General features: G+C 59.7%; 57 protein-coding genes and 4 pseudogenes (1 of these 61 running past the window's edge). 13 read left to right on the top strand and 48 right to left on the bottom strand.

Annotated elements, in window-relative coordinates; all coding sequences use genetic code 11:
* Both OKW39_RS43150 and OKW39_RS43145 read right to left on the bottom strand, forming a co-directional pair.
* Nucleotides 1-1354, bottom strand: partial view of an MmgE/PrpD family protein gene (locus tag OKW39_RS43150; protein WP_429565566.1) — the 5' portion only. It extends 50 nt beyond the left edge of the window; the window shows 1354 of its 1404 coding nt (coding positions 1-1354); the start codon lies at nt 1352-1354; its stop codon lies beyond the left edge, outside the window.
* A 197-nt stretch (nt 1355-1551) separates the two neighbouring features.
* Nucleotides 1552-2319, bottom strand: a complete 768-nt coding sequence (locus OKW39_RS43145; protein WP_429565565.1) for an ABC transporter substrate-binding protein — start codon at nt 2317-2319, stop codon at nt 1552-1554.
* A 332-nt stretch (nt 2320-2651) separates the two neighbouring features.
* On the opposite strand from OKW39_RS43145, the gene OKW39_RS43140 reads away from it, so the two are divergent.
* Nucleotides 2652-2984: a hypothetical protein gene (locus OKW39_RS43140; RefSeq protein ID WP_429565564.1), complete on the top strand. Its 333-nt coding sequence runs from the start codon at nt 2652-2654 to the stop codon at nt 2982-2984.
* A gap of 320 nt (nt 2985-3304) precedes the next feature.
* On the opposite strand, the gene OKW39_RS43135 is transcribed toward OKW39_RS43140, so the two are convergent.
* The 4 genes from OKW39_RS43135 to OKW39_RS43120 all read right to left on the bottom strand — a co-directional run bounded on the left by OKW39_RS43135 (nt 3305) and on the right by OKW39_RS43120 (nt 6806).
* On the bottom strand, nt 3305-3649 hold the full coding sequence (locus OKW39_RS43135; protein ID WP_429565563.1) for a RidA family protein: 345 nt from the start codon (nt 3647-3649) through the stop codon (nt 3305-3307).
* Between the two features lie 229 nt (nt 3650-3878).
* The gene (locus tag OKW39_RS43130; protein ID WP_429565562.1) at nt 3879-5315 is read right to left on the bottom strand and encodes an FAD-dependent oxidoreductase; all 1437 of its coding nucleotides are present in this window, start codon (nt 5313-5315) and stop codon (nt 3879-3881) included.
* A gap of 5 nt (nt 5316-5320) precedes the next feature.
* Nucleotides 5321-5686: a (2Fe-2S)-binding protein gene (locus OKW39_RS43125; RefSeq protein WP_429565561.1), complete on the bottom strand. Its 366-nt coding sequence runs from the start codon at nt 5684-5686 to the stop codon at nt 5321-5323.
* Nucleotides 5661-6806: an NAD(P)/FAD-dependent oxidoreductase gene (locus tag OKW39_RS43120; RefSeq protein ID WP_429565560.1), complete on the bottom strand. Its 1146-nt coding sequence runs from the start codon at nt 6804-6806 to the stop codon at nt 5661-5663. Before OKW39_RS43120 ends, OKW39_RS43125 begins: the two co-directional genes overlap by 26 nt.
* Nucleotides 6807-7020: 214 nt before the next feature.
* On the opposite strand from OKW39_RS43120, the gene OKW39_RS43115 reads away from it, so the two are divergent.
* The 4 genes from OKW39_RS43115 (at nt 7021) to OKW39_RS43100 (ending at nt 10831) form a co-directional block, all read left to right on the top strand.
* Nucleotides 7021-7920: a LysR substrate-binding domain-containing protein gene (locus OKW39_RS43115; RefSeq protein ID WP_429565559.1), complete on the top strand. Its 900-nt coding sequence runs from the start codon at nt 7021-7023 to the stop codon at nt 7918-7920.
* A 638-nt stretch (nt 7921-8558) separates the two neighbouring features.
* Nucleotides 8559-9248, top strand: a complete 690-nt coding sequence (locus tag OKW39_RS43110) for an ABC transporter permease (protein ID WP_429565558.1) — start codon at nt 8559-8561, stop codon at nt 9246-9248.
* A 4-nt stretch (nt 9249-9252) separates the two neighbouring features.
* A complete protein-coding gene (locus tag OKW39_RS43105) occupies nt 9253-9951 on the top strand; it encodes an ABC transporter permease (RefSeq protein ID WP_429565557.1) in 699 nt (232 codons plus the stop codon).
* 85 nt (nt 9952-10036) lie between these two features.
* Nucleotides 10037-10831 carry an ABC transporter ATP-binding protein gene (locus OKW39_RS43100; protein ID WP_429565556.1) on the top strand — a complete coding sequence of 265 codons (795 nt, stop codon included), beginning with the start codon at nt 10037-10039 and terminating at the stop codon, nt 10829-10831.
* 298 nt (nt 10832-11129) lie between these two features.
* Here OKW39_RS43100 and OKW39_RS43095 read toward each other — a convergent pair.
* Nucleotides 11130-11654, bottom strand: a pseudogene (locus OKW39_RS43095) (IS30 family transposase); the annotation flags it as partial.
* 116 nt (nt 11655-11770) lie between these two features.
* Between OKW39_RS43095 and OKW39_RS43090 the strand changes: the two are divergent.
* On the top strand, nt 11771-12790 hold the full coding sequence (locus OKW39_RS43090) for an IS110 family transposase (protein WP_429565555.1): 1020 nt from the start codon (nt 11771-11773) through the stop codon (nt 12788-12790).
* A 279-nt stretch (nt 12791-13069) separates the two neighbouring features.
* Here the strand turns inward: OKW39_RS43090 and OKW39_RS43085 are convergent.
* From OKW39_RS43085 to OKW39_RS42955, 27 genes and pseudogenes are all read right to left on the bottom strand, one after another.
* A pseudogene (locus tag OKW39_RS43085) lies at nt 13070-13570 on the bottom strand (IS30 family transposase); the annotation flags it as partial.
* Nucleotides 13571-13617: 47 nt separating this feature from the next.
* Nucleotides 13618-14023, bottom strand: a pseudogene (locus OKW39_RS43080) (transposase); the annotation flags it as partial.
* A 558-nt stretch (nt 14024-14581) separates the two neighbouring features.
* On the bottom strand, nt 14582-15796 hold the full coding sequence (locus OKW39_RS43075) for a hypothetical protein (protein ID WP_429565554.1): 1215 nt from the start codon (nt 15794-15796) through the stop codon (nt 14582-14584).
* Nucleotides 15797-15808: 12 nt separating this feature from the next.
* The gene (locus tag OKW39_RS43070; RefSeq protein WP_429551877.1) at nt 15809-16168 is read right to left on the bottom strand and encodes a hypothetical protein; all 360 of its coding nucleotides are present in this window, start codon (nt 16166-16168) and stop codon (nt 15809-15811) included.
* A 144-nt stretch (nt 16169-16312) separates the two neighbouring features.
* Nucleotides 16313-16516 carry a hypothetical protein gene (locus OKW39_RS43065; protein ID WP_429565553.1) on the bottom strand — a complete coding sequence of 68 codons (204 nt, stop codon included), beginning with the start codon at nt 16514-16516 and terminating at the stop codon, nt 16313-16315.
* Nucleotides 16503-16952 carry a hypothetical protein gene (locus tag OKW39_RS43060; RefSeq protein WP_429565552.1) on the bottom strand — a complete coding sequence of 150 codons (450 nt, stop codon included), beginning with the start codon at nt 16950-16952 and terminating at the stop codon, nt 16503-16505. Before OKW39_RS43060 ends, OKW39_RS43065 begins: the two co-directional genes overlap by 14 nt.
* 214 nt (nt 16953-17166) lie before the next feature.
* Nucleotides 17167-17490 carry a TrbM/KikA/MpfK family conjugal transfer protein gene (locus OKW39_RS43055; protein ID WP_429551880.1) on the bottom strand — a complete coding sequence of 108 codons (324 nt, stop codon included), beginning with the start codon at nt 17488-17490 and terminating at the stop codon, nt 17167-17169.
* A gap of 16 nt (nt 17491-17506) precedes the next feature.
* A complete protein-coding gene (locus tag OKW39_RS43050; protein WP_429565551.1) occupies nt 17507-17959 on the bottom strand; it encodes a hypothetical protein in 453 nt (150 codons plus the stop codon).
* Nucleotides 17959-18861, bottom strand: coding sequence for a StbB family protein (gene stbB, locus OKW39_RS43045; protein WP_429565550.1), 903 nt, complete (start codon nt 18859-18861; stop codon nt 17959-17961). Before stbB ends, OKW39_RS43050 begins: the two co-directional genes overlap by 1 nt.
* The gene (locus tag OKW39_RS43040) at nt 18746-20593 is read right to left on the bottom strand and encodes an LPD7 domain-containing protein (RefSeq protein ID WP_429565549.1); all 1848 of its coding nucleotides are present in this window, start codon (nt 20591-20593) and stop codon (nt 18746-18748) included. Before OKW39_RS43040 ends, stbB begins: the two co-directional genes overlap by 116 nt.
* Nucleotides 20590-22389 carry a type IV secretory system conjugative DNA transfer family protein gene (locus OKW39_RS43035; protein WP_429565548.1) on the bottom strand — a complete coding sequence of 600 codons (1800 nt, stop codon included), beginning with the start codon at nt 22387-22389 and terminating at the stop codon, nt 20590-20592. Before OKW39_RS43035 ends, OKW39_RS43040 begins: the two co-directional genes overlap by 4 nt.
* 2 nt (nt 22390-22391) lie before the next feature.
* Nucleotides 22392-22748, bottom strand: coding sequence for a hypothetical protein (locus tag OKW39_RS43030; RefSeq protein ID WP_429565547.1), 357 nt, complete (start codon nt 22746-22748; stop codon nt 22392-22394).
* Between the two features lie 30 nt (nt 22749-22778).
* Entirely contained in the window at nt 22779-23075 is a 297-nt protein-coding gene (locus tag OKW39_RS43025; RefSeq protein ID WP_429565546.1) for a hypothetical protein, read from the bottom strand.
* Nucleotides 23072-24109 carry a P-type DNA transfer ATPase VirB11 gene (gene virB11 / locus OKW39_RS43020; protein WP_429565545.1) on the bottom strand — a complete coding sequence of 346 codons (1038 nt, stop codon included), beginning with the start codon at nt 24107-24109 and terminating at the stop codon, nt 23072-23074. Before virB11 ends, OKW39_RS43025 begins: the two co-directional genes overlap by 4 nt.
* 80 nt (nt 24110-24189) lie before the next feature.
* Complete coding sequence (locus tag OKW39_RS43015; protein ID WP_429565544.1) at nt 24190-24852, bottom strand: hypothetical protein; 663 nt, start codon at nt 24850-24852, stop codon at nt 24190-24192.
* Between the two features lie 37 nt (nt 24853-24889).
* Complete coding sequence (locus OKW39_RS43010) at nt 24890-26260, bottom strand: TrbI/VirB10 family protein (protein WP_429565543.1); 1371 nt, start codon at nt 26258-26260, stop codon at nt 24890-24892.
* 18 nt (nt 26261-26278) lie between these two features.
* Nucleotides 26279-27178: a TrbG/VirB9 family P-type conjugative transfer protein gene (locus OKW39_RS43005; protein ID WP_429565542.1), complete on the bottom strand. Its 900-nt coding sequence runs from the start codon at nt 27176-27178 to the stop codon at nt 26279-26281.
* A 17-nt stretch (nt 27179-27195) separates the two neighbouring features.
* Nucleotides 27196-28038 carry a type IV secretion system protein gene (locus tag OKW39_RS43000; RefSeq protein ID WP_429565541.1) on the bottom strand — a complete coding sequence of 281 codons (843 nt, stop codon included), beginning with the start codon at nt 28036-28038 and terminating at the stop codon, nt 27196-27198.
* Between the two features lie 8 nt (nt 28039-28046).
* Nucleotides 28047-28193, bottom strand: a complete 147-nt coding sequence (locus OKW39_RS42995; RefSeq protein ID WP_429551892.1) for a hypothetical protein — start codon at nt 28191-28193, stop codon at nt 28047-28049.
* Nucleotides 28190-28516 (bottom strand): hypothetical protein, encoded by a 327-nt coding sequence (locus OKW39_RS42990; protein WP_429565540.1) that lies wholly within the window; start codon nt 28514-28516, stop codon nt 28190-28192. The genes OKW39_RS42995 and OKW39_RS42990 overlap by 4 nt, the downstream gene beginning before the upstream one ends.
* A gap of 159 nt (nt 28517-28675) precedes the next feature.
* Complete coding sequence (locus tag OKW39_RS42985) at nt 28676-29548, bottom strand: type IV secretion system protein (RefSeq protein ID WP_429565637.1); 873 nt, start codon at nt 29546-29548, stop codon at nt 28676-28678.
* 70 nt (nt 29549-29618) lie between these two features.
* Entirely contained in the window at nt 29619-29864 is a 246-nt protein-coding gene (locus OKW39_RS42980; RefSeq protein ID WP_429565539.1) for a hypothetical protein, read from the bottom strand.
* Nucleotides 29854-30531, bottom strand: a complete 678-nt coding sequence (locus tag OKW39_RS42975) for a type IV secretion system protein (protein ID WP_429565538.1) — start codon at nt 30529-30531, stop codon at nt 29854-29856. The genes OKW39_RS42980 and OKW39_RS42975 overlap by 11 nt, the downstream gene beginning before the upstream one ends.
* Before the next feature lie 24 nt (nt 30532-30555).
* Nucleotides 30556-33144, bottom strand: coding sequence for a VirB4 family type IV secretion system protein (locus OKW39_RS42970; RefSeq protein WP_429565537.1), 2589 nt, complete (start codon nt 33142-33144; stop codon nt 30556-30558).
* The gene (locus tag OKW39_RS42965) at nt 33144-33578 is read right to left on the bottom strand and encodes a VirB3 family type IV secretion system protein (protein ID WP_116150113.1); all 435 of its coding nucleotides are present in this window, start codon (nt 33576-33578) and stop codon (nt 33144-33146) included. Before OKW39_RS42965 ends, OKW39_RS42970 begins: the two co-directional genes overlap by 1 nt.
* Before the next feature lie 7 nt (nt 33579-33585).
* Nucleotides 33586-33888, bottom strand: a complete 303-nt coding sequence (locus OKW39_RS42960; protein WP_429551898.1) for a hypothetical protein — start codon at nt 33886-33888, stop codon at nt 33586-33588.
* Between the two features lie 115 nt (nt 33889-34003).
* On the bottom strand, nt 34004-34672 hold the full coding sequence (locus OKW39_RS42955) for a lytic transglycosylase domain-containing protein (RefSeq protein ID WP_429565536.1): 669 nt from the start codon (nt 34670-34672) through the stop codon (nt 34004-34006).
* Nucleotides 34673-34976: 304 nt separating this feature from the next.
* Between OKW39_RS42955 and OKW39_RS42950 the strand changes: the two genes are divergently transcribed.
* Nucleotides 34977-35375: a helix-turn-helix domain-containing protein gene (locus tag OKW39_RS42950; protein WP_429565535.1), complete on the top strand. Its 399-nt coding sequence runs from the start codon at nt 34977-34979 to the stop codon at nt 35373-35375.
* Between the two features lie 22 nt (nt 35376-35397).
* Here OKW39_RS42950 and pxpA read toward each other — a convergent pair whose 3' ends face one another.
* From pxpA to OKW39_RS42930, 4 genes are all read right to left on the bottom strand, one after another.
* Nucleotides 35398-36168: a 5-oxoprolinase subunit PxpA gene (gene pxpA, locus OKW39_RS42945; protein ID WP_429565636.1), complete on the bottom strand. Its 771-nt coding sequence runs from the start codon at nt 36166-36168 to the stop codon at nt 35398-35400.
* Between the two features lie 255 nt (nt 36169-36423).
* Nucleotides 36424-37488: a TRAP transporter substrate-binding protein DctP gene (gene dctP, locus OKW39_RS42940; protein WP_429565534.1), complete on the bottom strand. Its 1065-nt coding sequence runs from the start codon at nt 37486-37488 to the stop codon at nt 36424-36426.
* Between the two features lie 176 nt (nt 37489-37664).
* Complete coding sequence (locus tag OKW39_RS42935) at nt 37665-38666, bottom strand: helix-turn-helix transcriptional regulator (protein ID WP_429565533.1); 1002 nt, start codon at nt 38664-38666, stop codon at nt 37665-37667.
* Nucleotides 38667-38717: 51 nt separating this feature from the next.
* The gene (locus OKW39_RS42930; RefSeq protein ID WP_429565532.1) at nt 38718-41009 is read right to left on the bottom strand and encodes a bifunctional diguanylate cyclase/phosphodiesterase; all 2292 of its coding nucleotides are present in this window, start codon (nt 41007-41009) and stop codon (nt 38718-38720) included.
* 444 nt (nt 41010-41453) lie between these two features.
* Here OKW39_RS42930 and OKW39_RS42925 point away from each other — a divergent pair, with 444 nt between their 5' ends.
* Both OKW39_RS42925 and OKW39_RS42920 read left to right on the top strand, forming a co-directional pair.
* On the top strand, nt 41454-42086 hold the full coding sequence (locus OKW39_RS42925) for a hypothetical protein (RefSeq protein WP_429565531.1): 633 nt from the start codon (nt 41454-41456) through the stop codon (nt 42084-42086).
* The gene (locus OKW39_RS42920; RefSeq protein ID WP_429565530.1) at nt 42083-43156 is read left to right on the top strand and encodes an ImmA/IrrE family metallo-endopeptidase; all 1074 of its coding nucleotides are present in this window, start codon (nt 42083-42085) and stop codon (nt 43154-43156) included. The genes OKW39_RS42925 and OKW39_RS42920 overlap by 4 nt, the downstream gene beginning before the upstream one ends.
* A 247-nt stretch (nt 43157-43403) precedes the next feature.
* Here OKW39_RS42920 and OKW39_RS42915 read toward each other — a convergent pair whose 3' ends face one another.
* The 9 genes from OKW39_RS42915 to OKW39_RS42875 all read right to left on the bottom strand — a co-directional run bounded on the left by OKW39_RS42915 (nt 43404) and on the right by OKW39_RS42875 (nt 52536).
* Entirely contained in the window at nt 43404-43703 is a 300-nt protein-coding gene (locus tag OKW39_RS42915; RefSeq protein WP_429565529.1) for a hypothetical protein, read from the bottom strand.
* An 89-nt stretch (nt 43704-43792) separates the two neighbouring features.
* Entirely contained in the window at nt 43793-45217 is a 1425-nt protein-coding gene (locus tag OKW39_RS42910; protein WP_429565635.1) for a helicase C-terminal domain-containing protein, read from the bottom strand.
* Between the two features lie 466 nt (nt 45218-45683).
* Nucleotides 45684-45803, bottom strand: a complete 120-nt coding sequence (locus OKW39_RS42905; RefSeq protein ID WP_429565528.1) for a type II toxin-antitoxin system YafQ family toxin — start codon at nt 45801-45803, stop codon at nt 45684-45686.
* A gap of 769 nt (nt 45804-46572) precedes the next feature.
* Complete coding sequence (locus OKW39_RS42900; protein ID WP_429565527.1) at nt 46573-47814, bottom strand: Zn-dependent hydrolase; 1242 nt, start codon at nt 47812-47814, stop codon at nt 46573-46575.
* 44 nt (nt 47815-47858) lie between these two features.
* Nucleotides 47859-48302, bottom strand: a complete 444-nt coding sequence (locus tag OKW39_RS42895) for a PaaI family thioesterase (RefSeq protein ID WP_429565526.1) — start codon at nt 48300-48302, stop codon at nt 47859-47861.
* Entirely contained in the window at nt 48280-49212 is a 933-nt protein-coding gene (locus OKW39_RS42890) for a 3-keto-5-aminohexanoate cleavage protein (protein ID WP_429565525.1), read from the bottom strand. The genes OKW39_RS42895 and OKW39_RS42890 overlap by 23 nt, the downstream gene beginning before the upstream one ends.
* A 1-nt stretch (nt 49213) precedes the next feature.
* Nucleotides 49214-50566 (bottom strand): aspartate aminotransferase family protein, encoded by a 1353-nt coding sequence (locus OKW39_RS42885; protein WP_429565524.1) that lies wholly within the window; start codon nt 50564-50566, stop codon nt 49214-49216.
* A gap of 300 nt (nt 50567-50866) precedes the next feature.
* On the bottom strand, nt 50867-51841 hold the full coding sequence (locus tag OKW39_RS42880) for an agmatinase family protein (protein WP_429565523.1): 975 nt from the start codon (nt 51839-51841) through the stop codon (nt 50867-50869).
* A 2-nt stretch (nt 51842-51843) separates the two neighbouring features.
* On the bottom strand, nt 51844-52536 hold the full coding sequence (locus OKW39_RS42875) for a TetR/AcrR family transcriptional regulator (RefSeq protein WP_429565522.1): 693 nt from the start codon (nt 52534-52536) through the stop codon (nt 51844-51846).
* A gap of 304 nt (nt 52537-52840) precedes the next feature.
* Between OKW39_RS42875 and OKW39_RS42870 the strand changes: the two genes are divergently transcribed.
* From OKW39_RS42870 to OKW39_RS42855, 4 genes are all read left to right on the top strand, one after another.
* Nucleotides 52841-53644 (top strand): substrate-binding periplasmic protein, encoded by an 804-nt coding sequence (locus tag OKW39_RS42870; RefSeq protein ID WP_429565521.1) that lies wholly within the window; start codon nt 52841-52843, stop codon nt 53642-53644.
* 23 nt (nt 53645-53667) lie between these two features.
* Nucleotides 53668-54372: an ABC transporter permease subunit gene (locus OKW39_RS42865; RefSeq protein WP_429565520.1), complete on the top strand. Its 705-nt coding sequence runs from the start codon at nt 53668-53670 to the stop codon at nt 54370-54372.
* Nucleotides 54369-55127 carry an ABC transporter permease subunit gene (locus OKW39_RS42860; protein ID WP_429565519.1) on the top strand — a complete coding sequence of 253 codons (759 nt, stop codon included), beginning with the start codon at nt 54369-54371 and terminating at the stop codon, nt 55125-55127. Before OKW39_RS42865 ends, OKW39_RS42860 begins: the two co-directional genes overlap by 4 nt.
* Before the next feature lie 112 nt (nt 55128-55239).
* The gene (locus OKW39_RS42855; RefSeq protein WP_429565634.1) at nt 55240-56001 is read left to right on the top strand and encodes an amino acid ABC transporter ATP-binding protein; all 762 of its coding nucleotides are present in this window, start codon (nt 55240-55242) and stop codon (nt 55999-56001) included.
* A gap of 125 nt (nt 56002-56126) precedes the next feature.
* Here OKW39_RS42855 and OKW39_RS42850 read toward each other — a convergent pair.
* Nucleotides 56127-56327, bottom strand: a pseudogene (locus OKW39_RS42850) (4-hydroxybenzoate octaprenyltransferase); the annotation flags it as partial.

The raw sequence follows: 56327 nt of genomic DNA, 5'->3' as shown, positions 1-56327 counted from the left end.
CGAGACAGGTCATCAAACTTGCGATATTCTCCGTTCGGGCCCGGTGTACAGCGTCAACGATCTCGTTCTGCTGGGTTTGTGAGGCGACAAGGCGGGTCGCCATCTTGAACTTCGATTCGAGCTCCTGCCATGTCACATCCTCGCCCTTGCCCTTCGGAGCCGTATCCCCGGAAGTAAACTTCCCGCTATTGCAAGTGATGGTCACACGCGTTAGCGTTTGCGTCGGATATACCGCTTCGATATCTTCGCTACACACCAGCACGACTTTTCGAGCGAGAGCAGATATCTCAACGCGGTCAAGAGCGCCGGCAGTGAGTGGCAGCAACGTCTGCGGTCCGGAAAGAGCTACGAGCGCTAGACAATAAGGGATGCTGTATTGAATGTCCGGTAGATTTTGAGGCTCGCACCTGTTTTCTAGACGCATTGCGTCCTGATAAGTTTCGACCTTAATTTCTTGAATATCTTGCGCTTTGATCCGGTTCTTTGTCATTAGCTCCAGCAGCGCATCCAGCGGGCCATGAATGTGTCGGCAACAGCAATAGAATTTGTAATAACTATCCGTGATGCGCGAACCGGAGTGGATAATTTCATCGAGATTGTCGGAGAACTTGTAATGACGGACACTATCGAGAATATTTCGTGGTCCGGTCATCCCCGTTTGAGCCGCCTGTAGGGCATTCAGGCCGGTTACGACCGACCACGGAATACCCTCTTTGACATCACTAGCCTCAGGTGGCGGATCGTGTGGCGCCGGCGCACTCAAAAATGCGCAGTTCGGCGCCGCTTCCCCAGCAATTGCCAGCGCGTGCGCCAACACATCTCTGCCGATTCGGCGGAGCGCGCCCGCCGTCGCGACGACAGCATAGGGAGCCCAGGTGCCTGTCGTGCCATAGGACGTGCGCGCCGAAGCTATCGTCGCACCGACTTGGTAGCCGATAACGATGGCTTTCACAATTTCTTCGGTCGTCGCGCCGATTTCATGGGCGACGGCGAAAGCAGTGGGAATAACTGCCGCCCCAATGTGACCGCGTGCCACTGCGTCGCCGTCGTCCAGGTCGAGCGCCGAAGCGGCGGCGCTGTTGGCCCAAGCGGCTCCAATGACGGAACTAGCGGCGCGGGTGAACCAGATTGGTACGCGCCCTGGTCGCAAGGTTTCCAAGGCTAAGTCGCGAGTAACGACTGCAATCTGCTCGTCGATCCCGGCCCCAGCTGCGCTTATCAGATCAAAGATACGCATGAGCGCCACATCCGACACGGGTTGTGGAACAGGCCTTTCACGAGCCTCTTCGACATAAGACGCTAACAGATCGACGACTGTCTTTTGCGGATCGCGACATGCGGCCGACGACTTCATAGCTGCTTCCTCTTCATAGGTGCTTCCTCCGATCAGGGAGGCTCGTGGAGAGATTGCTCTCCCGGGCTTTCTTGTCTTTACTCAATAAGGGGCTCTCGCCCATCAAGATGCGAAATTACGCCGGTGCGCCGCAATCTCACCTACATATTCGGCTCCGGTCCACGCAACGAACTCGCAAGTTGTAACGGGCGAGAAGTTCAGGGTGTAACGATCTGATACTGAAAATACTTTTTAGCAATCTTGCTAAGCGTGCCATCCTGTTTCAAGGAGGCAATCGCCTCGTTGAGACGAGCTTTGAGCGCCTGATCCTGTTTGCGGACTCCGAAAGCCACTCCGCGGCCAAATATCTTCTCATCGGTCAGTGCTGGGCCAACAAACGTAAACCCTTTGCCGTCAGGCCTCTTCAGGAAACTGTCCTCCGCACTTTGCTGCGACTGCAAAGCAGCATCAATCCGGCCGGCTGCCAGGTCCGAGAACACCTGGCTTTGGCTCTGATATGTGACAACAACAGCGCCACTCGGTGCCCACTTCGCTTCTGCGTAGTATTGCTGCGTTCCGCCTTGTTGAACACCGACACGCTTGCCTTTAAGCGATTCTGCGTTGGGTAAAATATGACTATCCGCTCGCGCCACTAGGCGAATCGGCGACGCATAAATGACGGATGTAAAATCAATCTCTTTTTCGCGCTGCTCCGTTGCCCACATGGCTGAATTGATAACGTCGAACTTGCGTGCCATCAAGGCTGGTACGAGGCCATCGAACGAATTTTCAACCCACTTGCATTTGAGCTGCAGTCGCGCGCAAACGGCATTGCCTAGGTCAATATCGAAGCCCGCCAATTCTCCGCTGGGCAGCTTGTATTCAAACGGTGGATAGTCGGCCTCAATACCGAAGCGCAGAGTATCTGCGGCAAACGCAGAAGACGCTAGCAAGCAAAGCACAGTGGAGAGCACCAGTTGTCTCATTTCGGTTCCTTTATGGATCGATATTTATGGTTTGGTTAGAAAAAACATGCGCGTTTCGGCAGTGCTTGGGGAGCAACGGAAGATGTCATGAAGTCGAACGGAAGCGACGAAAGCAGCCGTCAAGGAATAGTCGCGTTTCCCTAGCCGAACCGGCTGTCGCGTCGTCTCCGGCGGCAACACACAAATCATACGCGCCGCGATATAGGTCCGGACTGCGAATAAAAAGCCTCGCTATGCGAATTTGAGATAGCTGGGCGATGTGCGAGTTGTGCCCGTCCACGTTTTGGGCGCTAACCTTATCAGCAAAGAAACAAGTGAGGGATCTCTTCTGGATGGCCTTTGTCGAACGTGCCGAGAACATCGTGCTGCTGCGCGTCAGCAGGTGGGGCAAAATGCGTCTGGCAATCTCGCTCGGAAACATGGCAACCCAGATGCAATTGAGACGCGATTCATCTCTGCCGGTGATCTCGATTACTCCGGCGAAACTTTGCAGACAGGACTGCCTGACCGAGTTGGGCAAGCGCAACATCGTGAATACGAGCCTGCTGAACATCGATGAGCGGTTACCTGCCTGCCAGACGGCATACAGTGAATCCGTTCCTTCAGGTAATTGCCTAGCTTGCCATTCGGGCAATGAGACTCGACATTCGCCGGCGATCAAATGATCTGCAAGTCGTGATTGTGGACAAGGACGATGGAGGCGTACAGGACCCACATACACATGACGCAATGAATGAGAGTGACAGCGCTGCGCCCGTGCTTGCGCACGGGGGCGGTCCACAGTCCGGAAATCCTTACCAATCATTGTTACCTCTGGCGTGATCACGACTGGCAGCGCAGGCCCGCAGGGCTAGCGCGCTTCCTACGCAGGGCTTCTTCGGACGCCCACGATGGATCACACGGAGCCGCACCGTGAAAAATGCGGGGGCTATTTCGATCCGGTAAATGTGAGGAACCCCGAATCGATCTTGGAAGAATGCGCCGATCAGACCACCGCCTGAACCTGGATCTCGACCAAAATGTCTTCGCCCGCCAAACGCGATTCGACCGTCGCTCGTGCGGGCGGGCACTCCTTGTCGACCCATGCCTCCCATGCTTCATTCATCTCGTCGAAAGTACGAACGTCCCTCAACCAGATGTTCGCAACCGCGATGCGGGACTTGTCCGTTCCGACCGTCTGCAGATAACTGTCGATCTGAGCAAGGACGTCTGCTGTTTGCTCCCTGACACCGCGGGTCGTGTCTCGGGCGGTCAACCCCGATAGAAACGCAAAGCCATTGGCCACCAGAGCTTTGCTCAGCCTTCCTGTATTTCCTTGACGAATGATCATAAATTTCTCTGCTAAAAGATGAAGAGTCAGTCGCCGCATAGGTCGTAGGCGAACTACTTCCTGGCGATTCAGCCCCGCCTATCCGTAAATTGTCGGTTCCCAAACCGGAAGATGTATGGAAGATACTGCGTGGGGCATGGTCCTTCGGTGTGCGGATGTCAGCGTTATGGACGTTTGCCGCCCAGCAAACCCCAGGTGGCCGGAGTCCACCGCACGGTTCATGCGCGCATTACTTGCATGGCGTTTTATCGGTTGTGGCATCCTTGATCGCCTGGTGCTCGGTATGGTCGCCAATTGCCGCCAACTGGCCAAGTGTAAGAGGCTTTATGGGTGGTCTGATCCGATAGTAGCCAGCGACTTCCGGGGAAACATGACGCTCTCGTGCGATGATCTCCGTGACTGTCAGCCCGCACAGTCGGCCCTGGCAGGGTCCCATACCACATCGAGTGAACGCCTTGGTCTGATTGGGCCCAACACATCCGAGCGCGACCGACCGCCGAATCTCGACCGCCGTGACCTCCTCGCATCTACAGACCAGCACGTCGTCTGCCGGAATTCGCGTTTCGTCGCCGGGTCGGTACAGCGCATCGAGAAACGCCCGGACCTGGAGGTGCCCGGCAAGCTCCGAGCGTGACCTGGCGACCCGCTTCTCAAACTCACTTCTTTCGATCTTGCCGTGACGCCGGCCTATCTCCAGCCCACAGATTTGTCCCTGCGTCGCCGCAGCCTTCGCTCCGGCGATACCGCCTCCATCGCCTGCAACGAAGATGTCCGGTACGTCCAGTTCAAAAACATCGTTGCGCTTGGGTACCCAGCACAGCTGGCTCGTGTCCCAATGATGCGATGCCTGAAGCGACCAGGTGATCTGCGTATTCGGCACAATGCCCTGATGCAGCAGTATCAGGGCAGCTTCAATGCGTTGACGCTTCCTGCCTGCAATGAAGGTCAGTGCTGTGGCAACCGGCTCTCCTTCAACACGCAGTCCCGCTGCACCTCGGTACACCGGTACGCGTGCCGTTCGGAGCGCTCGCAGCAAGTTGAGGCCTTTCGCCAAGTCTCGCCACCCCAAGAGGGCACTCCACCAATGTTTCGCCGCTCTGAATTTATCTGCAAGACTAGTGGTCTCGACGAAGGCACGGATGGGCACGCCCGCGCGCAAGTACTGCCAGGCGAGCAGATAGAGTAGTGGTCCACAACCTGCGAGCACTACCGGCTGCCCGGGTACCGTGCCCGATGCTTTCAGCAGAATCTGCGCGGCACCGGCGGTCATCACTCCGGGCGTAGTCCAGCCGGGAATCGGAAACGGTCTTTCGATTGCGCCCGTGGCGAGCACAATGTAACGGGCCAACAGGGACTTACTCTGACCTCGTTGCGTGTAATGTACCGCACGCTCTTTGCTGACTAGCCATACCTGAGCGCCGGTTTCATGGCGAACATTGCTTGCGGAGAAGGCCGCAGCGATAGTGCTTCCAGACGCGTAGTCCGGCCCGAGCAAGTCAATACGTTTTTCGTCGGCGCGGATAATAGACCGATAGATCTGGCCGCCAACGGTCATTTGTTCGTCAAGGAGCACAACCTTAAGTCCCGCGTGCGCGGCAGTGGTCGCGGCACTCATGCCTGCTGGTCCAGCACCGATAACTACAACATCAACTGATTCTGGCATCATCACTGCTATCCCTTTCCGCCAATTGTGCTTGCTGACTCAGCGCTGGACTGGAACATCACCTGTCGCGCGCCTTCCTGGGAGCGAATGACCATGCCGTCACGCGCGCTTTCGAGACAGCTCTGGCAGTTCGGAGAACCGTCAATCTCGACGAGACATTCGAAGCAGACACCCATCATGCAGTAGGGTGCCCGCGGGGATCCGCTCACGGGCGTGCCGCGGAAACGTCGGACACCCGCGGCAAGGAGCGCGGCAGCCAGGTTCATTCCGTCAGGCACTTCATAAGGTGCATCGTTGAAGATAATGCGCACCTTCGGACCTTCAATCGTCAGTTGCTCGAAGAGCGGTTCAGTCGACATGGGAGAAAGATTCATAAGGATTTCGGAAGCGATCGGCAGAAAACGCCTGGATACTCGGGACTACACAATCGCATGTTATCCAACGTGCGAGCCGCAGCGCGTGCACGGGGGCCAGCGTTACTCCGCTATGGCAACTGACACTGAAAGCCCCTGGGCAGATTGCAGATTCCTGGTATATCGGAAAACCATCCGGAGTCATCACTCGGAGTGCAGACCATGCTCGCACGAGCCGGACATCACGAAGCAGTGGAAAAGCTTTCACCCCACGCATTGCTATCTCTGAAAGCACGTCAGTTGTGACACCCTTATCGAAGCCGACGTCCTCAAGTGAGTCGCCCAATTGAACGGTGCCTTCAGCCGTCTGCCGCACTGTGGCAGTTGGGAAGCGAAGGAACGTCGCGACGCGCTCGCTAATGAGGACTTGACCGCGTATCGGCACGACGGGAGCCTGCAATCCGACCATGGGCGCAAGGTCCTTGTTGCCTAAACCCGCCGCGAGCACGACGCGCGCAGAGGACCAGCGCCCCCGCTGTCCGTGTACAACGAATCCGCCGGGTTGTGAGTCGATGCGCGCTACCCTCTCGGAGTTAACGAGATGTGCATTCCGGTTGGCCAAGCATCGTCGTAGGCCGAGCAGTAGCTTGAGCGGGTTCACGTGCCCGTCCATCGGCGTATATGTTGCGCCAGCGACGGACTCGCCAATTTGCGGTATCCGGGCCTTCAGGTCCGCGTGGCTGAGAACCTCAAAAGCATAGTCGCCACCGGCTTCGTTCGATAGCTGCAGCAGCTGCTTTTCACGCTCCTCGAGTTCGTCATCCGAGAAACATAAATCGAAGCCGCCCGGCTGCAGCAACTGAGTGTCCACGCCGGTTTCATCACGCAAAGCGTCGGCGAATGATGGCCAGAGCGCTGCGGATTCCCTCGTCCATGCAGTGTAGGCGGGTTGGCCGATGCCTTTTCCTTGCACCCAAACCAGGCCGAAGTTGCCCACCGACGCGCCGAACGCGTCGTCACCCTCGTCAATAACAAGTACTCGTGCGCCCTCGCGGGCGATGCCGTAGGCGACAGCAGACCCGACCAGACCACCGCCGACGACAATCGCATCGTAAAAGCCTGCCAAATGGTGTGTCTCCATACTGCGTCCTTGCGCAAGATATTGATTTCGCGCTGTGGCCCGATCCCGCTGGTTGCGCCAGGCGCAGTCGAGAAGAAGATGGCCACCCGGCTTTGCCTGGAGCGTCTTCGCTCCTAGCCTAACCACATGCGTAGTAGCACGGATGTTGACGGCCCCGCCCTATGCAGTCAAATACGAATATAATGCAATGCTATGCCATAATGAGATAGTCCAGATGAAGCTCCGTCAAATCGAGGCCTTCCGCGCAGTGATGCAGGCCGGTTCAACAACCGGCGCTGCAGAGGAGCTGCATACTTCACAGTCGAATGTGAGCAGGCTTATTACTCAGCTGGAAGCTGATACGCGGCTTGTTCTCTTCGAGCGCTCCGGTGGACGTCTCAGTCCAAAACCGGAAGCAAAAGCTCTGTTTCGCGAGGTTGAGCGCGTCTTCGTCGGGCTGAAAAGCCTCGCGTACGCGGCTGACAGTATTCGCAATCTTGGAAGCGGCCGCCTCCGCATTGCGTCAATCCCCGGCATCGGGATGAGCTTCCTTCCGAGAGTCGTGCAGCGTTTCAGGCAGTCCCGACCTGATGTGACCGTATCGGTCCATACGAATACGTCCAACACGGTAGAGGAATGGGTGTCGTCACAGTTCTGCGACGTCGGAATCGTCGCGTTCGTATCTGCTGCCGCTACCTGCCAGGCGATTGCGCTGCCGGACGCCGAGGTCGTTTGCCTTCTGCCGAAAGGCCATCGTCTCGCTGGAAAAAGCAAGATAAGGGCTACTGATCTTCGCGACGAACAGTACATCTCGCTCGTGCATGGAGACGGCTCGAGGGAAGAAACCGACCGTGTCTTCGAGCAGGAGGGGGTCGAACGTGTGCTGTCGCTCGAAGCGCAATACAGTGCCACGTGTTGTGAGATGGTAAAGCTTGGGCTGGGCGTGACATTGGCCCATCCCTTGGTAGCTACGGATTACGTGGGCCAGGGCATCAAGGTACTGCCGTTTTCGCCATCCATCAACTACCCCAACTTTCTTCTCTACCCTCCACATGGAGCAGCCTCGCAGTTGGCGGAGGAGTTTGCTGCGCTGTTGCGAGACCAGTTCGAACGGGAAATCGTAAGCTGGCGGTAGCAAGGACAACCAGGGGTAGAAGGGCCTGAGCGTTTTCTACCGTAGGCGATGGGTCGCCGTATCAGGGCCAGTGGTGCACAGCCCTGATTGCTGCTCAGACGCTCCAGTCTGGGGAGCACATCGGCAGAACCGGACCCATCCCCAAATTCGACGCCAGAGCCTGCCGACGCTTTTCGTTCGGGCGTCCTCAGTCGGTCCGAATGCACACCGCCTGCCCCCGCCTGACGCGTATCGCAGATCAGACGGCAACTGCCGACCGCACGCTCGAACCTTTGCATCAACAGGCTTCGCCCATCAGGGCGGACAGCGCTCTTTGTGTTTGAGTCGTCGCCCGCTATCTCAATTTCGCATAGGCTCCCTTTTTTTTTTGAATTGGACGCGATTACCGCGTCCCCCTCATGATGCCCGTCGAGCGTTGAGCCGTGTCGGTGGAAACACTTGACGCCATTAAGTCTGGAAAGCCAGGTGACTTCCACTACCGTGTTGGACCTATTCGTATGGACCGATACGGTCGGTGAGTCCCCTTTCCGGCCACCGGGATTTTCCTTGCCGCCTGGGTGACTCGATGGTTGCGTAGTGGCCGAGATGGGGGTCTTCGACTCGCCGTTTATCTATGTATAACAAACACGGAGACGAGTGTGTATCTATTTGGATTTGGTCCGCTGCTGCTGGCCGGTACGATCCGGACAATTGAATTATCGGTGCTGTCCCTGACGGCCGCGGTTGTCCTTGGCCTCGTGGGCGCCGTGGCGAAACTCTCGCTAAATCGTGGTCTTCGCGCAATCGGCTCAGCGTACACAACCTTGATACGATCGGTACCGGACCTTGTCCTGATGCTCCTTGTCTTTTACAGCATCCAGATTGCGGTCAACAATCTTACCGACGCCCTGGGTCTCGCGCAATTTGACATCGACCCGTTCGCGGCAGGCGTCCTGACACTCGGCTTCATCTATGGAGCCTACTTCACGGAAACTTTTCGGGGCGCATTCCTTGCAGTGCCGCGCGGGCAACTGGAAGCGGGCGCCGCCTACGGAATGAATGGGGTTCTTGTTTTCCAGCGCATCCTGTTTCCTCAAATGATGCGCTTCGCACTTCCGGGCATCGGCAACAACTGGCAGGTTCTGGTCAAGGCGACTGCGCTTGTCTCCATTATCGGCCTGGCAGACGTCGTTAAGGCCACACAGGATGCGGGTAAGAGCACGTTCAAAATGTTCTTCTTTGTTATGTGTGCCGCGATCATCTATCTCGCGATGACAACCATCTCCAATTTCGTGCTGTTCAGGCTCGAGACACGATTCTCGACTGGCGTTCGTCACGCGGAACTCTAATCTCATGATCGATATCCTTACACAGTTCTGGCGTGCTTTCCTGTATTGGGACGGGCAGCGCGTCTCCGGCCTCGCCGTCACCCTCTGGCTGCTGGTGGCGTCTCTCGTAGTCGGCTTCCTGATGGCGGTGCCCCTCGCGGTGGCCCGTGTCTCCACGAATCGCTGCATAAGCATGCCCGTGCGTTTCTACACGTATGTCTTCCGGGGCACGCCGTTGTACGTGCAATTGCTTCTGATCTATACGGGTATTTATAGCTTCGACTTTATTCGGTCGCATGAGCTTACCGATGCCTTCTTTCGAAGCGGTTACCGCTGCGTAATTGTTGCGTTTGCGCTTAATACGTGCGCCTACACGACCGAGATATTCGCTGGCGCGATGCGCTCGATGTCTCACGGTGAAGTTGAGGCGGCACGTGCCTACGGAATGAACTGGTTCACCCTGTACAGACGCATCATCATCCCTTCCGCGTTGCGAAGGTCCCTGCCTCTTTACAGCAACGAGGTAATCCTTATGCTGCATGCCACCTCGGTTGCTTTCGCGGCCACCGTGCCTGACATCCTCAAGGTCGCCCGCGACGCCAACTCTGCAACCTACCAGTCGTTCCAGGCGTTTGGCATTGCCGCGCTGCTTTACATGACCATCTCCTTCGCCCTGGTCGTTGTCTTCCGGCGTGCCGAACGCCACTGGCTCGGCTACCTCTGACCGCGTGCTCACTAAGCTTGCACGTCGGTGTCCAGCCAAGGTGGCCGACACACCGGTGCTTTAAAACTAACGATAAGGGATCAGAATGTTGAGGGTCACGACTCAGACAGAAGCTTGCAAGTTAGAAGTTCACGACATCCACAAGCGCTTCGGAGACCACGAGGTACTCAAGGGCGTATCCCTGAACGCAAAAAGGGGCGACGTTATCAGCATCATCGGGGCAAGCGGCTCGGGAAAGAGTACGTTTCTTCGTTGCATCAACTTTCTTGAGCGACCGAACTCCGGGCGCATCTCGGTCGATGGCCAAGCGGTAACGACGAACACCGATAAATCCGGCTATCTCGACGTCGCGGACCCGAAGCAGCTGCAGCGTATCCGGACGAAGCTCTCGATGGTGTTCCAGCATTTCAATCTCTGGGCGCACATGAACGTTCTCGAGAATATTATTGAAGCGCCGATACATGTGCTCGGGCTGTCACGTCGCGAGGCGGAAGAGCGCGCGCGTGAATACCTGGAAAAAGTCGGACTCGCACCGCGCGTGGAGAAGCAGTATCCCTCGCATCTTTCTGGCGGCCAACAGCAGCGTGTCGCGATTGCTCGCGCGTTGGCGATGAACCCTGACGTGATGCTGTTCGATGAACCAACTTCTGCGCTCGACCCGGAGCTGGTAGGTGAAGTTCTCAAGGTAATGCAAAAGCTCGCAGACGAAGGACGCACAATGATTGTTGTTACGCATGAAATGGGGTTTGCCCGCAATGTATCGAATCATGTGGTGTTTCTTCATCAAGGACGCACGGAGGAAGAGGGGCTTCCTGAGGAAGTACTGAGCAAGCCACGCAGCGAACGACTCAGGCAGTTTCTCTCTGGCAGCCTGAAATAGCCCGCGACCGTGAGAAAACTGCAGGCAACGTCTGACATGTGATCGGTAATACGAACCACTCCGATTCGAATCATAGTCTCGCCGCCGGCTGCGAACGTGCCAGAAACGGGTGGTATATCGCTAACCATTATTATCGATAGGGTTGCATTTTTCGATGAAACTCTCGTTTCGGGAAACGCGCCACACCTGACCGGCAGCTCCGCTGCCATCCCGTTGCCTATAATCTCCGGATGCCGAACGTTCCGTCGCCACACATGGATATAACGTGGCGGTTTCAAAGGTGAAGCGCAACAGGGGGCTAATGAATGGAAGCTGAGTGTATCGAAGCGGTTGCGAGCATACGTTCGAAGACCTCGAATGGCGAATGAAATGCATGGGTAGCGCGAGGTCGGCTGTTGAGGCTGTCGGCGATGGCATCGAGTTCGTCCTGACTGTAGATCGAGAGGTCAGTGCCCTTCGGCAGATACTGCCGCAGCAGCCCGTTGGTGTTCTCGCAGGTACCGCGTTGCCATGGACTGTGCGGATCGCAGAAGTACACGCGCACGCCGGTGGCGGCGCTGAGCTCCTGATGCCGGGTCATTTCCTTACCCTGGTCGTAGGTGAAGCTCTGGCGCAGTGGGGCGGCGATCGAATTCAGTTTGGCAGTGAAGCCCGCCAGTGCCGAGGCGGCGGTGGCGTCTTCCATCTTCGCCAGCAGCACCAGGCGACTGGTGCGCTCAACCAGCACGCCGACGGAAGACTGGTTGCCGGCGCCCTTGATGAAGTCGCCTTCCCAGTGACCTGGCATCACCCGGTCGTCGACCTCAGGCGGGCGCACATGGATGAATGAAATGAACGCCTCCCAACAGTGAATGGCGGGAAGTCTTGAAGGAAGGTTGATTCTGAGTGCCCGAGTGGAAGATCATATAGGCCCGTCACAGGCAACCGGAGGAGTCCGAGATGAGCTATACGGCAGTTGGTGTAGATATCGCGAAGAACGTGTTCCAGGTGCATTACGTGAATACGGAAACTGGCGAGATCGTGAACAAGCCGATCAAGCGAGCAGCATTTCTCGAATACTTCGCGAACCGCGAGCCTTGCCTGATCGGCATGGAAGCCTGCGGTGGTGCCCAGCATTGGGCACGGATGCTGACCACGATGGGACATCAGGTGAAGTTGATACCGGCAGAGTTTGCCAAGGCCTTCAACATCCGCAACAAGAACGATGCGGCCGATGCTCGGGCGATCTGGCTCGCGGTGCAGCAGCCGGGCAAAGCAGTAGCGGTGAAGACTGAAACGCAGCAGGCGGTGCTGGCGCTGCACCGGATGCGGCAGCAGCTGGTGAAGTTCCGTACCATGCAGATCAATTGTCTGCGCGGCCTGTTGACGGAGTACGGCGAAGTGATGGCGAAGAGCCGCGCTGCGCTGGACAAGGCTATACCTGCGGTGCTTGCAAGGGTCGCGGATAGACTGCCGGCGGTGTTGATCGACACGCTGCGCGAACAGTGGAGCGGGTTGACGAAGCTGGACGGCCAGATCGCCGAGATCGAGCGGCGGCTGCGCCAGTGGATGCAACAGGACAAGGCCGTCAAGGCGGTTGCCGCGGTTCCGGGTGTTGGCGTACTGACGGCGACGGCCGCAGTCGCGACAATAGGTGATGCGAAGTCGTTCAGGTCGGGACGCGAATTCGCGGCATGGATCGGTCTCGTTCCCAAGCAGGTCGGTTCCGGTGGCAAGGTGACGTTGCTGGGTATCAGCAAGCGCGGCGACACCTACTTGCGCACGCTGCTGATTCACGGCGCGCGCAGCGTTGTCGCCCACGCGAAGGAGCCCGGGCCGTGGATCGAACAGATCAGCAAGCGACGGCCGCCGAACGTGGTGATCGTGGCGCTTGCGAACAAGATGGCGCGAACAATCTGGGCCATACTGGCTCACGACCGGTCGTACCAGAAGGGCCACGTAAGTGTGAAGGCAGCGTGAACGGTTAGCGGTGCGTAGAAGAGTGATTTTTTTTGCAGGATGACATCGTCGAAAGGTTGCGTAGGCAATCGAGTGTGATGACAAAACAGGTCGGACCGGGACTCGCTAAACCTGAATGGTGAGAAGAGCTTCGAGCTCGCTGGATGAATGAGGTGCGAGTCAGCGAATTTCATAGGGGCCCGCAGCGTATCAGGCTGCAATAAGGCCGGATATAGAGCTGCAGCCCATCCTGTCCGTCAGAACACACGAAAGCCTTTGCAAACGGGAGGCGTTCATATAGCTCACCATGTCGGGGATCTGGCCGCGCCGGTCAGTGCCCCGCTTGCGTGACATACGCGTGCTGTGGCCGTGGCGCAGACAGGCTATCAGCTGGCGGCGCAGCTCACCGCGTGGCTGCGCATAGATGGCGGTGTAGATGGTCTCGTGCGAGACGTGCTGGGTCGGATCATTGGGCCACATGCGCTTGAGGGTACCTGAGATCTGCTGGGGCGACCACTTCCATTCCAGCAGGGTGAGTACGACGCGCCACGACACGCTTTGAGGGTGCAGCTTGGGACCTGGGCGCGCAGCCTCGCGTCGGCTCGTGCTGAGCGTCTGCGCCGGCGCAGACGCATAGCCCACGGCAGAACACGTGTTTCTGGTCAGCTCGCGGCTCACAGTTGATGCCGGGCGCCCGAGTGTTCGGGCCATGGCCCGAACACTCGAACCCTGTTGCTTCATGCTTGCAATGGTCATGCGCTCTTCAGGCTGAAGCTGTTGATACGTTCTTCTTTTTTGCATGTGCGCACCTTACACGAGGAAGGTGTTGCACTTCAGATTTGATTGCGCCCAGCCTTAAGCATCAGGCCTTTCTCCGTCAGGATTTCATTGACCAGCGCCAGCATTTGCGCCGCCAGTCCGTGCGTTTCCAGCAGGTGGCGGAACCGGAGAATCGTGCTTTCATCCGGCAAGCGAACCATCCCGCCGTCGAAACCCGCGAACTCTCGATAAAGCGGCACGTCATAGAGTGCCTCTTCCATAGCAGGGTCTGATAGACCAAACCATTGTTGCACGAAATGAATCTGCAGCATCGTTGCAATCGGGAACGGCGGCCGACCGGTTTTGCCCGTGGGATAGTGCGGCTCGATAAGCGCAATCAGCTTCAACCAGGGCACAACGCGTCGCATCTCATCGAGAAACCCGCTGGCGCGTGCGCTTCGTTGACAGATCCAGACCAAGACCAGGCTGCGTCATCACGTTGCCCCTCACCTAATTCGCTCTGTTTCCAGGATAGCTCAGCAACAACGCAATGCCAGGACTTTTGCAGATCTTCCTTAACACAATCTTCGAGGAGTTAACAGCCCTGCATTCAGCCACGCGTGCTTGCATTCCATTGCCGCGTGCTCACATTATCTGCAACTGACGGAAATCAGATCGGCAGCCCGGCCGCGAGCATCTTGTCCCGCAACGTCGCGGTCCGTACCGGGTCCAGTGAGTTGCTGAAGGCCACCCGCTCTTCTTGTCTCGTTCCATAATTTCAGCGCGATCCTGCAATTCAGGTCCATCCAGGTGGTCATTTTCTGTCGTATCCCGATGATCGGGCCATATCGGCAGTAATCCTACACAATTTATGACCATAGCGATGGCATGGTTCTGTGCACATCGCCGTCGCGAACCGTTTCGCCAAGGGCGCAGCGCAGCGATAGACGTTTCCTGAAAGCGGTATCGCAGAAAGCGCTGTGATGCCCCGGCAGAACGGGCCGACGCACAGCGCGGCCGTATGACGATGCTGGAGCGTCCGGCAGGTTCGGGTCAGCCGGCGGACGATCGCTGGACACCGGCAAGATGCAGGATTTTCGCACCGACCCGCCGGAAGAACGCATCATCGCGTTCGCGCTGTTCCGTATCGTCGGCCACCACGTGCTCGAGCAGGATCCCGCGCTGCTCCATGATTCCGTGCGTGCGCGACTTGCGCTCCAGGTATCCGGGTTCATCCGCGCCGCGCGTCCTGACCCACTCCATCACACGGAACAGGCATTCGAGCGTGAGGCGCTCGTACCGGCTGTCCAGCGGCACCGGCTGCCGGAACGAGTACGCGTGCTGCGCGAACGCTTCGCGATATCGCGCGCTGCCCTCCCGGTCGCGATCGACGACGGCCAGCACCCAGTACGGTGGCTGCGTCAGCCGCTCGTCCCGGCCGCCGGCCCGGATGCCTTTCTCCGGACGTACGATGCGTTCGCCCAGGCGCGTGCGCTTGATGGCGGCACCGTCGCGGATCTCGTCGGCCACAAACAGCAGGAGCGCGCTACGCGCTTTCTTCTCCGGCCATGGCAGCGCATCGATGGCGGCCATTTTCTCGTTGATGCTGGTCCACGGTTCCGTAAAAAGCACCTGCCCCAAGGTCAGCTCCGGACTCATCGCTTCCGCGTCCGCATACGGCTTCAGGCGCTCCCACGAATTCGTCTTCTCCTTCAGCACGTCGACGTGGACGGTGGCAAAGCCGGCATCGTCCAGCAACGTATGCATGATGCGGCCCAGGCGCGGCAGGCGCCGCCTCGTTTCACCGGTCGCACTGGCCGAACCGCCCGAGCCTCCCGGACGCGCCGCGCCCTCGTGCTCGTCATCAAGGTAGTCGAGCGCGTCGCCGACCGGCTTAAGCGGACTGTGCCGACCGGGTGGCACGGCGGCATCGTCCGGCTCGTCCTCCGGCTCCGGCTGTTGACGGAAGGAAGCCAGCGCGCAGCGATGCTCGCCGTATCCGTGCATGCGCACGAAATGACGCGGCCCCTCTTCGCGGACCCGGGCCGTCAGCCGCGGTTGCGTAGTGGCTCCCGGCCAGCAGTCGCACTCGAGCCATTGCCGGACGTGCCGCCCGTCGTGCATCTCTTCAAGTATGGCCAGCACGCGCTCAACGTCTCCGGTCTGGACGTCCTGCCCGGCGCCGCAGAACCTGCGCACCGCGGCGGTCTCTTCAGCGCTGAGCGGTCGCTTGACCCTGTCAGGGTGATGCCGGTCAATCAGGCGCATGGGTGTCTGACCTCAGTGTGCATGACGCGTGAGCATCGCGAGACTGCGCACGCTGGCGAGCGACGCATCGTAGCCGCGCAGCGAGCCGTGCAGCTGACGGGTCACCGGTTGTGTCGCGACGCTCGTCGCGCTCGTCGATATCCCGGTTCCGACAGTGGGCCGCGATGGTGGTTCCGGCCAGAAGGTAAGCCGCTCGAAGCGGATGATGCGCGATGAGTGACTGTTCATCCGGACAAGTCCGTCTTCAACCAGCGTGCACAGCATGTCGTTGACGTGCGCGGTCGAAGTGTCAAAGCGCCTGGCCAGCTCGCCCGCCTGATAGGCGCGCCCTGGCTTCATGAGCCGGAGCAGTTTTCCGGAAGTGAGTTTCATCGTGTTCTCCTCCACACCGCCGGGCAGTGTACTGCGGCCAGCGCTTGCCGACCATAGCCCGTTCAGTGATGCCGGCGCCGGTCTGATTCCCCGGTTCGATTTCCACGGGTCGACTTCATACGACGAACGACTGCTGGCCCCGCATCATGCGCCGCCGTCCTGTTTCTTCATCAGCGCGGCATGGTGATTCATCGCGGCGGCTGCGCTGCTGAACGCGCCGAACTGCTCGCCGGTGCATAAAAGCGTCCAGCGTGACTTGCCGTTGATGATCCGGTTGGTGATCGACCAGCCGCCCGGATAGACGAATTCATACGGACTGTTTTTCGTCCATCCTTTACGCTCCGTCATGACGGGCCGCAAAGAGTAGCGCGTCCGGATTGCCCGCAGCCGCGGCCTTGCGCACAAGATCAAGACCTTTCGCCTTCACCTGCGACGCCATCAGGTTCCGGCCGAGCGTGATGAAGCGCCCGGGATGCGCGCAGTCCACCAGGATCCGGCGCATGATGAACATCGCCGTCGGCTCGCCCGCGTCCGCCTGCTGTTCCAGCAGTCCCGGATAATCCGGCCGGAAGTGCGTCGCCAGCCAGGTTCCGGCGACGCGGTTGCCGGCGTTCATCGTGGACTCCATCGCAGGCCTCGTCTCGCGGTTCTCAACCGACTGCGCCCATCTCTGGACCGGCCTGCGCGGATCGGTGCCGACCATCCAGAGAACGGCCAGCACGCCAGCGGAAATCCCCAGCCGCCTGAGGCGTCTGCGCGCGGCAGGATCGGGGTTGAGCAGCAAGGCTACGCGTTCCGGCCAGCCGATTGAAGCGGCAGCCTGACGCCGGGCCAGGGTGGGTGGGTGCATTTTTCATTGCATGGTTCTCCTGTGGATGCTGTTGCGGCGACGGATTTCAACCGCGGCTTATGGATATTGGAAAAAACGCCGGCGACGCGAGAACGCCACCGGCGCGAATCCTGGCGGCCCGAGGGCGCCGCCGGGCTGAGGGACGCATTCACGGCCCGTTCTCGACACCGCCGTACTTCGAGTTGACCGAGCTTTTCTGGTCGCCGCCGACCGATTTGCACTGGTTCAGGAAGTCACCGCGGGCGCTCGATGTCCCGCTCAGATCGAAGTGGCCGTGGTGATACTTCACGATCGAAAAGTAGTTCGCCTCGTACTGGCTGCAGTCGCTGCCGCCACTCCCACCGTTCATCAGCCCGGCAAGACAGAGCACCGCACCGCACGCATCCTCATTGTGGTCGGCGTGCGCCGGTGTGCTGATGAACGGGCCGACCAGCAGCGCGCCGGCCAGAAGCATTCCCAGAATCGTTTTCATGGTGTGTCCCCCTGCATCACAGCAGTCCGTGCAGCATCGCGAACGCGCCCAGAGTCACGACGGCCGATAACAGTGCGGCGCCGCCCATCCATACCGCGAGTTCGAACCGCGTAAGGGCCGACCTGCTGGTCCAGCCTTCCTCGCGCAGCACGTCCCTCAGCAACTGGCGGCTGCGCCCATTGGCCTCGTCGTACTGCCGCAGCGAGATTTCACCGAGCAACTGGTCGCGGGCCTGCGCGAAACTCACCGCCTGCGCAAGCACGTCGGCACTCGATTCGGAAAACTGCTTCAGGAACTGTTCGTGGCGCGAAGTAAACCGCAGCAGCGTCAGCTCCCCGTCATCCTTGAACTGTTTGCCGCTCGCCTCCAGCAGCTGCGAGAGGACTTTCACGTCGCGGCGCAGGAGCGAGAGCTCGCCAAGCACCGCGCCGATCAGTTCCTCGCGGATCGCATCGTCTGGTGCGCCCATCAGTGCACCAATACATCGAAGACCGCGTCAAGTTCCGACGCCGCCCGGTTCGCGAGGCGTTTGAGTGCAACCATCTGGCGGATGTAGGCGCGCTGGGCTTCGGGCGCTCCCTCCTCCATCGCCTTTGCATTCCACGCCACATAATCCGTGGGGTCGTCACGGATTTCGAAGATCGATCTGTCGAACGGCTTGATCTTTTCGAAGATCGGGTTTTCGTAGATGACCGCCTCGTTGTTCAGTACGAAGCCGCCTTTGCTCTGGTGGTGGTCGAATATCCGCAGGAACGCCTTGCGAAGGTCGGACTTCGTGTCGACCGTGTTAAACAGCAGCCGGATCCTGTCGGGCCGCACGCCAAGATCGCGCAGCTCGTCCAGCGTCGCGATGGTGTCGACCTGCTGTTTGACCACCGGTACGGTGGGAACCACGAAGATATCGAAATCCTCGTGTGATCCATCGTAACGTTGCATGAGACCGATGAAGTCTTCGACGTTCGATGCGCCTACGTCGACGACGACATTCTTGAGCATCATCATCTGCTCCTGCAGTTCGTCGAACTGGCTTCCCCGAAGGGCGTCCTCTTTTTCGTGATCGTCCGAGTTGATCGATTCGATCGCGATGACCTGCGCACCTTCGAGGCGCGGTGCGAGAAGATGACGGGCGACGGTGCTCTTGCCGACGTTCCCGGAAAAGTTGATGACTGCAATCTTCATAATGTCCTGCTCCTGTTGTTCAATCTGACGATGACGGTCGCGAGACGAGCGCGGCCGCCCGTAGCGATCTGCCGCTTTACGGTTCCATTTCGAGGGTCGGCCCGTCGTGTTCGGGGGTGTGCGACTGCGGGTCCCGTCCAGGCTCCCGCGACGCAGGTTGCGTCGACTGCGGTGCGGCCTGCCGTGTCGCATGAACCAGCCCCCGCTGTTCGCGCGCGATCTGCTCGCGCACCGCCTCGATGGTCGCCTCGCTGACCTGCGGCATCGGCACCTCGAACGGCCGGTTAGCGGCGCGCGCCCCGGCCACGGCGCTTTCGAACTCCCCCATCAGCTTCTCCTGCTGCTGCGCCGGCAGACCCTTGATCTCGTCACGCAGCACCTCGCGCGCGGCCTGCGCCTTGATGCGTTCGCGCGCCTCATCGAGGGTCTTCCGCTGTTCCTTCGAGTATTCCCAGCCCCCGTTCAGGAAGCGTTCGCGCGCCTCATCGATCCGACGGCGCTCATCCACGTCGCGGCGCACGCTGGCCAGCGCCTCGCGCTGCACACGCGTGGGCAGACCGGGTACATCCGGCGAGGACACCAGCCATTCGTTGCGTCGGCTCCCGACCGACTTTGGGGCGAGTTCTTTACCCTTGTCGTCGAACTGACGCTGCTGCATGGTTACCGTTTTACTGCCACCCTTTTCCAGCGCGATCCGCTGACCGGGTTGCACACCGCTTTCGCCGATCGCGCGTTCGAGATCCAGTCCCCACACGGTGTGTTCACCGCTGGCCGTGCGCACGGTCGCGTAATAGCTCCGGTTCTGTTTCGGATCGTGATTGAACGGTGCCGCGCCGTGCGCGACCAGAACGCCCGCGGTCGCGCCAGCCGCAGACTGATCCAGCGGCGGCGAGGCCGGTTGGGAACCCGCTGTGGGCTGATCTGGCTGCGGCGGCCGCCTGTCAGCCTTCAGGTCAGCCTTCAGGTCAGTCTTCAGGTCAGTCTTCGAGTCAGCCTTCGCGTCAACCTTCGATCTCGTCTGCGCCGGCCCGCGGCTCGCCTGCCGGGACGCCGGCATCGGACCGGCGACTGCCCCGCTGGCGGGATCCTGCACGGGCTTGCCCGGGCCCACGGTATCGGGTTTCTGGCCGTCAGCTGTATCCAGCAAGTTCGTGCGGGCTGCCTCGCCGTGATTCGATCTGTCTGCGGCGCCGATGCGCATCGCCTCGCGCGCGGCGGTCAGCGCGGCCCGATCCTGCGCAGCAGGTTTGAAGCCGCGTGTTGGCACGCCCGCAAGCTCGGCCGCAATCCACGCCTGCCGGCGGAATTCCTCGCTGCCCTTCAGTTGCAGCTCGCCCCAGTGCTTCGCCTTCGCGACTTCGACCATGTGCGCGATCACCTCGCGGTCCTCGCTGGCCGTGGCGAGTGAACGGCCCTTGTCCTCGAAGTGCACCGTCTCGCTTTTGCGATCGAGAAACTTGCCCTCATGCGCGACATAGCAGTTACTGACCGACTTCGGCAGGTCATAGCCGGTCTTCTCGAAAACCGGCTTCGGCCGGACGCTGTTCTCCGGACCGTCGCCCTTCTTCCCGAGCGGTCTGCCAGTGCCGACGGCCGGCTTCACCGCCTCGTCGGTCGCCGTGTCGGCGGTTGTGTCGGTCGCGACGTTGGGTGCGACGTTGGGTGCGGCGTTGGATGCGACGTGGGGCAATGCATCGCCCTTGAGAAGCCTTTCGGCCTTCTCCCGATCGGCCGAGCGGATTCTCTTCAGGTGCTCTCTGGTCGCGTTATCAACAGGCGTGTCGGGACCGCCGGGCACGGCGCGCGCGTCCGGCTCGTTCGCCGGCGGCGTAGTACGGGCGCGGATTGACGACGCGTCGCCCGTGTTGGCCGCATCGCGTTCGCGGTAATCAATCTGGTCGGCGGGAAATTCGATTTCGTTCATATCGTCACTCCTTGAGGTTCAGGCTGCGACTGAGGTGCTGCGGTCTGCCCTGACACGGCGTCCGCCGCGTCCGGCAGGACTTCACGCAGATAGGGCATCAGCTGGAAGAGCGATGCACGGATGCTGTTGCGGTTGGCGAGGTGCGCAGGCGCGAGGACACCGATCTCGTGTTCGCGAACATTTCGGACGTCTAGCGCCTGCCCGGCGGACTGTGGGGCCGCGGCTGCGGCCGCCGCGGCCTGCTGCGCGCGGCGGGCCGCATTCTGGGTCTGCCACCACTGCTCGACGTCAATCCTGGGCACGGGTGCGCACAGCTCTCGCGCGACGAACGCGGCGTGTTTCATCTGTGTTTCGTCCGGTAACTTCGGACCGAAACCGAACCACGCGCGGTGGCGGTTGGTCTTCTCCAGCTTCGCCATCACCCCCTGCAGGTAGGGGCTCTGCCGCACGAGCCGGTCGACGAGCTCGGCGTCTTCATAGAAAAACGCCTTCTCGCACAGGATCGGCTCGCAGCCCTCGATCGTGATGATCTGTTTGTTGTGCTTCAGGGCGCGCAGCTCCTGCGGCATCATCAGTGCCCTGCTGTGCTCCGATTCGTTGGTGCTGGTCGACGAACTGCGGCCGCGACTGCGGCTCTTCGAGCGCGCCATAAGCGTGAAGGTCCCCAGCATCTTCGAGTACTCTTCCGACTCCTTCACCGTGCGCGGCGCGTAAAGGCTGCGCATCTTGCAGTTGATCGCCAGCGTTTCCGCACCGTGCCTGCCATACAGCTTCGGGTCCTCCAGCTGGGACATCCCCTGGAAAATCAGCATCAGCCTCAGGTTGTAGCCCGCAATGAACGCGTTGGCCGTCTCGATGATGTCGATCTTGCCGGGCGCGGCAAACTCGTCCAGGATCAGCGCACACTGGTATTTGAGCGCGGGATTTTCCGCAGGCAGCTCACGCGTGTTCAGATCGATCAGCTGCGAGAAGAAGAGATTGACCAGCAGCGCGCCGGCTTTCAGGTCCCCCGGCTTGATGCCGACATAGATCGACATGCGTTTTTTGCGGACATCAGCCAGATCGAAGTCCGAGCGGCTGGTCGCCGCGTCGACCACTGGATTGCTGAAGACGTTCAGCGGCGCGGTCATCGTCGATACGATATTGGCAAACGCCTCTTTCGATTGCGACAGGAAGCGGTTCAGCGCATCGAGACATTCGAAGGTCAGCGGCGGCAGCCCCCCGGTCGCTGGAGTCGCGTGAGCGGCATCGGCGCGCGTGCTGACGATCGACAAGATATGTTCGCGGATCGCACGGCCCTTCCCGGAGGCCTGTCGTAACACCTCGCCGAACGTGCAAGGCAGCGAGGGCGTTTCCAGCAGGTACAGGACGATCCCGATGAACAGGTTGCGCGCATTATCGTTCCAGTACTTCAGACGCGCATCGACGTTGGACGGATACAGATGCTCGCCGATCGTCATCACGTCGCCCACTCGCGTGTACGGCGCGCGGCGCTGGATGTATTCAAGCGGGTTGTACGCGTGCGAGCGGCCGTCTTCCGAGAACGGCGCCCACAGCCAGGTTTCGTGACCGCACGCCCGCCGGTAGCCGGACGTGTACAGATAGTTCTCTTCCTTGATGTCCTCGACCACGACCGAATCGGGATAGGTGAGAAGATTCGGGATCACGAGCGATGTGCCCTTGCCGGAGCGAGTGCCGGCGGCTGCCATCAGGAAATCCTGGCCGTAGTACTTCAGGTATTCACCCTTGTACTTGCCCACGATGAACGGCGGATACAGGTGTGGCGAAGTCGTCATGGCTATTTCTTCTCCAGCAGGCCCGCTTTCACGATGTCACCGCGGGTGGCGAACCGGGCTTCGCCAAACTGCGCGAGGCGCTTGCGGCCCGACACGAGTGCCATCGTGATCACAGCCACCGGCAGGCACGTGATAACCACCGACAGCAGCGTGCATACCTTGAGCGCGCGTACCACCGCGGGCACGTCACCGTAGGCGTGCCAGTAGTCGTACAGCGTGAATACGCCCACACTCCCCTCAGGCAGCTTCTGCATCTTCGCGAAAAGCTCGCCGGCGGCGAACTGGCCGAGGAACGCGAAGCCGCCCAGGATCAGCAGGAAGACCACGACGGGGATCAGGATTCGAAGAGGTTTGGGCATGACGGGTCCTCAATGGGTGGGCGCGTCGACTCATTCGCAGTCTTTCCCATCACGCGTCCTGGAGTCCGGTAACGCGAGTTGCCTGTGCAACCGCATCGCGTCGCGTACATTGCTGAAAGGGCCGTGAGACGCATTGACCCGGGCGTGGCGGCACAGATCGACCGACTCCCACAGCAGGTAGCGCCACTCGTCGTAGACCAGGTATCGCGCGATCGACCAGCCCGACGGGTGGACCATCGCGAATTCGCCGGACGGCCGCCATCTGCACAGACCGGGATCGTCAGCGGCCACCACAGCGGCCACCTCGGTGACGTCCATGGCGCTCATGAGGTGCACCCCAGCAACTGCGCCTTGCCGATCGGGTCGTACCAGATCTCGGACAGGCGCTTGTCGCGCATGAAGAGAACCAGGTCCACGGTCACGCGGACCTGTTCCATGATGAATTGCCAGTCGAGCGTCTGGCCCACCACGCTCTGTTTGATGAGCGTGGCGATCCGCGACGGGGCGGAGCGTGCGTCGTTGCAGTGGACGGTCGTGATGCCACCGGGCGTGCCGGTGTTGAGCAGCGTCATGTAGTCCCACGTTTCGTCGCCGCGCAGCTCGGCGAGAAACACGCGGTCGAACTTCATGCGCAGCGTCGAGCGCACCAGTTCCTTCGCGGGCAGTGCGTCGCTGAAGAACAGGTGCACGCGGTTCGGATGATTCGGCAGTGACAGCTCCGGCGTATCCTCGATCGTGCCGATGCGCTCGCCGGACGGCACCAGGTCCGAGAGCGCCTTGTTCAGTGTCGTCTTGCCGGAGCCGGTGCCGCCGGCAAGCACGATGTTCAGCCGGTTTGCGACGGCGAGCTCGAGCATGCGCGTCACGTTGCGCTGGCTCTTCGCTTCCAGCATCTCAAGTTCGAACGGCGCCAGGTCAAGTGTCGCTGGCATGGCGCGACGCGGCGAGACGTCGCGATAGCCCTCGAACCAGCCGTTGCGCTCATACTCGGCGACGGGAAAGCGCACGTTCGACGGGATGCGGATCGTGATCGAAATGGTGTCCTGCTCGCACGCCGGCTGCATCAGCACGTGCCCGCGCTGGCCGTCGGGCAGCACCACGGGGTGAATCGGCTCCTTGGTGGAGAACCTGCCGCCCTTCATGACCGTCAGCGCGTTGGCGAGCTTGAAGCACGCATCGAGCGTGCAGGCGGGCGCATCGTGCCGCTTCCAGCTGCCACTGCCCTGCGTCCAGATTTCGCCGGGCCGGTTAATGGCCACCTCAGTGAGGCTGCCGTCGAAGAAGTTCGCGATGCCCATCTGTTTGAGGAAACTGCGGGCGATCGTGCCTTTCTCGATCACATCGATAACAGCGGCGCTCATTCGTACTCCTTGTCAGAAGGTAGACATACCCGGTCGCGGACCGGGCGCCAGTCGGGGGGCAGTTAGTCGGGCGGTACGGGTCAGCGATGCGTGACGACACCGTCCTTCGGCTCGATCCGCACGGACACGCGGTACGGCTGCCGGTCGTCCGGCACGCTACTGGCCAGCTCACGCAGCGTCTGCGCGGGCGACGTCGAAATCACGGTCGCAACGAGGGAGGCTGAGGATGCAGCCGGGCGCGTCATGTTCCAGACTGCAACACCACTCACGAGCGCCACACCCAGCGCCCATGCAGGCCAGACGGAAAACAGACGTCGTGGCCTCGGGGTTGATGATGGGTCGTCGGCCAGACGGTTAGTTGCAGCATTCTCCGTTGACATGCCGGCTGGATGCACGGGATCAGCGAGCGCGGGCAACGCGCTATCACCCCATTCGGACAGCGTGATGCCGATACGCGCGCCGACGCTGTGCAGCAGGTTGCGACGCAGCGCCGCTGACATGTCATCGATCCGGCAACCGTCGAGCGCCATGCAATTGTCGAACGCGTGCTCGTCGGCGATCTGAAGAAGGGGCAACGTATCGGGAAGCCGACGCCCACGCCTCGCATCGACCCGTTCGGCCAGTTGCCGGACCGTGTTGCCGTAGAGGCAGAAACGCAGGGCATCGCGCAGCTTCGCCTCGAACATGTCACGATCGAGCCCGTGCAGGGGAAAGTCCTCGGGAAAGGTGATCTTCAGGTTCATGCGTGTGCTCCTTATTGCTTCCGACTCGCTGTCCTACTCACTGTCCGACCCGCTGTCCCGCTAGCTGAGCGGTCTGCCCGACCGCGTTACCCTGCGCGTCGACGTTCTCGTAGACGCTGCCCAGGTCGATGTCGCGTGCGACGAAGATATTGATCACCGAGCCCTGGTTCGAATACGCCGTCGGCGGGATGTTGATCGTGCTGCGCAGCGTCTCGGCGGCCACGTCCTGCGTAGCGTTCGAACTGTTCGACAATGTGATCGTCTGGCCCGCTCCGATCGCCTTGTTCGCGAGCGCCTGACCAAAGTCGCCGATCAGGCTCACCATCAGCGCTCCCTTGAAGCGCTGCCAGAAGTGCTCGTCGACCCAGGCCGGGATGCCGGCTGCGCCGAGCGGATCGGTCGCCGGCGAATTCAGCGGAATGCGCACGTCACCGTCATCGATCTCGTCCCAGATCGCACCGATCACACCCTGTCCCTGGATGACCGCGTCGCGCTGCTCGCCCTTGGCGGTGGCGCCCTTGCGGACCAGCAGGGTCGTGCCATCGTCGGACCAGACGTCCTGCGCGATCGGGCAGCCGATCAGGCCCGGACGGTCGGTGCGGATGGCCGTCGCCTGCCCGCAGCGGATCATCGTATTGCGACTGAGCAGGTAGTGCCGGTTCGGCCGGAATGAGGCCTGCATCGGCTGCAGCTTCGAAGGCTGCAACGACTGGTCGAACGACGAACCCTTGCTGTCGCCCGCGTCCGTCCTGTTCGGCGAACTGGACGGCCCCCCCGCACTGCCACCACGCAGCGCCGCCATGCCCATCGACTTCGCCAGGCCGGCAAGTCCACCGGCGTCATGACCGGGCGCTCCGGCATTGCCGGCATGGTTGCCCTCGTTGTCACCTGCGGTTTCATTCGAGGCCACCGGGCCATCGTCGCTCCGGCCAGACCCGGTGTTCCCGCCCGAAACGAGCACGCTGCCCTGCAGCCGGCGCTCGGCCGGCGTGAGCGGCCGCGGCTGGTTGCTCGCCGCAGCTGGTACGTTCGTCTGCGATGCCGCCCCAGCCGGTGTCGCCAGGCGGGAAGTCGCCGCAGCCGCAGCCGCCGCCTCCGACGCTGCGCGGGCCTGATCAGCCTCCGCTTTCCTGATCCGATCCTTTTGCGTCTCGAGATCCCCGCCCGCGTCACTCGCGCCGCTGTCTTTCGGCTTGCTGAGCGCCGCCTGCTTCGCATCCTGATGTTGCTGGAAGAGCCGCTGTAGATAGATCGTGACGCCCGACGCACCCAGCGCAATCACGGCCAGCGCGACCAGCACCAGGCGCAGTTTGCCCACCCGCGTCTTCCGACGACCCGGCAGGCCAAGCGAAGGCTGCGGGCCGACGTTAGTCGACGCCGCATGTTCGATTTCGTTTCGTTCAGTCATGCCCTGTTCGCTCCCTGATCAGTTTGCCGATGTGCCAGCATGGTCGCGCTGGATGCGGGCGCTGTCCGGCACCGACGAGCCCGCCCGGTTGTAATGGCCATCGGGTGAATAGCCATCGTTGCGAATGCCCAGCACCGACTGGCCGTAGCGGATGACAAACGACTGCGACACCTCGTGCACGACGACCGTGTCGCCCTCCATGTGGAAGTTCGCGGTCGCCTCACTGCCGTCCGGCAGCTTCGTGAAGATCGTCGGCAGGTCCCGCGCGGTCGCATACTTGAAGTACGTAAAGCGGCCGTCGTCCCAGAGCGCGGTCGGCGCGAGTGCGCGATCACCGCGCATCATGTACTGCGTGTTCGCGGCCGACGCCGATGTCACCGCCTGGGCAGCGGCTCGCCGAACCGCGCTCGCCCCTCCCGCGATCGACGCCGGCACGGCCGGCCCGTTGCCCTGCTGTCCAGTGAGCGCCGCGCTGACCGCCTCCTGCCGGCGCTGCTGCGCCGCAGTCAGCTTCGCTTTCGTGTCCGGATAGTCGAATCGCAGCATCCACGTCGCCGGCTGGCCGGCCGACACGTCGGCAAGCGAGAGAGAATAGGTGCGCCGGTTGGTGACGAGCACAAGATTGGTTTCCGGCTGCAACGCACCCGGCTTGAGCAGCGCCCCGCTATCGTTGATGGCCACGTGCCATGCCTTGCCATCTCCGATGCCCTCACCGCTGTCGATGATGTGTTCGCCCGGTTCGAACTGGATCATCACCACGCGCCCCGGCATGGTGGCGACGCGATACGCCTGATTGGGGTCGTAGGTCGCGCACTGGATATGCGGATCCGAACCGCAGCTGCGCGGTGTCTCGAGTGCCCTGGCATGCGACGAAGCGAAGGCGAGACCCGCGGCGATGGCCACCACGGCGGGCGGCATGCGAAAGAATCCAGCCTTCACGATGCGTTACCCGCTGCGGGCGTCGGCGATGACGGTGTATCCGCCGGCACCCGCGTCCAGTCGCGCGTGACCTCGTAGCTCGTGCAGCGAAAGCCGTCCGGGTCGATGTCCTGCTGGTCCTTTTTCTCCGGCACGTCCACGCGCCCGAACGCCACTGTCGCAATCCAGTAGGTCGGATCAGGCCGCTTCACCGCGGGGTTCAGCGGAATCAGCTGCCGCGAGAAAAATACCTGGGCAGTCGAGCCGACGAACGTGATCGAGCCGACGCGCGCAAGCACGCGCACCTGATCCTTCAGCAGCTTGAGTGCTCCGGCGGGGCCGCGCACGAGCGCGTCGTAGGCTTCCTGCTCGTGCTCGTCACTCATGAACATGACGGCCGCATGCGTGTCGGAGATCGTCTCCCAGTCGTAGCCTTCGCGCAGTTCGACATAGCGGCGCAGATCCGCGCGGTCTGTCTTCTCGGTGAAGCTCACGTGACCGGTGGCCGTCGTGGGCAACACATCCACGTTGCCGTTCGTATCGTTCACGCGCAGTACAGCGGGGGGATTCGGCCGCTTCAGGAGTCCTAAAGCCCCCATGCCAAAAACAGCCGCTAGCGCCACACCGCCCGACAGCATCGAGCGCCGGTCGGCGATCCGCGCCTTCTCTTCGGCGGCCTCGACTTTGGATCTCTCGAAGGCCTGCGCCTGCTTCAGGTACCACGCGACAGCGTCACGCTCGCCTGCGTCAATGCCGCTCGCAGGCGATGCCGGCTGCGCGGCTGCAGGCTCCCCGCCGGCGCGCCCGCGTTTGCGTGCCGTCGTGGCTCCCGCAAACCACTGTCTGATGGTAAAGATCATTCGGTTTCTCACTTCGGTTCGGTACGTGCAGCCTGTTGCTGCGCCGCCGGCTGGTTGACGGGCACCCATTGGCCCGTCGGCTCGGGAGGTTTAGGAGCGGAACTGCACGCCTGCAACGAGAGAATGAGCAGGCTCACCACGAGTGCGGTTTTCATGACTGGCGGCCTTTCGCGCATCGCACCGTATGGCGGGATTCACGAGCCTCCGACACGCCGGCCGCGATCGCAGCCCCAACGCTGCGGATCTGCAGCGCCCGAAAGAACATAACGGCGCATATGCACACGAGTGACCAGTAGCCGGGTGGAAACACCCATGGAACGCGGAGTACCTCCGGTTTGAACAGCGCAAGGATCTGCGACGCGAAACCGGTCAAAAACGCAATCATGGCGGTATAGACAACGAACTCCAGAATTGCGCGAGCCGCAATCGCCCGCACCCGCACCCGTCGGGTTAGTGCATGGCAGTTCAGTGGATGCATTTTTTTCTCCCTTGCTATGTCGATGACCTAGCGCTTCGATGCTTCGGTCGATGCAGGCTCAGTAGAAGAGCTTGATCGATAACATCGCGCCGATCGTCGCCACCAATGCCGCGATGAACCACCAACGCGCGATCTTTCTGAATAACCTGATCATTTTTATTACGCCTCACTCAAGCTGCCGCCAGTCTTCGGCGAACCACCGCCGCCCGTTTTTCCGACCGAGGCGGCAAATCTCGCGACGCCACCCAGCTTGCCCACCATCGTCGATATGCCCACGCCACCGGCGAGCGCCGACGCCAGCCCGGGCAGATTGAGCGAAATCACCCAGAAGGCCAGCCCCATGATGTCCAGCTCAATGATCTGTGCGACTGATGGCGACCCGGTCTGCGGAACGATACCCATAGCGAAGTTCACTTCCAGCGCACACGCGGCCGCGAAGAGCGTGACGAGAAACACGTAGTTCATGCATTGTCCGACCCAGTTCCAGAAGAACTGGCGTGACGGTGGAAACAGCGCGGCCGAGATGAACAACGGCCCGAGGGCGAGAAGGATGCCAAGGGCGAATTTCGCGAGGATGATGTACGCGATCGCGATCGCCATGAACGGACCGCCAAAAATGATCATGAGCGCGATCGTCCAGACTGCGGCGATGACCTTGAAACCCGAAGCCTGCGCGTAGATCGACTGCGCGGCATGGATGTACGCGTTGAGCAGGTTGTCCAGCCCCGACACGGGGTTGTTGCCGCTGGTTACCGCACCGGCCAGCTGCTCGCCCAGCCCATTGAAGAACGGTACGACGTACTCGCTGTAAAACTGTATGTTCATCCCGCACGTGAGAATCACGGCCCATGTCGCCATGCGCATCAGGAAATCGTTGATCGGCTCGTCGTTGCGGCCCTGCCAGTACGTCCAGAGGATCAACAGGACGTAGATGCTGAAGCAGGTGGCCATCAATGGCGAGATGAGCGAAATGATGCGGGTCGAGCCCGTCGTGATCGTGCTCAGCACGTTCTGGTCGAACGCATTGGTCATTGAGGTAAAAAGCTGGACGTCTGCCACGGATGCCTCCTGTCTTCAGTCAGGAATTGATGGTCACGCCGGACTACTTGAGGCCGGCTGCACTCGCTTCGGCATCGTCGCTTGCGGCGTTGATACCCTTTGCCTTGCGCTCAGCGGCCAGCTTCTCTGGCGTTGTGCCGAGGAATGCCGCATCGAATTTCAGATCCTGCTGCTGCTGTTGCTCCTCCTGCACGTTGTGCTGGTGACGATCCCACGCGAGATAGCCGAGATAACCCGCGATAGCGGCCAGCAGGCTGATAATTGCGCCGAGAAGTGTCTTATTGATCATTGGTTTTCCCCAGAAATGCGTTGTCGAATTCACGATCGCGCTGCTCTTCAGCAAGCTTGAGTTCGGCCTGCTGCAACTGCGCGGTGAGCTGCAGGCGCGTCTGCTCGTTGGTGACCATTGCCTCCTCGGCCGCCATCCGGTTCTGCAGATCCGCCTTCTGCGCCGGGTCCTGCGTCAGGTTGGACTGCTGCATCAACGACTGGATGTTGTTAAGCCGCGCCGTCGTCGCGCTATACGCCTGCTCGTTCATCGCCTTGTTGGCCGCGAGCGTGTCGTAATAGCGTTGCTGGCCAGGCGTGTTGGCACCGGTCATGCTCTCCTGCTGCTCGATCGTGCGCATTGACGAACTGATGCCTGACAGGCCGCCACTCCTCGCCTGGTCGTAGATGTTCTGCCACTGCTCGGGCAGATAGTTGCGCAGCGACGCATTGTTCATGATGGTGCCGAAGCTGCTGTTGCCGGTCAGCGCCTGATACTGGGCCTCCTGGTTCTGGATCTGCTGGAACAGCTGCTGGACCTCCACCATCTGCTGAGCGAGCTCGGCTGGCGAAATCGTCGGCACACCCTGCGCATGAACGGCACCCGCAGCGCACAGCGCGAGCGCAGCGACCGCCACACGGCCTGTCCGGATCAGGCGCGCGGTCGGCCTGACATCGTTGGCGTTCATTTCATTCCTCCATTGCGTAAATGGTCAGACAGTCAGTGCGTCGGCGTCTGCTTCGACGGTCCGCGCGGGTGGATAAATGGCCGCGAGTTCGGCCCGCTTGCGCTCGAGGCCGCGATGCAGTTCGTTATTCCAGAGGCGTTCGTCCGCACCGTGCTTCGCCGCGAGTCGCGTGCGCAGCTTGCGTTCGAACACCCGCTCCAGATAGACGGGCAGCCAGACGTCCGGATCGTCGCCCAGCTCTGTGCGTACCGCGTCGCAGATCAGGACGTTCTCCCGGTCACCTGAAAACACCGCGATCGCGTCATCGAGCCCGGTCAGATCAAAACTCGCGAAGGCCGACTGATTGCCCTGCTTGATAAGGAAGCGCCGAGCCTGCGGCGTGAGCTTCCTGAACTCGCGAAATTCCTTCTTCGTCATGCCGTCGCGCAGATAGGCCTCTTCTTCCGCCGCCGGATCGGCCATCCAGAGCTTGGTCGCAACGAGGCTGCGCAGGGCCGGGAAGAGATCCGCTGCTTTCTGGCCCTGCTCCGGCTGCTGTGTGATCAGGGTGAGAAACTCACCCTCCTTGCGACCGCTGGCAAGCGTTTCCTCGATCTGCTCACGGATCGTGCGGAAGCGGATCGGCAGCCAGTACTCCTCAATCACCGTCTGCATCAGCCGGCCTTCGCTGCGCATCAGTTTCTTGAGGTGGAACAGATAAGCGAACGCCGGTTCCGACGGCTCATAGTTCTCGACGAGAAACGCCTCGACGTCGAACCCGATCCAGCGTTGCTCGCTCATGTTCAGCGACAGGTTGGGTGGGTTGTCAAACACCCACCAGAACCGGCCACCCTCTGACTTGCACCAGAGCGAGAGTCGCGCACGCAGACTGTCATCGCCTTCGTCCGGAATGCTGTCCAGCAGCAGACTGAAACGGCGCAGGCGCACATCCTCGATGCCCATGACCGCATCGACGGCGTTGCGGCACTGGATTTTCTCAGAGGCCGTCAGATCGATCCTGATCTGACGGCCCTGGTGGTCGACGCCGTTTTTCCGGCCGCACAGTTCCGTCAACCCGTACAGGAACTCGCGGTTATCCGGTGTGTCGGCCAGCTCGAACGGCGCCCAGCCGGTTGGCTTGCCTTTCTCCAGATAGACATAGGCACCCCCCATTGCACGGATCAATACCTCCCAGCCACGCCCTTTGTCGAGCACGTACAGGAGCGGGTCAAAGCGCGACAGCATGCCGGTGATCGCCGCAGCCAACATGCTCTTGCCGGTACCGGTCGTACCCTTGAGTTCGTTATGGGCAGCAAGCTTTTCCGCCACGTTGATATCGCCCCGCCGCGTCGCGTGGTGGTTGTAGTGATACATGCCAGAGGCCGAGCGGAACGGAATGATGGCCGATCCGTCACCAATCGGGTTGCCTTCGGCCTTGCCGGTCGAATAGTCGTGACATGCGTGCATCGATGCAAAATTGCGCGACGACTGCACCTTCGGCCGGGGCTTCACCCTGGCCGCTGGTACCTGCGAGAAGTAGGTGAATGGTGCGGAGCCCGTTGCCAGCGCCCATTCGACGCCGCATTCGTTCAGCGAGCGCGACGCCAGCAGGTTGCCGTTTTCCAGTGCCTCCTTCGCTGTCTCGCCATAGACGATGGCCGCGCCGTGATACTCGCCGAATGACAGTTCACCCGTGTTCACATAGCCCTGCGCATCGCGCAGTTCCCTGACCTGATGCTTCGCCTTGTCGCCGGCGGACTCCAGCTTGTTGATCGCTGAATCGATCGTGCGGTTCGACTCGAAGCCGGTCATGCAGTTGAACGAGTGCGCAACCGTCAACTCCACCGGCAGTGAGATGATCGGGTCGAGTTGCCCCCAGCCTGGCTTGTCCGGACAGCCGCGCAGGTCGTAGCAGGTGGCGAACTGACGCGACGCCGGCACGCCCGGACCCTGAATGGACAGTGCGTTGTAGCCAAAATGCAGATAGCTCGACGGGATGATGTCCGTGCCTGGCTCCGCCGCCACCGGCAGATCACCCTGCACCGCATTGACCAGATCGCTTATAAAACCATACTGCCTGGAGAACAGCATTGGCGTGCCGTTCATGTGTTTGCGCCCGTACACTTCGAGCAACTCTGCCTCGTAGTCGGCGAACTGCAGCAGCGCCTGCTGGGCGAGTGATTCGATCTCCTTCAACCCATCGTCGAAATCTTCGTATTTCAGGATCAGCGACAGGTAATAGCGGTTCTCGAAGAATTTCCCCTCATGGAACTTCCCCAGATGCACCGACGCGAACCACTGCATGAAACGCGGACCGAAACGGTACGCACGCTCGAAGCTCACGCGCCGGCGCGCGAAGACCGCGTGATAGCCAAGGCGGCCGCCCAGATCGCGCCCCAGCTTGCTGTATGTTTCGGTGTCGCGATCGAACATGCGCTCGATCGCTTCGTTTTCATGCACTTCGAACGGCACGCCGCGCTTGGCCAGCGTCACCATGAAACGGTTGCCCTCGAGGTGCTGAACGTGTTTCGTGACCGGATGACCGAACTTCGGGAGCCAGTCCTCAACCGCGCCAATGGCGCCAAGGATCTCGCTGGAGACGGCGGGTCTGCCTTCCATCGGTTTGCCTTTCATCACTGATCCGTTTCGAGTTCACGCAGCCGGCGTTCACCGCTCGACAGGGGTTTGAGGAAGTCGCGGTAGACCCGCCGTTGCCGGCCGTAGCGCAGCGGCGCAAGCGTGGCCGTGTTGCCGAACTGCGGCGCGGCGCGCCCCGCATTGACGCGCGCCCGCACGCGCAGTCGCCAGAAGTAGAACCGGCAGCGCAGCTCCAGCCACATGATCCGCAGACCCTGATCATCGGTTTCGCACACGTGCTTGAAATAGAGCAGCACAGGAAATCCGAGAAAAACGAACAGCAGGCCGCCCGGGCCGACGAAAAACGAGATCAGTACGCCCACAAACATCGAGGCGACTACGACGACCAGCATCGCCATGTACGGGACACCCCAGATGGCCGCCGTGCGGCCGAGACCATTAAAGCCGGGATAGGTGTTCTTTTCCGACATGACGCTCTCAGCTGAACATGTTCCACAGATACGGCGCGAGCACGCCGACCACCGAGCCCACCACCGCCACCTTGCCGCACATCGTCACAAACTCGCTCCAGTGCGCGCGATCGGCCCAGCATTCCGCGCCCTTCCACATCAGCACGCAGGCCGCACAGACGCCGAGGAACGAATAGAGCCAGATCTTGAAGGTGGTCGCGCCCTGGGTCGCCGAGTCCAGACCGCCGCCTGCAAGCGCGAGTTGCGAGCCCATGACGACACCGATCAGAACGGCCTTGCGCACGGCGGTCAGAATGACCTGCATCCTCATGCCAGCTGCATATGCGGTAAGTTGTACTAATTTCTGTGAGCAAGGCGATACTTTGTGATGCATGATTTCTCCTTGGGCGGTGAGTCACCGGCGTCGCCATGCACGCCGGGGTAAATCATTTGCACGACGTTCCGGCGCACGGATAGTCGCCAAACGCATCCCATGACGGGTGGGCCTGGCTTTGCGGGTCGGCGACCGCTTCGTTGCGGCTCGCGCCTGCACGTTGTGCGGTGGCCGGTCGGACGCGAACAGGGGCGCCCGCCTGCGGCCGGTCCATCACGACGGGAATCGCGGGGACGAGACTGCTCGACGTATCGACAGGCTGCGCGTTGGCCGATACGCGCTGCACGTAGCTTGTCCCATTGGAGTCGGCCGCGAAGCCGCGGGTAAAGTTGCCGCTGTAATAGCAGCTGATTGCCGCGCGCAACGCCCGGTCCCCCGCCCCCATCGTGGCGGCCGCGCGCATGTAGCAGCTGCGCAGAATGTCGGCACCGGCCTTGAGGTTTGCACACAGGTCGAATACGGTTTCGTAGGTCAGGCCGTAACGGGCGAGGTTCGTCCTGTTGACCTGGCCGAGCCCCATGCTGAAATTGATCCCCTGGGCATCGAGCGCCTTTGCCGTCGCCACGGCTTCTGCGCGATCTCGCGGCTGACGCGCGAGATGACCACCGACGACGCCAATCGCATAGGGATTGAAGCCCGATTCAGTGCGCACGACCGCCTGAAGCGTCGTGGGGTGGACGCCGGGTGCGCATTGCTGGGCCAGCGTGTCGAAGTCAAGCATGACTGCGCCCCTCGCCAACGCTCCGGCGCTGACCAGGCTCAAACGATATGATGGCTTCAGCCATTGTCGACCTCGCAGGTTTCAACAACTGGTCAGGCTGGCGCAGATCCTCGCTACATCAGTGCCAGCCGCTTCTACTACCTGTTTCTCCGCACCCACCTTCCCTCGTCCGCTGTCGCCTCGCTACACGCTGCCGCGCCTCCGAGGTTTTCATTGGGATGTGCCACCCGTATACTGAGCAAGGTTATTCAACTTCATACAATATAGGCACGTTTGTGCCCATTGTCAATATTTGAGCACATTTATGCCAGAAACTTTCGGTGCCCGGCTGGTAGCCGAACGCGAACGTATGGGGCTAGCACAGGGCGACATGAAAGCGATTGCTGGCGTAAGTCGTCGCGCCCAGTTCAATTACGAACAGTCAGTGCGGCTTCCCGATGTGGGCTATCTGGCTGCTCTTGCAATGCATGGCTTTGATGTTGCGTACCTGGTAACGGGAAAACGCTCGTCTCGTTACGGTGCTATCGATGAAGGCATCCTGTGTCGCGTCTTCGTCGCTATCGATGCCGGGCTTCCCAGCGCCGGGCGTTCAATTGACGCAGCAAAGATGGCTAAACTGATTTCCCTCATCTATCAAAGCGCTTCGGAGACCGGTGAAGTGGATCCGCTTCTCGTACAGAAAGCAATCGCCCTCGTTTCCTGACCCATTCAATCGCCCAACGCACTCATGAAGCCAGGTGCGCTGGGTGCGAGGAAGAACGGACTGCTATTTCAGCCGTGGCCAGCACTGCACGGATCTGTCTGGCAAACGCCACCGCATGCGCTCCGTCTCCATGCAGACACAACGACTGCGGGCTGATGCTGACCCAGCTACCGTCCGATGCCCTGACCCGGCCATCGCGCGCCATGCTGATCACCTGCTCGCAGGCGAGTTCATCGCTTTCGAGCACTGCGTTCGGCTGTGATCGAGGCACGAGCTTGCCGTGCGGCGTATACGCCCGATCGGCGAAGCCTTCCTCGATCGCCACCAGCCCTTCATCACGCGCGGTCCGCACAAGTTGTCCCCCAGCGAGGCCGAAGATCGCCAGCCCCGGATTCATATCGCGGACGGCATGCACGATCGCGCGGGCCAGGTCGGCGTCTTCCTCCGCCTGGTTGTAAAGGGCGCCGTGCGGTTTCACATGCGTGACGCGCCCGCTGAGCCCGGCCACCACAGCAGCCAGCGCACCAACCTGATATTGCACGCCGGCATACACCTCATCCGCAGGAAGGTTCATCGCCGCCCGGCCAAAGTTTTCGCGGTCCGGAAAGCTCGGATGCGCGCCGATCGCGACGCCCTGGCGAATCGCCTCCGTCGTGACGCGACGCATGGTTAGCGGATCGCCGGCATGCCATCCGCACGCCACGTTGACCGACGTGGCGTACTGCAGCAGTTCGCCGTCGTGCTCGAAGCCTTCGCCGATGTCGACGTTAAGGTCAATTGCTTTTTCGCTCATGACTTGTCCCATCCTTTTCCAATACACAACGGTTGCCGGTACGAACCATGCCGTCACCGATGAATACGTTGTCGATATCACACCGTTGATCACCCAGCCGGACGCGTAGCGACCACACCGACGAGCCAGTGCCCCGCCATGGCAGCAACGCGGCGGCACGTTCCGCCGCGGACATATGGGCGGTACTGGCGACGAGCAGCAGCCCGTAGGCGATCACGACCGCCAGAACGATCACGCGCGGGCGTGCGAACGCCGCTATTCGCGGGTACCGCGCCCTGCCTCGAGCAGACTGAGTGGACATGGGACTTGCGCCGCTGGCGCCTCCTGGTGCTGGAACGTTCTGATGATGTCGGCGTCCTCGGGCGGAACCCGTGACAGCCAGTCGTACACGCGGGCCTGACCGGCTTCGCGAAGGCGCACGTCCAGCGCGTTGTCGATCGAGGTGTTCACCCTCACCCCTGCATGCTGCATTTGCACGTCGTTCGCCCGAATCCGCGCAGGCAGGGACGTCCATTGCTGCGACTCGACTTCATTGGCGGCTGCGTCCAGTTTGGGCCTGAGTTTTTCCGGCAGCGCCTCGTAGCGCGATTGACTCATCACCACGAATGACACGGGAAACGCGTAGTGGATCGCATTGAAATTCGACAGATTCGCCTGGAGAGTGATACCCACCGCCCCATCACCCGACGACAGGACTGCGTCAAGACGACCGTTGCGGAGAAGCGACCCGACGTCCTGGACAGGTAGCGCGGCGCCATGGGCACCCAGCGCCCCCAGTACCTCGGCGGAGGCGTCGTCGTAGGTCCGCACCCGCAGATTGGCCAGGTCGGCGAGCGTCGTCACCGGCTGCCGCGACCAGAGCCCGGTGGGAGGCCAGGGTGAAATGAAAAGCAGGTGCAGACCCGCACGCAGCAACGCACGCCGGTAAGCCGGTTTCGCGAGGCAGGCAAGGCGCCGGGACTCTTCCTCCGAGCGGACCGCGAATGGCAGTGTCGACAACTCGAAGATGGGATCGACGTGTGCCAGCGCCCCGGCAAACACGTCTACGGCCTGCACGTTGCCGTCCAGTACCGCCGCCACAGGGTCCTTCGTCGCGGCTTTCGCCATGAATTCGGCCCGCCCGGTCAGGACCCCGTCCGTCTGTCGGGTCAACGCTGCAACGAAGGATTGAACGCCTCGACCGGCTGCGGTATCGGCTGGATGGTCCGATGCGATCGTCCATGTCTGGCCCGCGCGTGCCGCATGCCCTGCCGTCCCGCAGGCGAGAAAGGCTGCCAGCACGGCATGCGTAATACGTTGTCCTAATCGGATACGGATCATCGGCAGGATTATTCGACAAGGAGGCGGCCGCATCGCCGCGGCAAGCGCGGGATCGGGTCAGGTGGAAGTCACTTTAGCGGAGAACGCTATGTCAAAACCGGATGGATTCTGACGTATGCAGGAGCCACATCCTTTGCTATGATGCTCTGTTCCGTTTTAAAAAACGGCAGTTCCCGCTATTCAATCAGCCCCTTGTCGGTGGCCATTGCGGCCGCCCGGGTGATATGCGAAACGCCCAGCTTCCGGTTGATTTTCTTGAAGATGTCGTAGACCGTTCTTTCCGAAAGGCCGAGGCTGTCCGCAACATTGCACGCGGTGCGGCCCGCCCTCACGAGGCGCAGGACGATCCGCTCGCGCGGATCGAGATCGATCCGGCTAGCCTCCTCCTCACGCTGCGCGACGATGCGCCACTCGAGTATTTCCTCCGTAAGCGAGCGTAGCAGCGCGCGGCTCCGGTCCTGCCAGAGCACACGCTCGCCTTCCGGCTGAGGCAGTTCGTTGCCGGCCTGCAGCAGGCCGATCAACGTACCGGAAGGCCGATGCGCCGGACAGACGATAGCGCTCCGGAAACCGTATTGCGCTGCTGCCTCCCTCGCGCGGCCATCGTCGCCGAACGACTCAATATCGCCTGCAAGTATCAGGGCGCCGTTCTTTCGCGCATACTCGATGACAGGATCCGTCCTGTACCATTGGTGACTGATGTACGCGTGAATCCAGCCAGGATGACATCCAATGAGGCAGCGTTGCCCGTCAATGGCGCCAGTCCTTTCGTCGACATGCAACCAGCGATAGGTGTAGGACTGTGCGCCCAGAGGGAGAAGCACGCCGCTGATTATTGCCATCAGCTCCGCCTCGTTCGGGCAGCCGCGAACGCGACCGATCTGGTCGAGCGGATCGCACGGGCGTTGCCGCGCTGCGGGGCGCCCCGACTGGCTTTCCAGTTGTTCGCGGTGGATCCGGCAGAGGGATTCATATTGCGGGCGCAGGTGCTCGCCATATGGATCCGCGGCGATGAACTCCTGCAATGTGTCACGGTCCGCTGCCAGCAGAATCTGTGTCATGGTCACCCCGTCGGCCCTGACAAGCTGCCGTTCCAGCACGCAGGACATATCCGGATTCCGCCACAATTGCAACGCGACACGATCGCGCGTGACGTGCATGGCGGCCTCGAAGAGCATTTCGCCGTCTCGATCCGCGCGGCCGGCAGCTAGTGTGCGCATGGCCGCACCCTATGCCGCGCGACCGGCTTGCAGACTACCCGGTGCGACCGGCCGGCAGAAATAGAAACCCTGCACCTCGATATGTCCGAAGCGGCGTAGCCAGTTGACCTGCTGCTCCGTCTCGACGCCTTCGACCACGAGTGAAAGTCCGAGATCATGCGTCAGCGAAACAATGCTCTGGAACATCGCGAGCGCCGTCCTGTCGCCAGGCACGCCCCGCGTAAAGCTCCGGTCGATTTTCACGCCGTCAACCATCAGATTGGTCAGGTGAGCCAGCGACGAATAGCCGGTTCCGAAGTCGTCCAGCACCACCCTGACGCCGAGCAGTCGCAGTTCTTTCAGGCGACGTGCAATGAGAGCGGCGTCCTTGAGAATGGCGGTCTCCGTGATTTCGAGCTTCAGCCGCCGCGGATCAATCGAGTGCCGCTCGAGACACTGGCGGATCACGCCGATCAGATCCCCGTGGACCAGCTGCGCGGCCGACACGTTCACAGACAGATAGAGCGGGCGCGGATCGCTTTCCATCCATTCACTGAACTGGGCGCAGGCCGCCTCGAGGATCAGCTCGCCAATGGGAATGATGAATCCCGTGCTTTCCGCAAACGGAATAAACTCGCCCGGTAGGACAATGCCTTTTTCCGGGTGGCGCCAGCGCACGAGCGCTTCGACGCCCAGTGTGTCTCCCGTGTCCAGCGACACGATCGGCTGGTACTCGAGGAAGAACTCATTGTTCTGGATCGCGTACTGCAGTTCCTGCTGCCGTTCGATATCGCGCATCCCCCGGACTGCCAGGTCCGGGGCAAAAGTATGGTATCGGCTTGCATTCGCCGACCTGCCCTCCTCCTTCGCTGCGTACATGGCCAGGTCCGCCTGCCTGAGCAGGTCATATTCCGTTTCGGACTCCGCCGTGTAGACGGCAACGCCGATGCTCACACGCATTACATAGCTGTTGCCGCGCAGCCCGAAGGCGAGCTCGAACGTATCGATGATCGACCGGGCCATGTCGCGTGCGGCGACAGCGACATCCATCCCCTCGACGACCAGCACAAATTCGTCCCCGCCCACCCGGGCAACGAACGATTTGTTTCCGGCCACCCTCACGAGGCGCCGCGCCACATTCTGGAGCAGTTCATCGCCCGTCTGATGGCCCAGCGCGTCGTTGATGCGCTTGAAGTTGTCGAGATCGACGAAGAGGAGCGCCAGCCTGTCGAGCGGCCTCTCGCGCCCGATCCTCCGCCGCAGGATTTCAGTGAGCAGGTAGCGATTGGGGAGACCCGTCAGCGCGTCTGTTTCCGCAAGGTGCTGCATTCGTGCCCGGGCTGCCACCAGCCGCGTCATCGTTGCCGTAATGATCGCAGCCGCTGCCAGCAGCACGACCGTGAGAAGGCCGGCCATCAGGATGTACAGATCCCTGGCGTGCCGATACCCGGCGAGCGCGACCTTTTCCGAGATGCCGGCCAGCACCGCCACCGGATACTGCGTCGAATGCCGATAGGTAACGATGCGAGGCACGCGGTCCACGGGATCGGTGAACCCTTCACCTTTCGCATCGACCATTTCGCGATACGCGGACGCTGGTGGTCCAACTGGCGAAGCATGCTCACCGCTCGCCAGGCGCGAGAGCAGGTAGCCGTTATCTGACATCACCACGAGCATGCCGCCCACGCCCAGGGCCTCGAGATTGTTGAAGCCGGTAGTGAGAAAGTCGGGATCTTCCGACACCACCACCACGCCCGCGAAAGACCCGTCGGGGTTGTTCAGGCGACGCGTGAACTGCAGCGTCCAATGGTGAGATACGCGACCTAACACCGGCCGACTGATATACAGTCCAATATCCGGGCTGCTTTTATGGGCAAGAAAGTGTCGCCGGTCGCTGACGTTGACGGGCTGCGCCTCGGGCGTCGTCGTCTGCAAGACTTCGCCGTCTGGCCCGACAATGGTGACCTGCAGTGCGGTACCTGCGGAAATCAACCCCTTCTCTTTATACGTGTCCAGCCGGAACGTTGACGGCGAGCGCTCGTATTCGTATTTGATCCAGCGTACGGCGACATCGGCATCGTGCACCGTCTTGTCGATATGAGCAGCAAACGACGATGCCACCTGGGAAGTAGCGCCAGCCGCCGCCTGCCGTGCTTCCCGTCCTTCCGCCTGGATACGCGAGATCGTTCCGATCCAGAGGACCAGGATCAATGCGAATGTGCCTGCAGGAACCCAGACGACGGACTTCGCCGGGGCCAGTCGGTGTAAGCGCTCCAGCCAGTTCACTAATGCCCTTCTGCCCCGCCGGATCCTTGTGTCCATGACGGTTGCCTCCTCGCCGGATGCCGCGCGGCCAATTTCGTCTGAACAATGACAATACAGAGGTTTTCCCAGATATTGCGTTACAAGATGTTACTCACGCGATGCTGCGCTCCGCAGCCGCTGACACCATAACGAGAGCGATGGCCAGCCACCATAAAAAACAGAGGCGGGCCGTCTTGTTAGGCAGTGACCATTCCCCAAGCGTTAGTCGAACAGGCGGGGCGTCTGCCGGCTCGCAGGAGTAAGGCGGTCTGGCGGTGGCCGCCTGAGGGCATTGCAGGAGGTGTGACGCCGACCATCGGCGCCTCGCCGCCGCCCACTGCGAAGCGGTGCATACCGTGAAAATGGCCATGCTCAAGAATCCACAGGAATAAAATCAGGAATATTTTCCTATATTTGTTCCGTTTGCGATACAATCCGGCCGACAGCCAACAGGAGCTTTGGATGACCGTCGCCGCTCGTACCGCTTCACTTGAAGCGCTGACCCCTTATCTCGGCATGATGCGTACCCTTTGCATGGACAGCTGGGCCGATTACGGAAGTCGATACTCGGACACAGTCCGCGCAATCCATAACTCGACAACCCGAGCCAACATCGTGCACGACCACTGGGTCGACCGCGCGGCGCGATTTGCCGAGGCGACGGAGGGTGCGGATCTGGTAGACGTCAACAGGCTAAAGGTACTTGTCATCGGCTCCCCGGTCGGCGTCTTCGCTATTCGCATGAAGAAGATGGACGGCGAACTCCGCACCGCTAATGTATCTACGGGACAGGTTCGCGACTTCAAGAACCAGGAACAGTTGGATGGGATGCCGGGCGCGTGCCACCTGGAACTCGGATACACGCTGAACTCAGCCGCGACGGAAATCGATGCTGTATATCTCGTCTGCCCCAGCGGGGAAGGTATTGCCTGGTCACTCCGCTTGCTGGCCGAAAGCGTCGAAACGGTTATGGCAGACCTGTATGAGCAACGTCTGGCAGATGAAACGGCAGACGAGGACGAGGGCGCCATTCTCCTGCCCCGGCGGCCAGCGGTTGTCGAGGAAGATCTACTGGACGGAACAACATTGAAATGATACTCAATCCTCACATGGTCACCCTCGCGCGTGAACTGCGGGAGTTGACACAAGAGCAGCTGGCAGAGCTAACGAACGTCGGTCAAGCGAAAATTGCGAAGATTGAAGGCGGCCTGCAGCCGGACGCTCCGGACGAACTCGCGGGGAAGTTGGCTGAATCTCTCAAGGTGCCGGTCGCCTTTCTTACCCAGCCAGGTGATCTACTTGGCGTGGGATCGAGCGCATATTTTTATCGCAAGAAGGCTGACCTCACCGCGCGCGATCGAAAACGCATTCACGCAATCATCAATCTCACTCGCATGCACTTAGCGAAGCTCTTGAACGCCGTCGAGGTCAAAGCGCGACGTCCATTGCCGCAGCTAGACATCGAGGAGTATGCGAACAGCGCCGCGCGCGTCGCACAAGCCGTTCGCCAGTTTTGGACACTGCCCGACGGCCCCGTAAAGAATGTTACGGCTCTCATCGAGAGCGCCGGTGTCATTGTGGTCCCGGTGGAATTTGGCACCCGGTCAATGGACGCAACCAGCATCAGACTAGCCGATATGCCGCCCTTGATTTTCATTAATGGCGCTCTTCCCGGCGACCGCTGGCGTTTTACGCTTGCCCACGAACTTGGTCATCTCGTTATGCACGATTTCCCGCATGAACAGATGGAGGACGAGGCCGACGAGTTCGCCGCCGAGTTCCTGATGCCGGAGGCCGAAATGCGAGCCATTTTTACGCGCCTGAACAACGTGCGCCTCGAAGATCTTGCTAAGCTAAAGCTGTTCTGGCGTGCCTCGATGGCCGCGTTACTAAAGCGCGTGGGCGATCTCGGCTTTCTTACGCCCTATGGCAAAAAGAGTCTTTGGATTTCATTACGCCGGCTCGGCCTCCCTGAGCCAAACTCCTTTGAGCGCGAAGAAACCAAAACGTATCCCGGCATCACCAGGTACTTTACCGATACGCTAAAGTACACTCGCCAAAACATGGAAGCGACCCTGTTAATGCACAGTAATGATCTCGTCAGGTTGCACGACCTGCGCTTCCCGGATGATCCAAAATCCTCGAAACTCCGCCTGGTATCGTAACCCAGCAGCGTCACCTCAAGGTTCGGACATTTACGCGTGCACGCGCGCAATGCCGCCCCTTGAGACGCCCCAATCTGTACGCCGGTTGAAGTCAGGAGACTTCGAAGCACCCGACGCATTAGGTTTTCATGAAGTCCCCACACGAGTGCGGTGTGCCCACAGAATATGGCGGCACAATTCGGGATTCCTGACCCGCGCACAACGTGTACATCTCAGTCGAAATCCCGGGGGCGCGCTCCCTGTGCAGTCAAAGTATACGTGGTCCAAGTTCAATTCCGATCTGCTTCAACACATTCTCTTTCACAAAGTCCGCCCATTCCTCATGGTCGGCTTCATAACCGATCGCTCCTTCATCGCCGCGATCGTCGTACGGAACGTATGTAACCAGAAAGCTGGCGCGCGCGTCGTCAGCCTCGGCGGCCGTCTTGATGTCGGGATCGTTGGCGATTTCTTTCTCGCTCAAAGGCTCCGAAACATCCTCGACAAAATACTTATCGCCCTCTGCGTTTTCCCACACCGAATGAAGCGGCGGACGTTCGATTGCCATGGTTCGATTCCTTCTATAAGTTAGTTGAGTCAATGCGCCGTTCTTAGCCAGTACGCGATCGACCGCGCACCACGCCTGGCGGGCCACGGCTACTTCAGGTTCTTCAGTTTCTTCGTCGATTCAGTCAGCAGCGACGGTACGGACAAGCCGTGCATGTTCACAAGCTTTTGAAGCTGAACTACCGAAAGATCCTTGAAATTGAACGCTTCGAAAGACTTGAAGAACTCGCGCAACTGTTTGACGAATCGCTTAAGTTCAGTCTCCCGCATTGCCTCAACTTCATGGGTGAACGAAGCCGCGCTGGCGACCACGTTGCTCGGATGGACGATGATACGCTTGACCTTCATTCCCCCGTAGTGTTTGTCGAACCAGGCGCTTGACCGGTTCATCTGCTCGGCCTCGCGTTTATTGATCTCGGCGCGATCAATTTCGACTTCGCTCTTACATTCCCACATGATGTATTGCGTATCGTCTAGGGCCCACAGGTTGTCTGGCCCTTCCTTCCATTCCTTGTCCGGCCGTTCGCCAGCAAACCCGATGGCTCGACTGATCTCATCCAAAGCCAGTTCGAACTTGTCCGCCTTGGTGCCGAAGACTAACCGTCCTAGGATGTCGGAGAGTGCAATCTCAAGTTGTCCATAGTTCTCGAATTTGCTCACCCACGCCATAATTCTTTCGACCCGGCCCTGACTTACCAAAGTCAGCTTGGCAACGGTCACACCTTCGGACGGTTTCAAAAGCAGGTGATTGTCCTTGTGTGCCGCAATCTGTAGCCGTTGGGATTCCGGACGATTGACACGATACTGATAACGCGCCATTTCCTGCAAATACCAGCCCTTATCCTCGCTGTCGACCAGTTTTTTGTCCAGGAGGCCTTGCAGGATTTCGGCCGCAGTACCGTAGTCACCGTTTCGATACGCCTGCTCTGCGACGAGTTCTGCCGCATAAGCGCGAAGAACGCGTTCGTTCGCGCCCGAGGGCTTGACCGTGGCCATCTGCTCTGCATAGAAGGCCGTCCAGTCTTCGTCACGTTGGAGACATTGGCGAACCAAACCAGCGAAGGCGTCGGCAGGCGTTTCGCGGCCCTCGATGTCTTGCTTGGCCATCTCCGTGATCTCGAGCCCGATCTCGATCTGCCTCGACATCTGCGAAGAGAGGTACTTACGCGATTCGCGGTCCCGAATGAGACGCGTGAGATCAGAGCCGACGATCACGACCACGGAGTAGTCTTTTTCGCCGCGCACGCTCCGGCCCATCCCCTGTTCCACCGTGCGTACGGTGCGCATCAAGGTGGCCACGCTGTCTGGGCGACGCAGTTCTTCGTACAGATCGACCAGGCTCTCCGAGTAGGGCTTGCCGTCGAAAATCAGTATGCGGCAGGTATCGTCGGGAAGGTCGATTCCGTCATATCGATTTACCAGAACAACCACCTTCTCGTAGGTGCCTTTTCGCAATTCGTTGATGGCGTCTCCGACGGACTCCCTGTCGGCAACGGTTGCGCCGTAGGCCTCCAGTCCTTGACCCGCGCGAAAGCGGTCGCGAGCGCGACCACGCCGTACGGTCGCTTGGGCCGTGGCTTGGCGTAACCACTGACGATGCGCTCGCGGTCGAGCTCCTCGTGAATCAACGATGGCAGTAGCACCATCTTTTCGCCCGACCAGGGGTGCAGTCAGGATTCGGATTCTTGCGTACGCCAGCAGCCCGGAAAGCCTTGTCGCACAAGGATTCTTTCTTCCGCACTTGTCGACAACCAGCGTGACAGTCGATGTAATCGCAAATCCTTGATTCCGCTGATTGTGCAGTGCGGCTAACGTACGATTTGTTCAGTTTCCTGACCGCACCCCGACTTGCACCCACTGGAGTGCGCCCATCCTGGAGCGGCCGCGTTTCCGCGACGGCTCTATCAGTGGCTCTATTTCACTTGAACAGCTCGGCGTGGGTGCCGCTTCGAACGACCACGAACTCGGTTGCGGAGATTCGCTAGATGAGCAGAAAATCGCCGCCTACATAGCATTCGCGGAGGTCATCCGATTCTCCCGTCAGAGGATGATCCTTGTACTCGGCCGGCAAGAGTCCCTCATTCCTAACCGGCAACAACATCACATCTTTCGCGACCAATAATCGGATAGGTTAAAGGTTGCCCGGCGTAGCACTAACTAGCTCGAGTGCTGGCTAAGCCGGACAACGGCAGTCAGCCGCAAGTTTTCCGCATGAAACGGGCTCCGCCATCCGCGTGTACGGTCTCTGGTCTTAGAGACATGAACCACAGCTACTGGTGTTGGGCCTGACGGGACGACCCGCGTAGACACCATTTTTCCGTCATACTTATCGGCCCGTCAAACGTCGCTGCGTTATGGTCGTTCTTGAACGGGCTCGCGCACCGAAGCGGATAAGCAGCGAAACCAGCTACGGCCGTCACGCGACGGAATCGCCGTCGACTCCGTCATGTTCTGACGATATAGTCAAGAAACGCTTTCCTAAAACTTGCGTTCGTGATTGCCGGAGCGCCGATGACCTCCCACTCGCCAATGCAATAGCCGGCTGACCAGTACAACCCAGCCCATCTCTATAGCGACAGCCTGCCGAACTTGCACTGCGATGCGACCGAATTCGCAGTTTTTTCGTTGCTCGTCTCGTTCGAGCGCGTCAAGAAGCAGGATAAGCTCGGGTGTCACAAACGGGAGACGACACATGTGCGATCCTTTTGTCGATGGGAAGCTGGCTTGATTCTCCGGCCTATCTTGCGATGGTATCTCTGATCCACGGCGTGTCAAAAAATCTCGCTGTCCGTTCTCCGCCGACCGGTAGTAACCCTGAGTCTGATTTGCGCCTTGCTACTCTGGCTTGCCGATCCAATACCTTTTTGCGCTCATCCAGCAAAGGCAGATGCAATTACCGAGTGAAGAAGCACGTTAGCGCCCTTTGCAGCCCAGTCTTCCGATATCGCCTCGGCTTCATTGTGAGATACCCCACCGACACAGGGACAGAAGATCATGGTAGTGGGAGCTACGCGGGCGGTCCAGCAGGCGTCATGACCGGCGCCAGAGATAATGTCCATCGATCTATACCCCAGCTGCTCGGCCGCCTGGCGCACTGTCGACACCAGTCCCGCATCGTAAGTCACCGGTTCTGAGTGCCCGATGGCCTCAATCGCACAGTCAACGTTTAGGTCCTCGCAGACGGCCGCTGCTTCCCGCTCGACGTCAGCACGCATGACGTTTAGTTTCCTTTCGTCCGGTGACCGCAGATCGACCGTGAAGACAACCTTGGCAGGCAAAACGTTGCGCGAATTGGGGAAGAAGCGCATCTGCCCAACGCCGCCCATGCAATCGGAACCGTAAGCGGAGGCGACCCGCTGAACCAATTCCAAAATGCGTGCCATCGCAAGCCCCGCATTTACCCGCATGCGCATCGGCGTCGCCCCGGTATGGGACGTCTTGCCGGTCAGTGTGAACTCCAGCCACCATAAGCCTTGGTTGTGCGTGACGACGCCGATTTCCTTGCTGTTTTCCTCGAGGATCGGGCCCTGCTCGATGTGGTACTCGAAGTACGCGTGCATCTTGCGGCTACCCGGCTCCTCGTCTCCCAGCCAACCAATCCGCTTGAGTTCGTCGCCGTATGTCTTCCCATCAAGGTCCGTTCGGCTATGTGCATACTCCAGAGTATGCACGCCAGCGAACACACCGGACGCGAGCATGGCCGGCGCGAAACGCGCCCCTTCCTCGTTAGACCAATTCGTCACGACGATAGGGTGCTTCGTTTGAACTCCGGTGTCATTGAGTGTACGCACGACTTCAAGACCAGCCAGAACGCCGAGAACACCGTCAAACCTCCCGCCGGTGGGCTGCGTATCAAGATGTGATCCTATATAGACTGGCAAGGCATTATCGTCAGTCCCGGGACGCGTGAAAAACATGTTTCCAACCTTGTCGACTCCAGTGCTCATGCCAGCCTCCTCGCACCAGGTTTTGAAGAGGCTGCGCACCTCACCGTCGCCATCAGTCAGCGCCTGTCGATTGCTCCCGCCGGCCTTTCCGGGGCTTATGGCCGCGACCTCCATCAAGGTATCCCAGAGGCGGGTCGAATTAACGGCGATGTCTTTGGTATCCATGTCAACTGTTCCAGCGATATTTAGTGAATTCAAGGTGGCGATAGTCACCGATTTTGTCCGTCAACTGCGACCACGAAGCAAGTCGACGTCGCCGTCGCAACCAGTCGCCCGTTGCTGTCTATCAATCGTCCCTCAGAGACCATCATTCGCGATCCCCGATGAACGGCCGTCGCGTGAGCACTCATCGGATGATCGTCAATCCGCACGGCGCGGAGGAAATTGACCGAGAGCGCGACAGTCGTGCAAGCAGTGCCCGCTTGGCACATGGTGTCGCAGGCCCATGCAGTAGCGGTGTCAAGAACCGCGGATATGGCTCCGCCCCCGACAAAGCCCCAAGGGTTGGTTAGTCTCTTCGACGGTCGCAACTCAAGCACGACAGATCCGGCTTCAGCGCCGACGACCGCGATGTCCAACGTCTCGTATAAATCCGGTCGTGGCACTTCACCGCGGGCGATTAACTGCAGTTTATCGAGTGCCGACACGTTCATTTTCTTTGATACCAAGTCGCTGTCTGGCTTCAGATGATGAAGCCACTCCCAAATTCATTTCAGTCACGATGTTACGTACTTTTGTAACCTGTTCAGCATTCGACTTGGCCAGCACTCCTGGAGACAACCAAAGATTATCTTCGAGGCCGACGCGTATGTTCCCTCCCATAGCAGCCGCAACAGCACACAGAGGTATCTGGGAGCGCCCAGCCGGTAAGGCCGACCATTCGATGTCGTTGCCAAACAATCGACTCGCGGTTTGTTGCATGGAAAAAAGAGTTTCCGGTTCTGCACCGATCCCACCGAGCACGCCCATTACGAATTGGACGAACGGCTTTCCCTTCACCAGACCGATGTCGACAAGATGCGCGAGCGTGTACAAGTGGCCGGTGTCATACGCCTCGAATTCGAATCTAGTTCCGTAGCGGTCACCTAGCTCCCGAATCACTCGCTCCATATCTGCGAAAGTGTTTTTGAAGAAGCCAGACTTGGTACCTTCCAGGAACGGCTTCTCCCAGTCGTGCCTCCATTCGCGCTCCTTCTTCGCCATCGGGTGCAGACCGAAATTCATTGTTCCAAGGTTAAGCGAGCAGAGCTCTGGCGCCAGCCGATTTGGACCTTCCAGTCGCTCCTCGATAGACATCACCGCGCTACCACCAGTCGTAATGCTCAGTACCGCATCAGTTTCGACTTTGATTCGTGAAACGACCCGCTCGAATAGATCGGCATCGGCGCTCGGTTGTCCCGTCTTTGGATCGCGAACATGCAGGTGAACAACAGCCGCACCGGCGCGCGCAGCCGCAACGGCTTCATCGACGATTTGATCCTCGGTCACCGGAAGGTAGGGTGACATCGAGGGAGTATGAATTGATCCGGTGATCGCGCAAGTGATGATGACGTTGCGTGCCATTTCAGATAGCTCCGATGTCGTTGAGTGCCAACCGGACAGCGCTGCCCAGCTTGTCGGCAATCTCGCAAAGCTCCGCATCCGCTGCGTTGTAACGAGGCGAGATAATGATGGTGTCGCCGGCGGTGCCATCAACGTTCCCGCCTGACGGATAGCAGATGAGCCCTTTTTCGAGGGCTCTCTGTCTTATCCTAAGAAAGAGTTGACGCTCCGGGGGAAATGGGTGCTTCGTAACACGGTCGGATACGAGCTCAATTCCAGCGAAGTACCCCCGCCCGCGGATGTCACCGACTGCGTCAATACCGTCTAACGCGTCGTGCAAGAGAGCGAATAGACGCGCACTGTTAACTCTAACGTGCTCGATAAGTCGATCGCGCTTCATGATTCGTTGGATCGCAACACCTGCAGCACACGCCGTTGTGTGCCCCGTGAACGTGTGCCCCGTCTGAGGGCCTCCGAATACGTCGTTCAGGACCTGACCGACCTTCTGACTGTAAACGGCAGCGCCCAAAGGGATGTAGCCGCCGCCCATACCCTTAGCGATCGGCATGATGTCCGGAACGACATCGTCGTGCTCTAGAGCCCGGAAGGTGCCCGAACGCCCACTGCCACACATCACCTCGTCCGCGATCATCAAGACGCCGAACTCATCGCATATCGCGCGGACGCGTGCCGCGTAACCCGGAGGAGCTGGAACCACACCGCCGGCCGCACCGACAATCGGCTCAAAAACGAAAGCAGCGACGTTCTCCGGACCAAGGCGTTGTATGGACTCTCGCAGCTCATGTGCGCAAAAATCGGTTACCTCACCAGCGGTAGCGCCTTCGGGTGGACGGTAGGCGTTTGCTGACGAGACAAAGTGCGACGGAAGAAGTGATCCTTCGAACGAGTCACGGCGTTCTTTGAAACCCGAAATAGACAAAGCCCCGAGCGTATTGCCGTGGTAAGAGCGCTGCCGCGAGATAAATCGACGCCGAGTTCTTTCTCCCCGTCCAGTGTGGTACTGCAGAGCCAGTTTCATTGATGATTCCACCGCCTCTGACCCACCCGATACGAACACCATTGCGTCAAGTCCTCCGCCGCACTGCTCAGCGATAAGGGCATTGAGCTCCTCCAGGGGGTCACTGGTGAACGTGTAACGATACCCGTGCATCACACGCGTCAACTGTTCGTGAATTGCAGAAATCACCTCTTCGTTGCCGTAACCAAGGCAATACACCGCGGGACCGCCGGAACCATCTATGTACCGCTTACCTGAGGAATCGAAGACATAACCGCCTTCTCCCCTTACCACTTTTGGTAGCCCGGTTGCAGCTATCGTCGTCGATTTCGCGACGGCCGGCACTGTTGTTGTCATTCGCTTGCTCCGTTCTCGCTATCCGCTATTACGCGCGGCACGAGGTTCTTCCTGCGGTTATCGATCGGTCGCGTCCGGATCCGGTGCGGTATTTGCTGGGAAAGCCTGGCGGGGAACAAAACGCGGTTCCTGCAAACCACATCTACTCACACAGACATTCTGGTATTGGCCAACATCGAACAGTTCATGCAGGCTCGACACCTCGCCCGCGGTCAGAAACACATTTCAACCAGCGCCCAAAGTCCACGTCGCTGGACGAGCGGATTGGGCGCCGGTTTCGTCCTTAGCCAACCCGGCCTCTCACTTCTTGCTCTTTTCGTACGCTACCCGTCCCGCCATGAACTCGCACATCAAGGTTGCAAGCAGGCTGCCGGTGCTGCGATTGGTGTCGATGAGCGGTGCGTACTCGGTAATATCAAACGCGCCGACACCCGCTTTCGCGAAGCCTCGAACGAGGCGCATGGCGTCATATGACGTGAAACCGCCCGGCCCGGGATATTGCGTAGCAGGTGCCGATGCATGATCAAGCGCATCAGTGTCGAAGGTGCAATACACGCTATTCGTCCCGTTCGTGACGCGTTCGATGGCTTCGGCCATCACGGCCTTCCAACCCCGTTCGTAGAATTCTTCCATCGTGTAAAAACGCACACCGAGCTCGCGCCCGTAGTTGATCTCGCCAGCGGCGTTCGCGAAACCTCGCAGGCCAAGGAAAGCCACCTTTTTCGGATCGATGTGACCGCTCTCGATCAAGCGCCGCATTGGACAACCGCAGTAGTGACGATCGCCTTTGTAGTTGTCCATCAGATCCGGGTGCCCGTCAAACCAGACAACCCCAATGTTCTTGCCGTGGTGTTCCGAGAATGCCCGAATCGTCGCCTCGGAGATCGTGTGGCTTCCGCCAGCAACGACAGGTGTCAGTCCACGCTCAAGCACTGCTCGCATTACGGACTCTGTGTTAGCGAGGCTGATGTCATAGCTCATCGAATCAACTTCAACGTCGCCAAAGTCAGACACCCCGTTTGTTTCAACGAAATTAACGTCGAGGTCCACGCTGTACGGACGGAGTCGCGATAAAGCATTTCGCAATCCATCGGGACCACCACGGCCGCCGATCTCATTGATAAGTAGTCCTTCGAAAGGAACACCAAAAAACGCAAACCCGCCGGGCTTGAGTTCCTCGGGCGGAGTCAGGGAAGACCCCAGTTTCGCGTAAGCGAGATCCACCACGCTTTGGACGGACCAGGAGGGGCGGGCTTGCAGTTTAGGGATAGCCATTATTAACCTTCGGTAGTTGATTTCGAAAAAAGCTTCGCGGGCGGCTTATTGTGAGTTGGCTGAGCCCCGATAGCGGCGGAAACATAACGATGAAGCGTCTCTTCATGTTCTTGTACGGAGAGCGCGTCGCTCGAGATCAGACGAATGAACAGGACATGGTACATGTCGAAGATCATCTGCCCCAAGGTTGCGACGCCTTGTACGGGTGGCAACCTATTTCGCGCGTTTAACATTTCCAGCATGGATACGATGTAAGCGACTAGTCGACCGTTTATTTGACTGTATTCGTCTTTGATGTCGTCGGCGTTCTCGCTAATCATGGAATGAGCGATTGCATATCGCCAGGTTCCCCGATCTATGCGCTTCAGCGAGTGCCGCGTAAGGCGACTTAAAAATGCGGAGATATGATCGGCACTTCCGTCTCCAATTGAAGGCGCCGGCTGCTCTGATGCCATCATCTCGGCGTCCGACCGGGCAATCATTGCCAGGAGGATCTGCCCTTTGGTACCAAAGTAGTTGTACAAGGTGGTAGCCGAGAGGTTCGCTGCTGCCGCAATCGCCTCCATCGAGGTCGCCGGATAGCCGTTGCGGGCAAACAAAGCACGCGCTGAACTCAGGATTTTTTCCTGAGTCTTCGCTTTGTTCCGTTCACGTAGACCGACCGGACGTGAATCTTCGGTTCTCGCTGAAGCCATTCAATCTTCTCCAATCCTTGCGGCTGTCGATGAAATCCCACGATGGCTAGGTCACATGCTGAAGTTCGAAAGTGCAATAGCTGGCTGTCGAACTCATGCGTGGCTCTGCCATTCGGCCCTTACACCGCTCGACCGACACCTTCAGCGTAGCCGAAAAAAAGGTGTAGTGCACTATAAAAATGTAGTGGACACCAATATTTTTTCCGAACATGATTGGATCGTCGTCTGGGGCGTGAGGAGGCGAAGGTCTCCTCTACAAAGTCAGGCGTGTCGCACACTGGGGTAATCACTAAGGAGAGGGAAAATGAAGAATGTGAAGACGCGGACAGCGTCGGCTTTGCTGTGCGCCATCTGTTGGTTCAGTGCACCGTCGATCGCGCAGGAACCACTGAAGATCCGAATCGGCAACGAACCCAGTTATCCCCCGTTCGTGATCACAAAGCCTGACGGTACGATGTCCGGCCTTGAGATTGACCTTGTAAAGGAGGTTTGCGCCCGCGCAAAGGCTGACTGCACGTACAAAAGTATGGACTTTTCTGGCCTGCTTCCGGCGATCATCACAGGTAAAGTGGATCTGATCGCAGAGAACCTCCTACAAACCCCGGAGAGAAAAGCAAAGGCTTTGCTGACGCGTGAGGTCGTCTACAACCCCAGCGTCCTGGCTGTCCCGGCGAGCTGGAGTACTGGTTTTTCCAGCGGAGACCTTTCCGGAAAGCGCATTGGCGTCTACAAAGGTTCCGGTCAACTTGTCATGGTGACCGACGTTATCAAGACGGCCGTACCGGTCACCTACGAGAGCATTGACCAGATGGCGATTGATATTCAGGCGGGACGAATCGACGCGATCCTCCTCGGCAAGCTCGATCTGACCCAGAAGTTCATGGATGGTCCCAACGCGGGAAAGTATAAACTTTCCGACCGGGAATTCTTTGCTCCAGGCCTCGAAAGCAAAGGCTCTGTTTGGGTCATAAGAAAGGGCGAGGAAAGAACACTGGATGCGGTTAATAGCGCACTTAACTCGATGATCGCGGACTGCACTTACACAAAGATTCGCAAGAAATACACGAACATCGTGATGGTCCGCGACGAGCCGGCGCGTTGTCAGTAGAAACCAAAAGGAGGAGACTTCCAATGCTCGGTGATCTTTTTAGCGCGCTTAGTTCAGGAAGCGCTGGATACGGCGCGATGTTTCTCAGCGGTATGGCCGTCACCTTGGCGGTAGCGGTCTCCTCGCTCGTGACCGCTCTGCTCTTTGGTGTGTTAGTAGGGCTAGCTGCGTGTAGCAATCGCTTTTTAGCCCGAGCATTTTGGCGTTTTTACCGCTCGGTCTTTTCGAGTATTCCAACTCTTCTAGTGCTGTTCTTCATCTACTTCGGCATTCCGTACATTGCAAGCCGCGCCTTTGCATTTGATGTTGAAGTAAGCCCTTTTGTGGCTGGCCTTTGTGGGCTAACTTTGATCTATGCCACTTACGTCGCTGAAGTATTACGCGGCGCTGTCTTCGCTGTCCCGAAGGGACAATATGAAGCATGCGAGGCGCTAGGCCTTACCCGATGGCCGTCGTGGCTCGGCGTCATCGCGCCCCAGGTCGCGAGGATTGCGCTGCCCGGACTAATCAACACTTGGGTAGCGCTTTTGAAAGATACTGCGCTTGTGTCTGTTATTGGTATTGCTGACGTAGTACGAGTGGGGATGATTGCCGGTTCATCGACAGGCAGACCGTTGTACTACCTCGGTATAGCCGGCTTCTTCTTCGTTGCAATCGTGTCTGTGTCTTTGGCGCTCTTGACTGCCCTGCGGATCCATAGAACGAGATCGGCGGGAGGCGTAGCGTGATCGATTTTGATCTTTTGCGAAAGCTTCTCCTGCCCTTATTAGAGGGTGCAGCGTTCTCGACGATCTTCACTTTCGCCGTATGCATATTCGGTGCGGTGATAGCTATCGTATGCGCATATGGCATCAACAACGGCTCCCCGGTCGTCCGCAGAACAATAGGAATTGTGTCATTGATCGTGCGCGGCTTTCCGCTGTTAGTCTTCCTATATTTCATTTATTACGGTATTGGGTCGTTGACCGTGGGCAAGGCATCTCCAGTTCTAGCCTTCTTCTCGAATCCACTTGCCTGTGCGCTGATCGCCTTTTCCATTAATCACGGATTTTTTGTTACCCAGATCCTAACGGGTGCGCTGAAAAACCTTCCGTCAGGGATGGATCAGGCCGCTAAAGCACTAGGCCTCACTCGACGCGTAGCGTACTTCGTCGTTCTATTTCCTCTCGCTCTAAGAATGATGCTTCCGGCCTACAGGAACGAAGTCGTGATGCTTTTTAAGGCTTCATCACTCGTAACCGTCGTCACCCTGACTGACTTGCTTTCGGTCGCTAAATCTTCCGTCGACCAGAATTTCGATCCCATTACACCGTTTTTTGGCGCGGCGGTCCTGTACTGGATTATTGTTCAACTCATCCAATTTTCCTTTGATGCGCTGGATCGCAGGATCAACAGTTCAAGCAGAACAGACACGCCTAGCGGACTCGTTGCGACTGCGCTGATGCGCGCGGTGCGACGTCAGCCGCGCGGCCGACGCGCCTAATGCAGGTTGTGACAAGACCGATATCCCGCAGATACTGGTTTCGGTTACCTTCTAAAGCTCAATGGAGAGTTCAGTGAGAAAGTCCGACGCTCTGGTGGTAGATGACGAATCAATGCAGGCATCGACGCTAGCTAGCCAAGTCGAGCCGGCAATTGATATTACCGGTGTTAAGAAGTGGTATGGCGCCTTTCATGTGTTGAAAGGCGTCGATCTGCAAGTAGGGAAGGGTGAAACGGTGGTGGTTTGCGGTCCGTCAGGATCCGGGAAGTCGACTTTGATCCGCTGCGTTAACGGCCTGGAGAAATATCAGGAAGGTACGATCACGGTGAACGGTCTGTCCGTGGCCGATAAAGAGCGAAATATGTATCGCATTCGCAGGCAGGTCGGAATGGTGTTTCAGCAGTTCCATCTGTTCCCTCATCTCACCGCCGTAGAGAATTGCATGCTGGCACCGCGCTGGAATTCGGGTATCAAGCGCGATGCGGCACGAGAGCTATCAATGGCGATGTTGAAAAGAGTGCAAGTAGATGGTCACGCGAACAAGTATCCAAGCCAATTGTCGGGCGGACAGCAGCAACGCGTCGCCATCGCACGAGCAATGTGTCTGAATCCAAGTGCACTACTGTTTGACGAACCAACGTCGGCGTTGGACCCCGAGATGGTCAAGGAGGTGCTCGATGTGATGGTGGCCCTCGCGAACGACGGTATGACGATGATCTGTGTGACGCACGAGATGGGATTCGCAAGGCGTGTCGCCGACCGGGTTGTCTTCATGGACCATGGTGAAATCGTTGAAGTGGGCTCGCCAGAGCAGGTTTTCGGTGCGCCGCAACACGCTCGAACGGCGAGCTTCATAGCCCAGATAATTCATTAGCGCATTACGCGCGACGTCATCAAGGATCGGCCGCGAATGATCACCCCTTAACGTGCCGTTGGACGACATTCCTTTCCACGGGTACGGCGACGACGCGGGCCGAAGTACAGGCCAGCATCGGTAAGCTAATCGCGGAATAGATAGCTAAGGGCAACCCCGGAGAAAAGAAGGCCGCCAAGCCAATTGTTATGCCTGAAGGCGGCGAAGCAGCTTTCGGGTTTTCGGCCTCGTATGAGCGTGAAATGGTACACCGCGCATCCGACCGCCATCGCCCAACCGATCCAGTAGGGAGCGCCTAGGCTCAGGTAAATGCCTGCCCAAGTATA

Origin of the sequence: Paraburkholderia sp. MM6662-R1 (assembly GCF_050436245.1) — a bacterium.
Classification (GTDB): Bacteria; Pseudomonadota; Gammaproteobacteria; order Burkholderiales; family Burkholderiaceae; genus Paraburkholderia; species Paraburkholderia tuberum.
This window is presented reverse-complemented; position numbering and strand designations above follow the sequence as displayed.

Bases quoted from the DNA above. Each gene is read 5' to 3' on its own strand.
- OKW39_RS43145 (WP_429565565.1), bottom strand. From the start codon at position 2,319: ATGAGACAACTGGTGCTCTCCACTGTGCTTTGCTTGCTAGCGTCTTCT.
- OKW39_RS43140 (WP_429565564.1), top strand. From the start codon at position 2,652: ATGGCCTTTGTCGAACGTGCCGAGAACATCGTGCTGCTGCGCGTCAGC.
- OKW39_RS43135 (WP_429565563.1), bottom strand. From the start codon at position 3,649: ATGATCATTCGTCAAGGAAATACAGGAAGGCTGAGCAAAGCTCTGGTG.
- OKW39_RS43130 (WP_429565562.1), bottom strand. From the start codon at position 5,315: ATGATGCCAGAATCAGTTGATGTTGTAGTTATCGGTGCTGGACCAGCA.
- OKW39_RS43125 (WP_429565561.1), bottom strand. From the start codon at position 5,686: ATGAATCTTTCTCCCATGTCGACTGAACCGCTCTTCGAGCAACTGACG.
- OKW39_RS43120 (WP_429565560.1), bottom strand. From the start codon at position 6,806: ATGGAGACACACCATTTGGCAGGCTTTTACGATGCGATTGTCGTCGGC.
- OKW39_RS43115 (WP_429565559.1), top strand. From the start codon at position 7,021: ATGAAGCTCCGTCAAATCGAGGCCTTCCGCGCAGTGATGCAGGCCGGT.
- OKW39_RS43105 (WP_429565557.1), top strand. From the start codon at position 9,253: ATGATCGATATCCTTACACAGTTCTGGCGTGCTTTCCTGTATTGGGAC.
- OKW39_RS43100 (WP_429565556.1), top strand. From the start codon at position 10,037: ATGTTGAGGGTCACGACTCAGACAGAAGCTTGCAAGTTAGAAGTTCAC.
- OKW39_RS43090 (WP_429565555.1), top strand. From the start codon at position 11,771: ATGAGCTATACGGCAGTTGGTGTAGATATCGCGAAGAACGTGTTCCAG.
- OKW39_RS43075 (WP_429565554.1), bottom strand. From the start codon at position 15,796: ATGCGCCTGATTGACCGGCATCACCCTGACAGGGTCAAGCGACCGCTC.
- OKW39_RS43070 (WP_429551877.1), bottom strand. From the start codon at position 16,168: ATGAAACTCACTTCCGGAAAACTGCTCCGGCTCATGAAGCCAGGGCGC.
- OKW39_RS43065 (WP_429565553.1), bottom strand. From the start codon at position 16,516: ATGACGGAGCGTAAAGGATGGACGAAAAACAGTCCGTATGAATTCGTC.
- OKW39_RS43055 (WP_429551880.1), bottom strand. From the start codon at position 17,490: ATGAAAACGATTCTGGGAATGCTTCTGGCCGGCGCGCTGCTGGTCGGC.
- OKW39_RS43050 (WP_429565551.1), bottom strand. From the start codon at position 17,959: ATGGGCGCACCAGACGATGCGATCCGCGAGGAACTGATCGGCGCGGTG.
- stbB (WP_429565550.1), bottom strand. From the start codon at position 18,861: ATGCGACACGGCAGGCCGCACCGCAGTCGACGCAACCTGCGTCGCGGG.
- OKW39_RS43040 (WP_429565549.1), bottom strand. From the start codon at position 20,593: ATGAACGAAATCGAATTTCCCGCCGACCAGATTGATTACCGCGAACGC.
- OKW39_RS43035 (WP_429565548.1), bottom strand. From the start codon at position 22,389: ATGACGACTTCGCCACACCTGTATCCGCCGTTCATCGTGGGCAAGTAC.
- OKW39_RS43030 (WP_429565547.1), bottom strand. From the start codon at position 22,748: ATGCCCAAACCTCTTCGAATCCTGATCCCCGTCGTGGTCTTCCTGCTG.
- OKW39_RS43025 (WP_429565546.1), bottom strand. From the start codon at position 23,075: ATGAGCGCCATGGACGTCACCGAGGTGGCCGCTGTGGTGGCCGCTGAC.
- virB11 (WP_429565545.1), bottom strand. From the start codon at position 24,109: ATGAGCGCCGCTGTTATCGATGTGATCGAGAAAGGCACGATCGCCCGC.
- OKW39_RS43015 (WP_429565544.1), bottom strand. From the start codon at position 24,852: ATGAACCTGAAGATCACCTTTCCCGAGGACTTTCCCCTGCACGGGCTC.
- OKW39_RS43010 (WP_429565543.1), bottom strand. From the start codon at position 26,260: ATGACTGAACGAAACGAAATCGAACATGCGGCGTCGACTAACGTCGGC.
- OKW39_RS43005 (WP_429565542.1), bottom strand. From the start codon at position 27,178: ATGCCGCCCGCCGTGGTGGCCATCGCCGCGGGTCTCGCCTTCGCTTCG.
- OKW39_RS43000 (WP_429565541.1), bottom strand. From the start codon at position 28,038: ATGATCTTTACCATCAGACAGTGGTTTGCGGGAGCCACGACGGCACGC.
- OKW39_RS42995 (WP_429551892.1), bottom strand. From the start codon at position 28,193: ATGAAAACCGCACTCGTGGTGAGCCTGCTCATTCTCTCGTTGCAGGCG.
- OKW39_RS42990 (WP_429565540.1), bottom strand. From the start codon at position 28,516: ATGCATCCACTGAACTGCCATGCACTAACCCGACGGGTGCGGGTGCGG.
- OKW39_RS42985 (WP_429565637.1), bottom strand. From the start codon at position 29,548: ATGACCAATGCGTTCGACCAGAACGTGCTGAGCACGATCACGACGGGC.
- OKW39_RS42980 (WP_429565539.1), bottom strand. From the start codon at position 29,864: ATGATCAATAAGACACTTCTCGGCGCAATTATCAGCCTGCTGGCCGCT.
- OKW39_RS42975 (WP_429565538.1), bottom strand. From the start codon at position 30,531: ATGAACGCCAACGATGTCAGGCCGACCGCGCGCCTGATCCGGACAGGC.
- OKW39_RS42970 (WP_429565537.1), bottom strand. From the start codon at position 33,144: ATGAAAGGCAAACCGATGGAAGGCAGACCCGCCGTCTCCAGCGAGATC.
- OKW39_RS42965 (WP_116150113.1), bottom strand. From the start codon at position 33,578: ATGTCGGAAAAGAACACCTATCCCGGCTTTAATGGTCTCGGCCGCACG.
- OKW39_RS42960 (WP_429551898.1), bottom strand. From the start codon at position 33,888: ATGAGGATGCAGGTCATTCTGACCGCCGTGCGCAAGGCCGTTCTGATC.
- OKW39_RS42955 (WP_429565536.1), bottom strand. From the start codon at position 34,672: ATGCTTGACTTCGACACGCTGGCCCAGCAATGCGCACCCGGCGTCCAC.
- OKW39_RS42950 (WP_429565535.1), top strand. From the start codon at position 34,977: ATGCCAGAAACTTTCGGTGCCCGGCTGGTAGCCGAACGCGAACGTATG.
- pxpA (WP_429565636.1), bottom strand. From the start codon at position 36,168: ATGAGCGAAAAAGCAATTGACCTTAACGTCGACATCGGCGAAGGCTTC.
- dctP (WP_429565534.1), bottom strand. From the start codon at position 37,488: ATGATCCGTATCCGATTAGGACAACGTATTACGCATGCCGTGCTGGCA.
- OKW39_RS42935 (WP_429565533.1), bottom strand. From the start codon at position 38,666: ATGCTCTTCGAGGCCGCCATGCACGTCACGCGCGATCGTGTCGCGTTG.
- OKW39_RS42930 (WP_429565532.1), bottom strand. From the start codon at position 41,009: ATGGACACAAGGATCCGGCGGGGCAGAAGGGCATTAGTGAACTGGCTG.
- OKW39_RS42925 (WP_429565531.1), top strand. From the start codon at position 41,454: ATGACCGTCGCCGCTCGTACCGCTTCACTTGAAGCGCTGACCCCTTAT.
- OKW39_RS42920 (WP_429565530.1), top strand. From the start codon at position 42,083: ATGATACTCAATCCTCACATGGTCACCCTCGCGCGTGAACTGCGGGAG.
- OKW39_RS42915 (WP_429565529.1), bottom strand. From the start codon at position 43,703: ATGGCAATCGAACGTCCGCCGCTTCATTCGGTGTGGGAAAACGCAGAG.
- OKW39_RS42905 (WP_429565528.1), bottom strand. From the start codon at position 45,803: ATGTTGTTGCCGGTTAGGAATGAGGGACTCTTGCCGGCCGAGTACAAG.
- OKW39_RS42900 (WP_429565527.1), bottom strand. From the start codon at position 47,814: ATGGATACCAAAGACATCGCCGTTAATTCGACCCGCCTCTGGGATACC.
- OKW39_RS42895 (WP_429565526.1), bottom strand. From the start codon at position 48,302: ATGAACGTGTCGGCACTCGATAAACTGCAGTTAATCGCCCGCGGTGAA.
- OKW39_RS42890 (WP_429565525.1), bottom strand. From the start codon at position 49,212: ATGGCACGCAACGTCATCATCACTTGCGCGATCACCGGATCAATTCAT.
- OKW39_RS42885 (WP_429565524.1), bottom strand. From the start codon at position 50,566: ATGACAACAACAGTGCCGGCCGTCGCGAAATCGACGACGATAGCTGCA.
- OKW39_RS42880 (WP_429565523.1), bottom strand. From the start codon at position 51,841: ATGGCTATCCCTAAACTGCAAGCCCGCCCCTCCTGGTCCGTCCAAAGC.
- OKW39_RS42875 (WP_429565522.1), bottom strand. From the start codon at position 52,536: ATGGCTTCAGCGAGAACCGAAGATTCACGTCCGGTCGGTCTACGTGAA.
- OKW39_RS42870 (WP_429565521.1), top strand. From the start codon at position 52,841: ATGAAGAATGTGAAGACGCGGACAGCGTCGGCTTTGCTGTGCGCCATC.
- OKW39_RS42865 (WP_429565520.1), top strand. From the start codon at position 53,668: ATGCTCGGTGATCTTTTTAGCGCGCTTAGTTCAGGAAGCGCTGGATAC.
- OKW39_RS42855 (WP_429565634.1), top strand. From the start codon at position 55,240: ATGCAGGCATCGACGCTAGCTAGCCAAGTCGAGCCGGCAATTGATATT.